The 55,867-nt window shown below is 57.2% G+C and carries 53 protein-coding genes (2 of these 53 cut by a window edge); 27 read left to right on the top strand and 26 right to left on the bottom strand.

Going from position 1 to position 55,867, the window contains the following annotated elements:
- The 6 genes from ABMA60_RS02020 to ABMA60_RS02045 all read right to left on the bottom strand — a co-directional run.
- Positions 1-324 carry the 5' portion of an SDR family oxidoreductase gene (locus ABMA60_RS02020; RefSeq protein ID WP_392797939.1) on the bottom strand. The gene continues 723 nt to the left of window position 1, outside the view, so only the first 324 of its 1,047 coding nucleotides appear in the window; its start codon is at positions 322-324; its stop codon lies beyond the left edge, outside the window.
- 139 nt (positions 325-463) lie between these two features.
- Positions 464-673: a DUF2061 domain-containing protein gene (locus ABMA60_RS02025; protein WP_392797942.1), complete on the bottom strand. Its 210-nt coding sequence runs from the start codon at positions 671-673 to the stop codon at positions 464-466.
- Positions 674-966: 293 nt separating this feature from the next.
- Positions 967-2,751, bottom strand: a complete 1,785-nt coding sequence (gene recD / locus ABMA60_RS02030) for an exodeoxyribonuclease V subunit alpha (protein ID WP_392797944.1) — start codon at positions 2,749-2,751, stop codon at positions 967-969.
- Positions 2,748-6,146 (bottom strand): exodeoxyribonuclease V subunit beta, encoded by a 3,399-nt coding sequence (gene recB / locus ABMA60_RS02035; protein ID WP_392797947.1) that lies wholly within the window; start codon positions 6,144-6,146, stop codon positions 2,748-2,750. Before recB ends, recD begins: the two co-directional genes overlap by 4 nt.
- The gene (recC, locus tag ABMA60_RS02040; RefSeq protein WP_392797950.1) at positions 6,139-9,360 is read right to left on the bottom strand and encodes an exodeoxyribonuclease V subunit gamma; all 3,222 of its coding nucleotides are present in this window, start codon (positions 9,358-9,360) and stop codon (positions 6,139-6,141) included. The genes recB and recC overlap by 8 nt, the downstream gene beginning before the upstream one ends.
- Positions 9,361-9,397: 37 nt before the next feature.
- Positions 9,398-9,622, bottom strand: coding sequence for a DUF2798 domain-containing protein (locus ABMA60_RS02045; protein ID WP_392797952.1), 225 nt, complete (start codon positions 9,620-9,622; stop codon positions 9,398-9,400).
- 136 nt (positions 9,623-9,758) lie between these two features.
- Here ABMA60_RS02045 and ABMA60_RS02050 point away from each other — a divergent pair, with 136 nt between their 5' ends.
- Complete coding sequence (locus tag ABMA60_RS02050) at positions 9,759-10,460, top strand: 2OG-Fe(II) oxygenase (protein WP_392797954.1); 702 nt, start codon at positions 9,759-9,761, stop codon at positions 10,458-10,460.
- The gene (locus ABMA60_RS02055; RefSeq protein WP_392797957.1) at positions 10,447-11,340 is read left to right on the top strand and encodes a DNA-3-methyladenine glycosylase 2; all 894 of its coding nucleotides are present in this window, start codon (positions 10,447-10,449) and stop codon (positions 11,338-11,340) included. The genes ABMA60_RS02050 and ABMA60_RS02055 overlap by 14 nt, the downstream gene beginning before the upstream one ends.
- Here the strand turns inward: ABMA60_RS02055 and ABMA60_RS02060 are convergent.
- The gene (locus ABMA60_RS02060) at positions 11,337-11,957 is read right to left on the bottom strand and encodes an HAD family hydrolase (protein WP_392797959.1); all 621 of its coding nucleotides are present in this window, start codon (positions 11,955-11,957) and stop codon (positions 11,337-11,339) included. The genes ABMA60_RS02055 and ABMA60_RS02060 overlap by 4 nt on opposite strands.
- Before the next feature lie 57 nt (positions 11,958-12,014).
- On the opposite strand from ABMA60_RS02060, the gene ABMA60_RS02065 reads away from it, so the two are divergent.
- Positions 12,015-12,821 carry a TatD family hydrolase gene (locus tag ABMA60_RS02065; protein ID WP_392797962.1) on the top strand — a complete coding sequence of 269 codons (807 nt, stop codon included), beginning with the start codon at positions 12,015-12,017 and terminating at the stop codon, positions 12,819-12,821.
- A gap of 15 nt (positions 12,822-12,836) precedes the next feature.
- Positions 12,837-13,934, top strand: a complete 1,098-nt coding sequence (locus tag ABMA60_RS02070; RefSeq protein WP_392797965.1) for an AbrB family transcriptional regulator — start codon at positions 12,837-12,839, stop codon at positions 13,932-13,934.
- Between the two features lie 60 nt (positions 13,935-13,994).
- On the opposite strand, the gene ABMA60_RS02075 is transcribed toward ABMA60_RS02070, so the two are convergent.
- From ABMA60_RS02075 to ABMA60_RS02100, 6 genes are all read right to left on the bottom strand, one after another.
- On the bottom strand, positions 13,995-14,723 hold the full coding sequence (locus ABMA60_RS02075) for a 16S rRNA (uracil(1498)-N(3))-methyltransferase (RefSeq protein WP_392797968.1): 729 nt from the start codon (positions 14,721-14,723) through the stop codon (positions 13,995-13,997).
- 30 nt (positions 14,724-14,753) lie between these two features.
- Entirely contained in the window at positions 14,754-15,698 is a 945-nt protein-coding gene (gene argC / locus ABMA60_RS02080; protein ID WP_392797970.1) for an N-acetyl-gamma-glutamyl-phosphate reductase, read from the bottom strand.
- A gap of 36 nt (positions 15,699-15,734) precedes the next feature.
- Positions 15,735-16,568: a methylenetetrahydrofolate reductase [NAD(P)H] gene (gene metF, locus ABMA60_RS02085; RefSeq protein WP_392797973.1), complete on the bottom strand. Its 834-nt coding sequence runs from the start codon at positions 16,566-16,568 to the stop codon at positions 15,735-15,737.
- An 87-nt stretch (positions 16,569-16,655) separates the two neighbouring features.
- Complete coding sequence (gene ahcY / locus ABMA60_RS02090) at positions 16,656-18,056, bottom strand: adenosylhomocysteinase (protein WP_392797975.1); 1,401 nt, start codon at positions 18,054-18,056, stop codon at positions 16,656-16,658.
- A gap of 67 nt (positions 18,057-18,123) precedes the next feature.
- Complete coding sequence (gene metK / locus ABMA60_RS02095; RefSeq protein WP_392797978.1) at positions 18,124-19,278, bottom strand: methionine adenosyltransferase; 1,155 nt, start codon at positions 19,276-19,278, stop codon at positions 18,124-18,126.
- A gap of 30 nt (positions 19,279-19,308) precedes the next feature.
- Positions 19,309-20,286, bottom strand: a complete 978-nt coding sequence (locus ABMA60_RS02100) for a metalloregulator ArsR/SmtB family transcription factor (protein ID WP_392797980.1) — start codon at positions 20,284-20,286, stop codon at positions 19,309-19,311.
- Between the two features lie 265 nt (positions 20,287-20,551).
- Here ABMA60_RS02100 and tkt point away from each other — a divergent pair, with 265 nt between their 5' ends.
- From tkt to ABMA60_RS02135, 7 genes are all read left to right on the top strand, one after another.
- Positions 20,552-22,543, top strand: coding sequence for a transketolase (gene tkt / locus ABMA60_RS02105; protein ID WP_392797983.1), 1,992 nt, complete (start codon positions 20,552-20,554; stop codon positions 22,541-22,543).
- Positions 22,544-22,876: 333 nt separating this feature from the next.
- Positions 22,877-23,908, top strand: coding sequence for a BMP family protein (locus tag ABMA60_RS02110; RefSeq protein ID WP_392797986.1), 1,032 nt, complete (start codon positions 22,877-22,879; stop codon positions 23,906-23,908).
- A 161-nt stretch (positions 23,909-24,069) separates the two neighbouring features.
- Positions 24,070-25,623, top strand: a complete 1,554-nt coding sequence (locus ABMA60_RS02115) for an ABC transporter ATP-binding protein (RefSeq protein WP_392797989.1) — start codon at positions 24,070-24,072, stop codon at positions 25,621-25,623.
- Positions 25,620-26,753 (top strand): ABC transporter permease, encoded by a 1,134-nt coding sequence (locus tag ABMA60_RS02120; RefSeq protein ID WP_392797992.1) that lies wholly within the window; start codon positions 25,620-25,622, stop codon positions 26,751-26,753. Before ABMA60_RS02115 ends, ABMA60_RS02120 begins: the two co-directional genes overlap by 4 nt.
- An 8-nt stretch (positions 26,754-26,761) precedes the next feature.
- Positions 26,762-27,736 (top strand): ABC transporter permease, encoded by a 975-nt coding sequence (locus ABMA60_RS02125; RefSeq protein ID WP_392800400.1) that lies wholly within the window; start codon positions 26,762-26,764, stop codon positions 27,734-27,736.
- 75 nt (positions 27,737-27,811) lie between these two features.
- Positions 27,812-28,741: an isopenicillin N synthase family dioxygenase gene (locus ABMA60_RS02130; protein ID WP_392797995.1), complete on the top strand. Its 930-nt coding sequence runs from the start codon at positions 27,812-27,814 to the stop codon at positions 28,739-28,741.
- Between the two features lie 100 nt (positions 28,742-28,841).
- Positions 28,842-29,741 carry an aspartoacylase gene (locus tag ABMA60_RS02135; protein WP_392797999.1) on the top strand — a complete coding sequence of 300 codons (900 nt, stop codon included), beginning with the start codon at positions 28,842-28,844 and terminating at the stop codon, positions 29,739-29,741.
- Here the strand turns inward: ABMA60_RS02135 and ABMA60_RS02140 are convergent.
- Both ABMA60_RS02140 and ABMA60_RS02145 read right to left on the bottom strand, forming a co-directional pair.
- Positions 29,738-30,304 (bottom strand): hypothetical protein, encoded by a 567-nt coding sequence (locus ABMA60_RS02140; protein ID WP_392798002.1) that lies wholly within the window; start codon positions 30,302-30,304, stop codon positions 29,738-29,740. The genes ABMA60_RS02135 and ABMA60_RS02140 overlap by 4 nt on opposite strands.
- 78 nt (positions 30,305-30,382) lie before the next feature.
- Positions 30,383-30,643, bottom strand: a complete 261-nt coding sequence (locus ABMA60_RS02145) for an accessory factor UbiK family protein (protein ID WP_392798005.1) — start codon at positions 30,641-30,643, stop codon at positions 30,383-30,385.
- 438 nt (positions 30,644-31,081) lie between these two features.
- Between ABMA60_RS02145 and glnK (ABMA60_RS02150) the strand changes: the two genes are divergently transcribed.
- The 3 genes from glnK (ABMA60_RS02150) (at position 31,082) to glnK (ABMA60_RS02160) (ending at position 33,214) form a co-directional block, all read left to right on the top strand.
- Positions 31,082-31,420: a P-II family nitrogen regulator gene (gene glnK, locus ABMA60_RS02150; protein WP_108124296.1), complete on the top strand. Its 339-nt coding sequence runs from the start codon at positions 31,082-31,084 to the stop codon at positions 31,418-31,420.
- A 33-nt stretch (positions 31,421-31,453) separates the two neighbouring features.
- The gene (locus ABMA60_RS02155; RefSeq protein WP_392798009.1) at positions 31,454-32,719 is read left to right on the top strand and encodes an ammonium transporter; all 1,266 of its coding nucleotides are present in this window, start codon (positions 31,454-31,456) and stop codon (positions 32,717-32,719) included.
- Positions 32,720-32,875: 156 nt separating this feature from the next.
- Positions 32,876-33,214, top strand: a complete 339-nt coding sequence (glnK, locus tag ABMA60_RS02160) for a P-II family nitrogen regulator (RefSeq protein WP_108163795.1) — start codon at positions 32,876-32,878, stop codon at positions 33,212-33,214.
- 66 nt (positions 33,215-33,280) lie between these two features.
- Here the strand turns inward: glnK (ABMA60_RS02160) and ABMA60_RS02165 are convergent, their stop codons facing one another.
- Together ABMA60_RS02165 and ABMA60_RS02170 are read right to left on the bottom strand one after the other, a co-directional pair.
- Complete coding sequence (locus ABMA60_RS02165) at positions 33,281-33,634, bottom strand: hypothetical protein (protein WP_392798013.1); 354 nt, start codon at positions 33,632-33,634, stop codon at positions 33,281-33,283.
- A 60-nt stretch (positions 33,635-33,694) separates the two neighbouring features.
- The gene (locus ABMA60_RS02170) at positions 33,695-34,690 is read right to left on the bottom strand and encodes a sigma 54-interacting transcriptional regulator (RefSeq protein WP_392798016.1); all 996 of its coding nucleotides are present in this window, start codon (positions 34,688-34,690) and stop codon (positions 33,695-33,697) included.
- Positions 34,691-34,884: 194 nt separating this feature from the next.
- On the opposite strand from ABMA60_RS02170, the gene ABMA60_RS02175 reads away from it, so the two are divergent.
- The 6 genes from ABMA60_RS02175 to ABMA60_RS02200 all read left to right on the top strand — a co-directional run bounded on the left by ABMA60_RS02175 (position 34,885) and on the right by ABMA60_RS02200 (position 38,082).
- Positions 34,885-35,064, top strand: a complete 180-nt coding sequence (locus ABMA60_RS02175; protein ID WP_392798019.1) for a hypothetical protein — start codon at positions 34,885-34,887, stop codon at positions 35,062-35,064.
- A 13-nt stretch (positions 35,065-35,077) separates the two neighbouring features.
- Positions 35,078-35,749 carry a phage shock protein PspA gene (pspA, locus tag ABMA60_RS02180; RefSeq protein WP_392798022.1) on the top strand — a complete coding sequence of 224 codons (672 nt, stop codon included), beginning with the start codon at positions 35,078-35,080 and terminating at the stop codon, positions 35,747-35,749.
- Positions 35,750-35,767: 18 nt separating this feature from the next.
- Positions 35,768-36,004, top strand: a complete 237-nt coding sequence (gene pspB / locus ABMA60_RS02185) for an envelope stress response membrane protein PspB (protein ID WP_392798025.1) — start codon at positions 35,768-35,770, stop codon at positions 36,002-36,004.
- 14 nt (positions 36,005-36,018) lie between these two features.
- Positions 36,019-36,480: a PspC domain-containing protein gene (locus tag ABMA60_RS02190; protein ID WP_392798028.1), complete on the top strand. Its 462-nt coding sequence runs from the start codon at positions 36,019-36,021 to the stop codon at positions 36,478-36,480.
- Between the two features lie 64 nt (positions 36,481-36,544).
- Positions 36,545-37,063, top strand: a complete 519-nt coding sequence (locus tag ABMA60_RS02195; RefSeq protein WP_392798031.1) for a hypothetical protein — start codon at positions 36,545-36,547, stop codon at positions 37,061-37,063.
- A gap of 44 nt (positions 37,064-37,107) precedes the next feature.
- Positions 37,108-38,082 (top strand): Gfo/Idh/MocA family protein, encoded by a 975-nt coding sequence (locus tag ABMA60_RS02200; RefSeq protein WP_392798034.1) that lies wholly within the window; start codon positions 37,108-37,110, stop codon positions 38,080-38,082.
- Here ABMA60_RS02200 and ABMA60_RS02205 read toward each other — a convergent pair.
- From ABMA60_RS02205 to ABMA60_RS02215, 3 genes are read right to left on the bottom strand one after another with little or no spacing between them, the layout of a single operon-like run.
- Complete coding sequence (locus ABMA60_RS02205) at positions 38,067-38,507, bottom strand: DUF1284 domain-containing protein (RefSeq protein WP_392798037.1); 441 nt, start codon at positions 38,505-38,507, stop codon at positions 38,067-38,069. The two genes, ABMA60_RS02200 and ABMA60_RS02205, sit on opposite strands and share 16 nt — an antisense overlap.
- 9 nt (positions 38,508-38,516) lie before the next feature.
- Positions 38,517-40,187, bottom strand: a complete 1,671-nt coding sequence (locus ABMA60_RS02210) for an alpha-glucosidase (protein ID WP_392798040.1) — start codon at positions 40,185-40,187, stop codon at positions 38,517-38,519.
- Positions 40,187-41,857: an alpha-glucosidase gene (locus tag ABMA60_RS02215; RefSeq protein WP_392798043.1), complete on the bottom strand. Its 1,671-nt coding sequence runs from the start codon at positions 41,855-41,857 to the stop codon at positions 40,187-40,189. Before ABMA60_RS02215 ends, ABMA60_RS02210 begins: the two co-directional genes overlap by 1 nt.
- A 128-nt stretch (positions 41,858-41,985) precedes the next feature.
- On the opposite strand from ABMA60_RS02215, the gene ABMA60_RS02220 reads away from it, so the two are divergent.
- The gene (locus ABMA60_RS02220; protein ID WP_392798046.1) at positions 41,986-42,921 is read left to right on the top strand and encodes a LysR family transcriptional regulator; all 936 of its coding nucleotides are present in this window, start codon (positions 41,986-41,988) and stop codon (positions 42,919-42,921) included.
- 211 nt (positions 42,922-43,132) lie between these two features.
- Here ABMA60_RS02220 and ABMA60_RS02225 read toward each other — a convergent pair whose 3' ends face one another.
- The 3 genes from ABMA60_RS02225 to ABMA60_RS02235 are packed head-to-tail and all read right to left on the bottom strand — an operon-like array spanning position 43,133 to position 47,019.
- A complete protein-coding gene (locus tag ABMA60_RS02225; RefSeq protein WP_392798049.1) occupies positions 43,133-44,809 on the bottom strand; it encodes an isovaleryl-CoA dehydrogenase in 1,677 nt (558 codons plus the stop codon).
- Positions 44,810-44,863: 54 nt separating this feature from the next.
- Entirely contained in the window at positions 44,864-45,145 is a 282-nt protein-coding gene (locus ABMA60_RS02230; RefSeq protein WP_392798052.1) for a hypothetical protein, read from the bottom strand.
- A gap of 35 nt (positions 45,146-45,180) precedes the next feature.
- Positions 45,181-47,019 (bottom strand): patatin-like phospholipase family protein, encoded by a 1,839-nt coding sequence (locus ABMA60_RS02235; protein ID WP_392798055.1) that lies wholly within the window; start codon positions 47,017-47,019, stop codon positions 45,181-45,183.
- 215 nt (positions 47,020-47,234) lie between these two features.
- Here ABMA60_RS02235 and recQ point away from each other — a divergent pair, with 215 nt between their 5' ends.
- The gene (recQ, locus tag ABMA60_RS02240) at positions 47,235-49,055 is read left to right on the top strand and encodes a DNA helicase RecQ (RefSeq protein WP_392798058.1); all 1,821 of its coding nucleotides are present in this window, start codon (positions 47,235-47,237) and stop codon (positions 49,053-49,055) included.
- Here the strand turns inward: recQ and ABMA60_RS02245 are convergent.
- The gene (locus ABMA60_RS02245) at positions 49,036-50,655 is read right to left on the bottom strand and encodes a methyl-accepting chemotaxis protein (protein ID WP_392798061.1); all 1,620 of its coding nucleotides are present in this window, start codon (positions 50,653-50,655) and stop codon (positions 49,036-49,038) included. The two genes, recQ and ABMA60_RS02245, sit on opposite strands and share 20 nt — an antisense overlap.
- A 246-nt stretch (positions 50,656-50,901) precedes the next feature.
- Between ABMA60_RS02245 and ABMA60_RS02250 the strand changes: the two genes are divergently transcribed.
- From ABMA60_RS02250 to ABMA60_RS02270, 5 genes are all read left to right on the top strand, one after another.
- A complete protein-coding gene (locus ABMA60_RS02250; RefSeq protein WP_392798064.1) occupies positions 50,902-51,195 on the top strand; it encodes a DUF2282 domain-containing protein in 294 nt (97 codons plus the stop codon).
- An 18-nt stretch (positions 51,196-51,213) separates the two neighbouring features.
- On the top strand, positions 51,214-52,092 hold the full coding sequence (locus ABMA60_RS02255) for a DUF692 family multinuclear iron-containing protein (protein WP_392798066.1): 879 nt from the start codon (positions 51,214-51,216) through the stop codon (positions 52,090-52,092).
- A complete protein-coding gene (locus tag ABMA60_RS02260; RefSeq protein ID WP_392798069.1) occupies positions 52,082-52,828 on the top strand; it encodes a putative DNA-binding domain-containing protein in 747 nt (248 codons plus the stop codon). Before ABMA60_RS02255 ends, ABMA60_RS02260 begins: the two co-directional genes overlap by 11 nt.
- A 13-nt stretch (positions 52,829-52,841) precedes the next feature.
- Positions 52,842-53,318, top strand: a complete 477-nt coding sequence (locus ABMA60_RS02265; RefSeq protein ID WP_392798071.1) for a DoxX family protein — start codon at positions 52,842-52,844, stop codon at positions 53,316-53,318.
- Between the two features lie 74 nt (positions 53,319-53,392).
- Complete coding sequence (locus ABMA60_RS02270; protein WP_392798073.1) at positions 53,393-53,920, top strand: methylated-DNA--[protein]-cysteine S-methyltransferase; 528 nt, start codon at positions 53,393-53,395, stop codon at positions 53,918-53,920.
- On the opposite strand, the gene ABMA60_RS02275 is transcribed toward ABMA60_RS02270, so the two are convergent.
- Together ABMA60_RS02275 and ABMA60_RS02280 are read right to left on the bottom strand one after the other, a co-directional pair.
- Positions 53,917-55,158 (bottom strand): MFS transporter, encoded by a 1,242-nt coding sequence (locus ABMA60_RS02275; RefSeq protein ID WP_392798075.1) that lies wholly within the window; start codon positions 55,156-55,158, stop codon positions 53,917-53,919. The two genes, ABMA60_RS02270 and ABMA60_RS02275, sit on opposite strands and share 4 nt — an antisense overlap.
- Positions 55,159-55,278: 120 nt before the next feature.
- Positions 55,279-55,867, bottom strand: partial view of a rhomboid family intramembrane serine protease gene (locus ABMA60_RS02280; RefSeq protein ID WP_392798078.1) — the 3' portion only. Its footprint extends 35 nt past the window's final position; the window shows 589 of its 624 coding nt (coding positions 36-624); its start codon lies beyond the right edge, outside the window; the stop codon is at positions 55,279-55,281.

Genomic DNA, 55,867 nt, shown 5'->3' on the forward strand with positions numbered 1-55,867 from the left:
GACGGCGGGCTGAATCAGCTCGTCTTCGTGCTTGGGCTTGTGGTGAAAGATCGGTGAGGCCAGGTGTTGCACGTAATCATGCTGGGCACACAGTTCGGCCCAGCCGGCATCGTTCATTAGATCAGCCTGTACAAATTGCAGTTTTGGAGTGGCTGCGATGCCGGCCTGTTCCAGGCTATTCAGCACCGCCGCCTGCTTGCTCAGATCGCGCAGCGTGGCGGTAACGGCGTAACCCTGTTGCAGCAATTGTGCGATGAGATGTACGGCGACAAAGCCATTGCCGCCGGTGACCAAAACTCGAGTGTCGGCTGGAGAAGTTGTCATAACTTGAACCCCTGAAGGAAAGAGCGCTCAAGTCTAAGGCCAGTGTTCCAGTTGCCGCTTTGTTGAGCGGCTCAAAGTGACTTTGTTCAGAAGGCCAGGACTGAAGGCCAAGTTTACAAGGTCAGGTGGCCATGTTGGCCTACATCACCGTACTGAACTGTGGGTTTGACTGCGCCTTCATCCGCTCAATCCGCTTCCAGACTTTCTCGTGGAAGTAGAAGGCCACGGTATTCACCGCCGGCTCAACCAGCGCGACCAAACCGCCCACGATGGGACTGCCGGTCAAGGCCCAGGCAACGCCAAAGGCGATGGAAAAGTGCATAACTGCAAAAGTGGCTGTTTTAATCATCTCGGTGCCTGCTATCGATTTTGGCTATGACGAGAATGATAGTGGTTCTTGTTTGATTGTCTATGGTTATTGATTTTATATGGTTGATAGTTTTCTGGTATGAGTTTTGTGTAGGCTGAACCAAGCTTGGCAAGGGCGATACTTATATCCGCTACAAATAATTATTCAGAGCAACTTTTTGCACCCTACACAGTATCCGCAACTCACCCTTCGTAGAGTCATTAAGTTGGCTTCTGCTTAGGTCGGAAAGACCGCCTCCGGGTGGTTTGTCATCTCGGGAACCAGAGTAAAGGCTACTTGTAATTAGAGCGCAAAAGCCTCTCTTTCAACCCCGAATGCCGCTCCACCCGCATCCTAACCCCTTCCAACCAAACCCCTTCCCCACCAAACACCACTAATTCCTGCTTCGCCCGCGTCAAACCGGTATAGATCAACTCACGCGTGAGCATGGCGCTGGGGGTTTCTGGCAGTACCAGAGCAACCCGCTCGAATTCGCTGCCCTGGGTTTTGTGGATGGTCATGGCGTAGACGGTTTCGTGTCTGGGTAGTCGGCCGGGGGCTACCGGGCGGTGGCTTTCGCCTTCCGGGAACCAGGCTAGGAGTTGGCCGTTGTCGTCGGGCCAGAGTAGGCCGATGTCTCCGTTGTAGAGGCCGACGCCGTAGTGGTTTTCGGTGATCATGATCGGCTGGCCGCGGTAAGCGGGTTCACGGTTGGGGTTGAGTTGGCGTTCGATGCGTTCGTTAAGCGCTTCTACGCCGCGTGGGCCGACTCGGGTCGGGCACAGCAGGCGGAATTGGAACAGACGGTCGAAGGCTTCGCTCAAGTTTTCGGCCTGGGCGATGGGTTGGTACCAGGTGCGCGTCCAGGCGTCGATTTGGGCATAGAGGTTGTTGTCGCCGAGCCATTGGACGTCGCTGTGTTCGCCTTTTAGCGTTGCCAGGCTGGCGTCGCTTTGGCCGTCGATCACTTCGCGGGCGAGTTGGCCGATGCCGGAGTTGGGGCCGAAACGGCGGCTGTCGTAGAGGTAGCTGAGGTAGTCGGCGCTGCCGGAACTGCCATTTTCTAAGCCAATTCCCAACTGTTTAAGTTGAGTTTTTCGGGCCTTTGAATAGCCTGGATGCGGCCTTTCGGCTAAATCAGCCAGCACGCTACCGGCCGCAACAGACGGTAACTGGTCGGCATCGCCCAGAAAAATGACGCGAGCGTGCTCGGGTAAGGCGCGGAACAGGCGCGTCATGAGCGGTAAATCGACCATCGAGACTTCATCGACCACCAGAATATCCAGTTCTAATAAGTTGCGGTCGTTGTGGCGGAAGTCGAGTTGGTTGGGAATGACGCCCAATAAACGGTGCAGCGTGGAGGCGGTTTCCGGAATGGCGTCGAGCGTGAGCATATCGACCGGGCCGAGCAGGCCAGCTTTGGCCGCGCGGATGGATTCGCCCAGTCGTTGTGCCGCTTTGCCGGTTGGGGCGGCGAGTTTGATGACCGGCAGGTCGGTCGCGGTGGCGGCCAATAGCGCCAGCAGTCGGGTGACGGTGAAGGTTTTGCCGGTGCCGGGGCCACCCGCGATGACGGTAAAGCGGTTGAGCAAGGCATTGGCTGCCGCGATTTGCTGCCAGTTGGTGGTGTCGCTGCTGCCGAATAAGTCGGTCAGTACCTGCTTGGCGGTTTTCAGGTTGGCGTCGACCGGGGCGTTCAGGCGTGAACCCAGGGCGGCGGCGAGTTTGGTTTCGAAGCGCCAGTAGCGGCGCAGGTAGAGTCGGTCCAGGTCGAACACTACGGGGGCGTTGTCGTCTGGGCCGATTGGCAAGGCGCTGAGTTTTTCGATCCATTCTTCCAAGGCCGGGAAGCGATAGCCGCTGTCCGGGTCGTCTTCAGCGCGCCACTCAAAGCGGCCCGCCCAGTGGCTCAGTTGCAGGCAGGCATGACCCTGTTGCAGCGCCTGGCTGACGCCGACCAGCGAGTGAAACAGCCAGTCGTCCTGGCAATTCAGAAACTCGCACAGCCGTTCGGCGAGCAGTAAGTCGAGTTCGGCGACGCCTTCTAAATGGCGATTTAGGTCGAGTAATTCGCTCACGCCGGTTCTCCCTGAAATAAACGGTCTAACTCCGCTATGGCGGCGAGGTCGGCTTCGCGATGGTAGATGCCGCTGGCGTTGCCCGGCGCCATGCCGCGCAGGTAGAGATAGTGCACGCCGCCCAGATGTTGGGCCGGGTCGTAATCGGCCAGGCGCGTGGCCAGGTAGCGGTGCAGCGCCAGGCTGTAGATCAGGTATTGCAGGTCGTAATAGCTGTTCTGCACGCTCTCGGTCAGCCAGGGGTCCTGGTAGCGCGCCAGCTGGTTGCCGAGGTGGCTGGATTTGTAATCGACCACGTAATAGCGGCCGGCCCAGTGGTAAACCAAGTCGATGTAGCCGTGCATCATGCCTTTCAGCCGACGTGGGTCAGGCAGCGCGACCGCTTGTTGGCCGCGATGGCGAGCGAGAATATCGGCCAACTGGCGGCCGGCGCTGGTGGTGGCGTTGAGCGGAAAGTAGAACTCCGATTCGCGCAGCGTCTGGTTGAGCGGCAAATCCGCCAACCGCGCGCCGCTGGGCAGTTCGGTGCCCAGAATCTCGGTCAGCCAATCGATTAACTGAGGTTCGACGTCTTTGATGCCGCTGATCAACCCCTGATAGCGCTGGCGCGGCGCTTGTAAGGCGGCGTCGAAATCGGGCTGGTGGAAGTCGAGGCGTTCCAGAATATCGTGCAGCAGATTACCGGCTTCGGCGCCACGGGCGAGCGAGAAGCGCAGTGGCAGCTCGCCGCTGGGCGTGTTGGCGGCTTCGGGTTCGTCCTGGTCGCGGTCCGGGTTCGACAGGCCGCCGTGGCGCGCGTTGCGGGTGAGTGCCGAGAAAGAGCTGAGCCACCAGTCGCGTTCGATCTGGCCGTGGAAGTCGGCGGGTTTTAGGCCGGCTGGTTGTGTTGTTGCGGTCGAGTGAGTGGGTTCGGTGGTCAGGGCGAGATCCCGGATCAAGTCCGGGATGACAGAGCTATTACCCAGCTTTTCGTTCATGGTACCGAACTGCTCGATACCCATGCATCTCGCCAGCGGGCTGCGGCCGAAATCTTTGAAGTCGGCGGCGAGAATATACAACCGGCTTTCGGCGCGGGTGGCGGCGACGTAGAGCAGGCGAATGTCTTCGGCGATTTGTTCTTGTTGCCAGAGTTCAATTTCTTCATCGCTCGGGTTCAGCGCCAGGCGCGCGCTGTGGTCGTGGCGGTCGTGGTAGCGCACCAGCGAGGGCGTTTGCCGAGCGCTGCGACCGTAGCTGACGAAGGGCAGAAAAACGACCGGGTATTCCAGGCCTTTGGCGCCGTGCTGGGTGATCACCTGTATTAAATCCGCGTCGCTTTCCAGCCGCAGTTGCGCTTCGGCAGCCAGTCTGTCGTCGTCGCGCGCCTGGTCGAACCAGTGCAGCAGCGCCCAGGGTTGGCGATGGTGCTGGCTGGCCTGTTGCAACAGTTCGAGCAGATGCAGACTGTTGGTCAGGGCGCGTTCGTGTTGCGCTGGTCGTGGCTGGACGTGGCGTTGGAACAGCGCCAGCGCCATGCTCATCAGGCCTTGACCCATCCAGCGTTCGCGCAGTTCAGTGACCTCGGCCTGCAGTTCGGCCCAGCGGTGTTCGTTTTGATGCAGCTCATAGAGCGCTTCGGTATCGAGGCCGAACCAGGGCGTGGCTAAGGCCGCGACCAGAGCGCGGTCGTTTTCCAGGTCGAGAATGCCGTGCAGCGCCAAACGCAGGCTGTCGGCTTCCGCGCTTTTCAAAACGTTATCGCGGCTGCTCAGATAAACCGAATTCAAACCGTATTCACGCAGCGCCATTTGGATGGTGGCGGCTTCGTTGCGGTCGCGCACCAGGATGGCCACGTCCCCTGGACGCACTGGAGATGAGTCGGCGGGGCGCAGGGGTTTTTCCTGCCAGCTTGCCTGGGTTAACAGTCGCTGGATTTCGGCGGCGGTCCAGACCGCGAGTGTGCTTTGAGCGTCTTTGGCGTAGGGCTTGTCTTCGGCGGGCAGCAAGCCCCATTGCACCGCCGCTCGGCAGGCTGGGTCGTTCAGTTCAGCGGCGTCTTTGGCGCCGGCGCTCACCGGTTGGTAATCGATGCCGAAGCCGAACACTTCGCGGCCGCCGTCGTAAAACAGTTGGTTGTAGCCGTCGACCACCGCCGGGTGCGAGCGGAAGTTGGTGTCCATCTGCCATTGCTGGTCGGCGTGGTCGCGGGCGCTTAAATAGGCGAATACATCGCCGCCACGGAAACCGTAAATCGCCTGTTTGGGATCGCCGATCATGCACAGCAGTGGCTCGGGATTTCCAGCGTCCGGTTTTTGATAAATCCTATCCAGAATGGCGTACTGGTCCGGGTCGGTGTCCTGAAATTCATCGACCAGCGCGGCCGGGAATTGTTCGGCCAGCGCCGCCGCCAATGGCTCGCCGCCGGGTTCGGTCAGGCGTTGGCGCAGCAGTACGATGAGGTCGTTAAAGTCGAGCTGGTTGAGGCGGTCTTTGGCGTCGGCCAGGTGAGCGCGGGCGTAGTCGATGCCCGCCCAGGCCAGTTGGGCACGCTGTTCCAGGCTGATTTGATTGAGCGCTTTGGTGAGGCGATGCAGCGTCGGTAATTGGTCGATTTTTTTGGCGGTGCTGAAGGCGTCTTTGTTAAATGCTTTGTCGAACAAGGCCGGCGCGGTGCCGGGCCAGGGTTGATTGGCGAGTTGGGTTAATTCGTCCAGCGTCGCTTGCCAGATGGCTTGGTTATCGCCGCGTCGGGTTTTGACGTTCAGCGCAAAGAAGGCTTCGGCCTCGTTTTGCCACTGTTCACGAAACGCCTGCCAGGCCGGTTGCGGATCGGTCACGCCCGGCTCGGGCAGCGGTTCGCTGCTGGCAATGGTATTGGCCCAGGCATCGAAAAACGCATCCGGCGTCGGCCAGTGTTGGTAGAGCAAACCGAAATCGGCATCGCCGGCGCGACGGCGATACCAGTCACGCAGCGCTTCGATAATCAGCTCGCGGCTGTCGGTTTCCATCTCGGCGTTAAAGCCGATGCCGCTGGCGAAGGCCTGCTGGGTGAGAGCGCGTTTGCAGAAGCCGTGAATGGTGTAGACGGCGGCTTCATCCAGATGCAGCAGCGCCTGATGCAATCGGGCTTTGGCCTTGACTGGCTCGATACGCTGGCGCAGTTCGGCGAAAAAGGGTTCGTCGAGAGTTTCCCAATGATCGTGGGCCTGGCGTAGCAAGGTCGCCAGCCGGCCGCGCAGTTCTTCGGTGGCGGCCTTGGTGAAGGTCATCACCAGAATACGATCGACGCTGAGGTTCGCTTCCAGCAGCAGTCGAATATAGAGCCGGGTAATGTTGTAAGTCTTGCCGGTACCGGCGCTGGCTTCGATCAGTTGGCGGCCGGTGAGTGGCAGGGTGGCGGCGTTGAGTTTAGGCATGGGCCGTCTCCTGCAGGTGCGCAAATAAGGGTTCGTAGAGCGCCAACAGATCGTCGCGCAACGCCGCTTCATCGGGCGGCTCGGGCCAGAACCAGTGCATATAGGCGTCGCTGCCTAAACCGCTGCGGAACTGGTCGCCATACCAGAGGCGGTCGAAGTGATAGGGCTGGTATTCGCCGCGGGTTCTGGGTTTGGCGATTTCCACGCCAATAGCTGAGTTCAGCGGTAGCGGCCGGCACAGCGCCAGCTTCCAGATGCGCAGCCAGTTGGTCAGTTCGGTCTTGGCGTCGTCGGCGTCGAGCGGTGCTAATTGCAATTGATAGACGGCGTCGGTCTTGTTGGTGCGGTATAGGCCGAGGGTTTCGGTGGGGCCGCTGAGGTTGGCGACCAGATGGTGCAGCCAGAGCGTCAGGTAATCTTTGCCTTTGGCGTCGGCCAGGCGCCAGAACAACAGGCGGCCATCGGCGAGGCGAGGTAATTGGGCGCTGAGTTGCTGGCCGTCGATGCGCGTTTCGACGTTTTCGAGCGTCAGTTCAGCGCTGCCCAACTCCATTAAGTGAGCGGCGAATTGTTCGGCTTGTTGCTGCCAGCTTTGCAGGTCGTCTTCGGCCTCAGCGTGATCGGGTAACAAGCCGGACAGCCGGGCGCGGTCGAGCCAGCTCTCGACCGGCATGTCATCCAGGCCGAGTTCGCTGTCGATTAACTGAGCCTGCAGCTGGTAGCGGGTGAGATGATCCGGCGCGAAGGGTTCGCTGTCGTCCAGTTGCGGGCCGCTGTCATAACCCAGGAACAAACCCAAACGCTGGCGCGCGAAGGCGCGTGATGGATGGTCGAGCGCATCGATCAGTTGTTTCAGCGGTAGTTCATCCGGCCAGTCGGGTTCGGGCAGTTCGGCGATATTGCTGGCGTCAGGCAATGGCGCGGTCAGGCGCAGCCAGTGGCGGTCGAAGCTGGGTTGTGCACCTTGGTAATTGGCCGCAGCAAAGGGCTGCAGCGGCAGATCGCGAATCTGTTCGCGGCGCCAGCCGGTGGCGCTGTGCAGGTAGTCGAACAGTTCGGTCAGCACCAGCGACGGCTGACGCTCGGTGTTGTTGGTAACGTCGCGGCCCTGGTAACTGAGATAGATCGCATCGCGCGCCGAGAGCAGCGCTTCGAGGAACAGATAGCGGTCGTCACCGCGGCGTGAGCGATCGCCGAGGCGATGATCATTGGCCATCAGATCAAAGCCCAAAGGCGGCCGGTGGCGCGGGAATTCGCCGTCGTTTAAGCCGAGCACGGCCAGCACTTTGAACGGAATGGAGCGCATCGGCACCAAGGAACAAACGGTGATCTGGCCGGTTAAAAACTGACGGCCGCCGCTTTGACTGCCAGAGAACGCCTGCATCAGCACATCGCGAATCACACCTAAGGGAATGTCGCCGTCGAAGCCGGCTTCGAAGCAGTGTTGGCCAAGGTCGGCGATGGCGGTGCGCAGGTCGTCGTGTGCCGGGTCGAAGCTCTCGCCGGTGGCGAACAGCGCCAGGCGCAGTCGGTCTTTAAGGAAGGCTTGCCAGTGTTCGATGTCGCGCGGCTGGTTCAATTCCGCGGCGAGTTGTTTAAGGCGGCGCACGAAGGCCATCAGGCGGCCCAGTTGCAACGCATCGCTGCCTTCTACTTGCGGCAGTAGTAAGCGCTCACCCAGAATCGTCGCTTCGTCGCCCCAGGCGAAACCGAGCAGTAGTCGGTCGAGGCCTTGCTGCCAGGTGAAGTGATCGCTGACTTCGCGTTCCACAAAGCCAGCCTTGTGTTCGGCATCCAGCCCCCAGTGCACTGCCGCTGTGCTGAGCCAGTGGGCGAGCTGATCGACGTCGTCGGGCGTTAACTGGAATTGTGTCTGGATGGCTGGCACGCGCAGCCAGCCGATCACCTGACTGACCTGGAAGCGGGCGTCGGGCAGGGTTAATAAATCGAGAAAGGCGGCGACGGTTGGGTCGGCGTCTTTTAGGTGACGGTCGGCGATGGAACAGGGCAGCGGCGGCACTTTTTCCGAGAGATCTTCAAAGCGGCGCGCGAAGACGGCTTCGACAAAGGGCGCGTAGTCTTCGACGTTGGGGCACATCACCACCACATCTTTGGGCGTCAATGTCGGGTCGTCGTTAAAGCGATGCAGCAGCCAGTCGTGCAAACCCTGAACTTCGCGCAAGGCCGAGTGCGCGCGGGTGACGCTGATGGAGTTGTCGTTCAGCTCGCTGGGTGTGTCGCGGCCATCGCGCAGATGCAGAATGTCGCGTTGCAGTTGGGCCAGCAGTGTTGGTGTTTCGTTTTCGACGAATACCGGCGTTTCCAGATCGGCGCGTTCGCTGAGCAAGCGCACAAAGGCCTGGCCTTGCTGGCCGAGGTTGGCGAGCAGCGGGTTGCCCACATCCAGCGGGGTGTCCGGGTCGGTTTCGGCTTCAATCCAACGCGCCCGTTGTTTGGCCGCCTGGCGTTCGCTGACCACTTCGCCCCAGTAGTCGTCGCTGGGGTTCAGGTACAACAGATGGATGTCGATGCCGCCCTGGTCTGACAACGCTTTAATAAAGTCGAGCCAGAACGGCGACAGCGCATTGATGCCGAATAAAAACAGCCGTTCGGGTAAGGCCTCGGCCGGTTGAGCCAGCTGGTCAATGGCCTGGCGCGCCAGTTTGATCGGGTGAGGCACGACTGTATCGGCGGTCAGCAAACGCCACAGCTGCGCTTGCCAGTGATTGCCATTGCCGCTATCCCAGTCGGCAATCCAGTCCGGGCGGTAGAGCAGATACTGCTCGTATAAATCGGCCAGTTGTTCTGCTAATTGATGACGCCGCACCGCTTGTTGGCGATCGCTTTGGCGTTGCCAATAACGAGTGGGTTCGGCAAAGGTGGGATTGGCGGCGATGTCTTCCCGCGCCAGCAAGGCATCGAGCCGCCAGCTTAAAACCTCGCGCCGGTAAGGCGAGGCTTCGGGCACGGCATCGGGGCCAAGCACGCGGCGAATCAGCGTCCAGAATTCGGTGACCGGCAGCGGGAAGCGCAGGTTCATGCTGATGCGCCGGTCGCGGTGCTGCGCCAGTTGCATGCTCAGCCAGTGCTGCATGCCGGGGTTTTGCACCAGAATTACATCGGGCTCGAGGGCGTTGTCGACGGGCACGGCGAGCAGCCGCGCCAGCGGTTCGACCAGCACCTCGAGTTGATTTCCGGGCAGGGTATGGAGCATGAATGGGCACCTTAACAATCCGTGCCCAGTGTATCAGTTAACGATGCAGGTAGGCGGTCAGCGCTTGCAGTTTGGGTGCGCCGAGCAGGATCAGCACGAAGGCAATCGGCCAGGCAAACAGAAAAGCCTGACCCCAGGCGTGCAGATAATCAGCGCCAAAGCCAATGTTCAGCCAGGTGATCAGAGCGGTCATCAAAGTGACCATATAAACCGACATCAGCAGCGGAAAGGTAAAGGGCCGCAAGGTTTTATGAACGCGCATTCGGAGTTTTCCCCAAGGTTGAGACCGCCCCTATGATGGGGCTTTCGAATTGCATCGCAAGGTGCGGATGGCATCGGGTTTGTTAAGGCCTAGAGTGCGGTTAAAAACAGAGCCTGGAAAACGAGTGGATGCGGATATGACGAATCGACTGACCAACTACGACTGGCCAGCGCTGGAAACTGAACTCGACCGCTATGGCAATGCGCGCTTGCCCGAGTTGCTGCAACCAGACGAATGCCAGGCGCTGATCGACAGTTACGCCGACCGCCAGCGTTTTCGCAGTCAGGTGATTATGCAGCGCCACGGTTTTGGTCAGGGCGAATATCAGTATTTTGATGAACCGTTGCCCGAGCTGATCGGCACCTTAAGAGCGCAGCTTTATCAACGCCTGGTGCCGCTGGCGAATCGTTGGTCGCAGCGTTTGGGTTTTGAGCATCGTTATCCGAAAGCGCATGCCGACTTTATTGCCCACTGTCACGCCGCCGGTCAGACCAAACCGACGCCGCTTTTGTTGCGCTATGGCAAAGATGACTACAACTGTTTGCACCAGGATTTGTACGGCCCGCTCGCTTTTCCACTGCAATTGACTGTGATGCTGTCACAGCCGGGCGAGGATTTTAGCGGTGGTGAATTCACGTTGGTTGAGCAACGTCCGCATCGCCAATCGCGCCCGGACGTGGTTTCATTGCAGCATGGCGATGCGGTTATCTTTGCCGGTCAGTATCGGCCGGTGGCGGGAACGCGCGGCGATTATCGAGTCACCTTGCGTCACGGTGTCAGCCGGGTGCACGGTGGCGAACGCTTTACTCTGGGACTGATTTTTCATGACGCTCAATAGCACGACCTTGCCGCTCAGTCTGCCGGCTGATTTTCGCCGTGATGATTTTTTGGCCTTCCATGGTCGCGATATTGAAAGCATTGCCGAGCGCTGCGACGACCAGTCGGTTAGCAAAGCGATAATGTTCCAAGGCCATCCATTAACGCTCAGTTTTCACTTCGATCAAAACCAACTCAGCGTGCAATGCGACGGCGAAAAAGCCGCTGAATTTCCGTTAAAAAGCGTTGCTGAAAAAATGCTCGGCTTGGATCAGGGCGCGGCTGCATTCGAAGCGCAATTTGCCGATCATCCTGAGGTGGGTGAGTTGCTGCAACAGCGGCCGGGTTTGCGCGTGCCGCAGTCGGCCACGCCTTTTGAAGCCTTGGTCTGGGCCATTGTCGGTCAGCAGATCAGTGTCATTGTGGCGATCAATATTCGGCGTCGATTAATTTTGGCTGCCAACCAGCAAGCACCGCAAAATCTGTTCGCCTTTCCCGATGCGCAAACCCTGATGGCATTGAGCGACGAGCGGCTGCGTGAGACCGGGTTATCACGCGCCAAACTCATTGCTATTCGTGCCTTGTGCGAGGGCATTTTATCCGGTGAATTGCCGCTGGATGACTGGTTAAAGGCGCCAGATGCCGAACTGATTTCCAACCAGCTATTGGCGCTGAAAGGCATCGGTCCCTGGACGGTCAATTATGCCTTGCTGCGCGGCTTTAGTTGGCTCGATGGTTCGCTGCACGGCGATGTGGCGGTGCGTAAAAACCTCGGCGAATTATTAGCGCACCAGACTACTCCAGATGCCAAATTCACCGAGCAATGGCTGGCGCAGTTTTCGCCCTGGCGCGCTTTGATGGCGGCGCATCTTTGGGCGCGGGCGAATGCAGCAGGTTATTAACCGCCAAAAACGCCCTGTTCTTGCAGCACCTTGCGAATATCTTCCGGCCCAAATACCAGCTCGGCGTTAATGCCTAAGGCACGCGCTGTTTCGACATTGCGGATGCCATCATCAAAAAACCAGCACTCTTCCGGCTGCGCCTTCAGCGCTGTTAGCACGGCTTGATAGATTGCCGGGTCGGGTTTCATCAGGCCGAAATCGAGGCTGGTAAAGGGATGGTCGAGCAGCGGCCAGACGGTGTTGCGTGCTTTGACCATTTCCAGGTGGCAGGGGTTGGTGTTGCTGAGCAAACTTAAGGTATAGCGGCCGTCGGTTTTTAGCTCGGTTAACAGCGGCACGCTGTCGTCGAAGTCGTCATCGAGCATGGCGCGAAAGCGGGACTGCACTTCGTCGCGGCTGAGCTTGAGTTCGAATTCCTCGATCAGCGCCTCGGTGAAGGCGTCGAAATCGAGCTGGCCGGTTTCAAAGGCGTGGGTAGAACGGGCATTGCCCCAGAGTGCGTGGATCTGTTCGAACGGCACGTCCCGCCCCAGCAACACCGTTACCTGTTGGTGCCACTGTAAGCGCACCAGAACGCCGCCCATGTCGAAAATCAGATGTTTGATCGTTGCCGGCATGGCATCTCCACTCGTTGATCACTAAACTGGGCCGCCCACGGTCCCAGGGTCAGTCTTATGAGCCGCAAGAAACGCGATATTCCCGTCTTTTCCCATCCCATTGTCGAAACGCACTGCCACCTCGACTATCTGAAGGATGCCGAACTGAGCCAGATTCTGGACGACGCCAGAGCCGTGGGAATCGAGCGTATCGTAACCATAGCGGTGGAGCCGGACAATCTCGGCCGGGTGCGCGATCTGACCGAAGAACACGAGATGATATACGGCACTCAGGGCATTCATCCGCACGATGCCGACCACTACACCGACGCCACCGACGCCGAACTGCGCGCGCACGCTAACGATGACAAGATCGTCGCCATCGGTGAAATTGGCTTGGATTATCACTACGACCATTCCGACCGCGCCAAGCAGCGTCAGGTGTTTGCCGACCAGTTGAAGATTGCCTGCGAACTCGACAAGCCGGTGGTCATCCACACTCGCGATGCCGACGAAGACACCCAGGCGATTCTGGCGGAGTACGTGCCGCACCTGAAACGCAAAGGCGTGATCCACAGCTTTACCTCGGGCATCGACTTGGCGCAGTACTGTTTAGAGCAGGGATTTATGCTCGGCTTTAACGGTATCATTACCTTCAATAAGGCCGAGAACGTGCGCGAAGTTCTGGCGGCCACGCCGATTGAACAATTGGTGGTGGAAACCGACTCGCCGTTTTTAACGCCGGTGCCTTATCGCGGTCAGGAAAACGCGCCGAAGTTTTTGCCCTTTGTGATTGAAAAAATCGCCGACGTAAAACAACTCCCGGTCGATCAGGTACTGAAACAGAGTTACCACAACGCCCAGAAATTGTTTGGCTGGGCCTGAGACAAAGCAAACGGAATGACGAAATCTGCCAATCGGGCTGTTGTATTCGTAAAACGCTGGGGCTTTTTGCTGCTGGTCTCGGTGTTCTTTTCCGCCATCCTCGAATTGCTCGGTTTGCCCGCTGCTTTGCTGCTTGGGCCGATGATCGTTGGCATTATTTTCAGCCTGCGGGGCAGTTCGCTGCGCATCGGTAAGCCGGGTTTTTATATGGCGCAGACTATGATTGGTTGTCTGGTCGCGCGCAGTCTCGAAGCTGATGTGGTGTTCGATTTTTTCACGCGCTGGTGGCTGTATCTGTCGGTCACTGTACTTGTGCTCGGCATTGCTGCCGCTCAGGGTTGGGTGCTGGCGCGCAAGCAGGTGTTACCCGGCACCACCGCCATTTGGGGCACGCCGCCCGGCGCGGCCTCGGTGATGGTGATCCTTTCCGAAAGCGGTGGTGGCGACCCCAGATTGGTCGCCTTTATGCAGTATCTGCGCGTGCTGTTGGTGGCGGGAACGGCCTCGGTGGTTGCCGCCATAACCGCGTCGCACTCCGGAGTTTCGGTCACCAGCGCTGCTTATTGGTTTCCGTCCTTTAATCTGATTTCACTGCTCGAAACATTGATGATCGCCGCCTTCGGTGGCTGGCTCGGTTTGAAATTAAAGATTCCGGGCGGCGCCTTGCTGACACCCTTGGCGATTGGCGGTGCTTTGTCGTTGAGCGGTGTTGTTGAGTTGGTGCAGCCGCCCTGGCTGCTGGCGATCAGCTATATGGTGCTCGGCTGGCGCATCGGCCTGGGCTTTACTTTGGCCGTGGTGCAATACGCGATGCGCGCATTCTGGCGCATTCTGTTTTCTATCTTGTTGTTGATGGCGTTGTGCGGCCTGTTGGCGGCCGGCTTGGTGTGGTTGTTCGATATCGATCCGCTGACCGCCTACCTCGCAACCAGCCCGGGCGGGCTCGACAGCGTCGCTATTATCGCCGCGTCCACCGATGTCGATGTCGGCCTGATCATGACCTTTCAGACATTGCGGTTTTTGTTGGTGTTGTTGGTGAGTCCGATGTTGGCCAGAGCGTTGGCGAAGCGGCTTTTGGAAGACGCTGAACGGGAGACGCCGAACGCTGGTTAGCGGAGCCGTTAGGCGACGCTCCGTAATTAGCGTCTTCCGTCTCCCGTTAAGCGTCTCCCATCACAAATAATCGCCCCACCTTTGCTGCAACAACGCCAGCATCACCACCGGTGCGGTTTCGGTTCGCAAAACGCGCGGCCCGAGTTGCCAGCTTTGGAAGCCGGCTTTGGTGGCAGCGCTGACTTCCAGGTCGGTGAGTCCACCTTCAGGGCCGATTAGAAAGCTGACGGTTTCGGGTGAAGCTTCAGGAAAATTCGGCTTTTCCGCGCTGGTGTGCAGCACCAGTTTCAGCGCGCTGTTTTGTGCGGCTACCCAAGTTTCCAGGCTTTGAATCTCGCCCAGTTCGGGCAATCGATCCTGCCCGCATTGTTCACACGCCGAGGCCAGCACGCCTTGCCAGTGCTGCAGTTTCTTTTCTTGCCGGTCGGCTTTGAGTTTTAAATCGCAGCGTTCGCTGGTCAGCGGGGTGATGGCGCTGACGCCGAGTTCGGTGGCTTTTTGCAGGGCGTAATCGAAGCGGTCGCCTTTGGACATGACCAAACCCAAATGCGTATGCAGTGGCGATTCGGTATGGCTGGGCAGCGCTTCGAGCACCTTGACCGCAGCGTCACGTTTACCGACCGACGCCAGTTCGGCGCTGAAGCGTTGGCCGCGACCATTGAATACTTCCAGCAGGGCGCCGTTGTTCATGCGCAGCACGCGCACCAAATGCCCAAAAGCGCTGTCGGGCAGCGCCAGCTCAGTGCCGCCTTGGTTGGCGTCGGGCAGGTAGATTCGCGGGATGCGCATTTTCAGTTACAACTCTAGTTACTGCTTTAATTACAACAGGCCGGTGCTTTCGTCCAAACCCAGGCGCAGATTCATGTTCTGCACCGCCGCGCCGGAAGCGCCTTTGCCGAGATTATCGAGCCGCGCCATCAGCATGATGCGACCGTCTTTGGCGAACACGAAGAGTTCGATGCGGTTGCTGTTGTTGCAGGCGGTCGGGTTTAAAAAGCCGCCCTCGTCGAGGTGAGATTCATCGTTCAACGGCATCAGTTGTACGAAGGTTTCGCCGCTGTAGGCCGAGGCCAGGCATTGGTGAACCTGGGCAGCGCTGCCGCCGAGCAAACGTTCGTGCAATGGCACTTCGACGATCATGCCTTGTTCGACGTTGGCGACGGTGGGCACAAAGACCGGCGCAAATTCAAAGCCGGGAATCTGCTGCATTTCCGGCAGATGTTTGTGGCTGAGGTCGAGGTTTTTCGGCCGCGCGGCAGCATTGGCGGCGTCGCTACCGGTCTTGCTTTGGTAATCGGCGATCATGGCTTTACCGCCACCGCTGTAACCGGTGATGGCGTGCACGCTGATCGGGTAATCGGTCGGCAGCAAACCGGCCTTGACCAGCGGCGTGGTCAGCAAGGTCATGCCGGTCGGGTAGCAGCCGGGGTTGGCAATGCGGTTGGCGGCGCGCAGTTGTTCACGCTGGCCGGGCAGTTCCGGCACGCCATAGACCCAGCCCGGTGCGACTCGATGCGCGCTGGAGGCATCAATGATAACGGTGCTGGGGTTGGTGATCAGCGTTACCGCTTCGCGCGAAGCGTCGTCGGGCAAACAGAGGAAAACTACTTCGGCGTCGTTCAGGTATTGCTGGCGCAGGCTTTGGTCGCGACGTTGGTCTTCGGGAATGCTGAGCAGTTCGACCTCGGGATGAGCCTCGAGCCGCTGCTGAATTTGCAGTCCTGTGGTGCCGTATTGGCCGTCGATGAATACCTTGTGTGCCATGCTGTGTTTTGCCCTGGGTCTATTACTGCAGGTTCGTTAACCAAGCTGATCCAGAATCGCCAGTGACGGTTCGGCGCGGTTCAGGGTGTAGAAATGCAGCCCCGGTGCGCCGCTGTCGAGCAGTTCGTGACATAAGGTCGTCACCACTGTCTGGCCAATCGCCTGGATGCGTTTGCTGTCGTCACCGCAGGCTTCGAGTTGCTTGCGCAACCAGCGCGGAATGTCGGCACCGCAGGCATCGGAAAAGCGGATCAGGCTCGATACGTTGGTGATCGGCATGATACCCGGCACGATCTCGATGTCACAGCCCCGCGCTCTTACTTCGCGCACGAAGTGGCGGTAGGCGTCGGCGTTATAGAAGTACTGAGTGATGGCGCGGTCGGCACCGGCTTCGGCCTTGGTAATGAAGTTCTGAATGTCGGCATCGAAGTTTGGCGCCTGCGGATGCATTTCCGGGTAGGCCGCCACTTCGAGTTTAAAAGTGTCTTGGTAATGGGTGCGGATAAAACGCACCAGATCGCTGGCGTAACGGAAGTCGCCACCGGTACCACCCATGCCCGATGGCAAATCGCCGCGCAAGGTGACGATGCGACGAATGCCGGCATCGCGGTAACGATCCAGTAATTCGACCACCGTCGCTTCCGTAGTACCAATGCACGACAGATGCGGCGCACTCGGCACACCGCGCTGATTCAACTCAATTACGGTCTGAATGGTGCGTTCCTGAGTGGAACCACCCGCGCCGTAAGTGACCGAGAAAAATTCCGGATTAACGGCTTTTAGTGCAGCGTGTTCTTCGAACAGTTTTTCATAACCGACTTCGGTGCGCGGCGGAAAAAATTCAAAGCTGACGGGGACGGAAATGGACATTGGGAAGACTCTGTCGGGAGACGCTTAACGGAAGACGCAAAACGCTAACCAGCATCTCCCGTCTCCCGTCCAGCGTCTAGCGGTTCATCAATACTTATAATCGTTCGGCTTGTACGGGCCTTCGACCGGTACGCGAATGTACTTGGCTTGCTGGTCGGTCAGGCGAGTAATAACGCCACCGAAACCGCGTACCATTTCCGCCGCCACTTCTTCGTCGAGTTTTTTCGGCAGGACTTTCACGTAGAGGTTCTTGGCTTTTTCCGCTTCCGGCAGGTCGGCAAATTTCTGTTCGTACAGATACATTTGCGCCAGCACCTGGTTGGCGAAAGAACCGTCCATAACACGGCTCGGGTGGCCGGTGGCGTTGCCCAGGTTGACCAGTCGGCCTTCGGCCAACAGGATCAGATAATCGCTGCTGTCGTCGCTGCGGAAAATCTGATGCACTTGTGGCTTCACTTCATCCCAACGCCAGTTTTTGCGCATGTAGGCGGTGTCGATTTCGTTGTCGAAGTGGCCGATGTTGCACACCACGGCGCCTTTTTTAAGCGCGGTCAGCATGTGCTGATCACAGACATTGGTGTTGCCGGTGGTGGTGACGATGAGGTCGGTGTTGCCCAGCAGTTCTTTGTTGATGCTGGCAGCGGTGCCGTCGTTGTGGCCGTCTTTGTACGGCGAGACCACTTCGAAACCGTCCATGCACGCCTGCATGGCGCAGATCGGATCAATCTCGGTGACGCGCACGATCATGCCTTCCTGACGCAGGGATGCGGCCGAACCTTTGCCAACGTCACCGTAGCCGATGACCAGCGCTTTCTTACCGGCCAACAGGTGATCGGTGGCGCGCTTGATGGCGTCGTTCAGCGAATGACGGCAACCGTATTTGTTGTCGTTCTTTGACTTGGTGACCGAGTCGTTAACGTTGATCGCCGGGACTTTCAAGGTACCTTCGTCGAGCATTTCCAGCAGGCGATGCACACCGGTGGTGGTCTCTTCGCTGATGCCGTGAATGTCGTTCAGCAGTTGCGGGTATTTCTTGTGCACCATCTCGGTCAAATCGCCACCATCATCGAGAATGATGTTGGCGTTCCAGGTGTCTTTGCCGTCTTTTTCCGAGAGGATGGTTTGCTCGATGCACCAGAGGAATTCTTCTTCGGTTTCACCTTTCCAGGCGAACACCGGAATGCCAGCGGCGGCAATCGCAGCGGCAGCGTGATCCTGAGTGGAGAAAATATTGCACGATGACCAGCGCACTTCAGCGCCCAGCTCGACCAGCGTTTCGATCAGCACGGCGGTCTGGATGGTCATATGAATACAACCCATGATGCGCGCATCTTTTAACGGCTGCTCGGCTTTGTATTTAGAGCGCAGCGCCATCAGCGCCGGCATTTCGCTTTCGGCGATGGCGATTTCTTTGCGGCCATAAGCGGCCAGGTTGATGTCGGCGACTTTGTAGTCGCTGAAGTTGGAAATATCGGTTGCTGTAGTCATGGAGCTCTCCTGTTGGAGCCGGCGCAAGGGTCGGGGGTCGCGCTGGTTTCCTGAACTGTGATTGCGATTAGAGGTTAGCGCCTTTCTTCAAAGCGTCGACTTTATCCAGATTTTCCCAGCTGAAACCGTCGCGGCCGAAGTGGCCGTAGGCGGCAGTTGGGCGGTAAATCGGTTTGAGCAGGTCGAGCATTTCGACGATGCCGCGCGGACGCAGGTCGAAGTGTTCGCGCACCAGTTCGGCAATGAGGTTTTCATCGACCTTGTTGGTGCCAAAAGTATTGATCGAAATCGACGTCGGTTCGGCGACGCCGATGGCGTAAGACACCTGAATTTCGCACTTATCGGCCAAGCCCGCAGCCACGATGTTTTTCGCCACATAACGACCGGCGTAAGCCGCTGAACGGTCGACTTTGGACGGGTCTTTACCGGAGAAGGCACCGCCGCCGTGGCGCGCCATGCCGCCGTAAGTGTCGACGATGATTTTACGGCCGGTCAGACCGCAGTCGCCCACCGGGCCGCCGATAACGAAGTTGCCGGTCGGATTGATGTGGAACAGGGTTTTGTCGTGCAGCCATTCGGCCGGCAGCGTCGGCTTGATGATGTGTTCGAGCACGGCATCGCGCAGATCGCCCAGGCTGATGTTGGGGTCGTGCTGAGTCGACAACACAACGGCATCGACCGCGACTGGCTGGCCGTTTTCGTAGCGCAGCGTGACCTGAGATTTGGCGTCCGGACGCAACCAGGGCAGGGTGCCGTTTTTGCGCAGCTTGGCCTGGCGTTCGACCAGACGGTGTGAGAAGTAGATTGGCGCGGGCATAAAGGCATCGGTTTCGTTGGTGGCGTAACCGAACATCAGGCCCTGGTCGCCGGCGCCCTGATCTTTGTTGTCAGCTTCGTCAACGCCCATGGCGATGTCGGCGGACTGTTTACCGATGGCGTTGAGTACCGCGCAGGAATCGGCATCGAAACCAACGTCTGAGCTGGTGTAACCGATGTCACGAATCACGCCGCGCACGATGTCTTCGAGATCGACATAAGTATTGGTGCGCACTTCACCGGCGATGATCGCCATGCCGGTTTTCACCAGGGTTTCGACAGCGACGCGGGCATTTTTGTCTTCGGTCAGAATGGCATCCAGAACGGCGTCGGAAATCTGGTCGGCCATTTTATCCGGATGGCCTTCGGAGACGGACTCAGATGTAAACAGGCTGTATTCGCTCATTGTGGTTCCCTCGAGCTGATGATGATTGGGTCAGGCTGCCACGGTGGCGTGACGGCTTGTGCGTTCGTGTTGTATTCCTGGCTTGCGGTACAGCTGTGTTTGCACCTGAAAGCCGTTGCGTAAGGCCAGAAAACGGCCGGTTTCGTGGACCAGACCGGCGGCAGTGGCCCACTGGTGTAGTTCATCGGGCTCGAAACCGAGCCACTGGTCGCCGCATTCGCTGTAAGCCCATTCCTGTTCGTGACGACACAGGTCGGTGACCACCAACAGGCCACCGGGGTCCATCAGTTGGGCGCATTGCTGCAGTTCCTGACCGGGCGCCGGTACGTGGTGCAAGACCATGTTATAGACCACCAGGTCGTAACGTTCGCCTTCGGCAACCAAGGCAGCGGTGTCGCACTGGCGCAGTTTGACGCCGGTCAGGTCTTCGGTCAGACCGCGCGCCTGATCGAGCATGGCGCTGGAAATATCGACACCGGTGACTGACGCAAAGCGTTCGTGCAACGCACGCAAGAACTCACCTTTGCCGGGGCCGACTTCCAGTACGGTCTGGTGGCTGGGCTGGCGCACGTTGTCGAGCAGTGCCAGAGTTTCCGGTCCGTACTGACCAAAGAGCGCTATACGTTCCTGATAGAGCTCCAGTTCATCGGCGTGACTGGCAAAAAATGCCTGGGCCGCTTCCAGCCGGGCGGCGCGAATGTCGTCGAGCTTGGTCGCCAAAGGCTGCGGCAGAGCGTAGCTGTCGAGCGTGCGAAACAGACTTTGTTGCAGACCGAGCGCGTCGGTCAGGGCGCGGCGGTAATAAATGGAATTACCTTCGCGCCGGCTTTCCACCCAGCCCTCTTTGGCGAGAATTTTCAGGTGGTGACTCATGCCGGACTGTTTCACGTCGAGCAGATCGCTGAGTTCGAGCACGCCAAAAGCACCCTGCCCCAGCACCTGTAATACGGTCAGTCGGGTCGGGTCGCCGAGGGCTTTAAAGAAGGCGGGCAGCTGCTCTAGGTTCATGGCGGCAAGACTAGCAGCGGATTATGGCTTTCTCAATGTCTATATCAAAAAATATTGATATAGATTTGGTGGCTGGGTGCCGTGGCCTGAAGCGCGGCCTTTCTGATATTATTTCGCGTCTCGAAAGTGCTGGCTGACCCTGCGCAACTTGTTAACGGGTTCATTGGCCCTGCGGTTCACTTTTGGGACACTTTATTATCGCTTTTCGGGAGCCCTTCCCGGACACGTCGCTCGTACAACAAATGAATCAATCGAGGATGTTTTGATGCCGTCACGCAGTGATCTCGCCAACGCGATCCGCGCTCTGAGTATGGATGCGGTCCAGAAAGCCAATTCCGGTCACCCTGGCATGCCGATGGGCATGGCCGACATCGCCCAGGTACTGTGGTGCGATTATCTCAAGCACAACCCGACCAATCCGAGCTGGTACGATCGCGACCGCTTTATCCTGTCCAACGGCCACGGCTCCATGCTGCATTATTCATTGCTGCATCTGAGCGGTTACGACCTCGGTATTGAAGACCTCAAACAGTTCCGTCAGCTGCATTCGCGCACCCCGGGTCACCCGGAATATGGCTACACGCCGGGTATCGAAACCACCACCGGCCCGCTGGGTCAGGGTCTGGCGAACGCCGTCGGTTTTGCGCTGGCGGAAAAAACCCTGGGCGCTCAGTTCAACCGCAAGGGTCACGACATCGTCGATCACCACACCTATGTGTTCCTCGGCGATGGCTGCCTGATGGAAGGTGTGTCGCACGAAGCGGCTTCTCTGGCCGGTACGCAAGGCCTGGGCAAGTTGATCGCTTTTTATGACGACAACGGCATTTCTATCGATGGTGAAGTGGAAGGCTGGTTTACCGATGATACCGTCAAGCGTTTCGAAGCCTACGGCTGGCAGGTGATTCCGCGTGTTAACGGCCACGACCCGGAAGAGATCAAACAGGCGATTGAGACCGCGCGCGACAACACCGATCAGCCTACGCTGATCTGCTGCAAAACCATCATCGGTTTCGGCTCCCCTAATAAAGAAGGCAAAGAAGCCAGCCATGGCGCGGCCCTGGGTGATGACGAAATCGTGCTGACCCGCGAGAAACTGGGCTGGAAACACGGCCCGTTCGAAATTCCGCAAGACATCTACGACGCCTGGGATGCGCGCGGCAAAGGTCGTAAAGCTGAATCCAGCTGGCAGGATGCGTTCAACGCCTATCAAAGTGCACATCCGGAACTGGCTGCGGAATTTGAGCGTCGCATGAAAGGCGAACTGCCGGCCGACTTTGAACAGTTTGCCGAAGGCCTGATTAAAGACATCGACGCCAAAGGCGAATCCATTGCCAGCCGTAAGGCGTCGCAGCAATCGATCGAAGCTTTCGCGCCGAAACTGCCGGAATTGTTCGGCGGTTCTGCTGACCTGGCGGCCTCTAACCTGACCTTGTGGAGCGGTGCCAAGGGCGTCAGTCAGGCTGAGCCGGATGGTAACTACTGCTTCTACGGCGTGCGTGAATTTGGCATGACCGCCATCATGAACGGCCTGGCGCTGCACGGCGGCTTCCGTCCCTACGGTGCGACCTTCCTGATCTTTATGGAATACGCGCGTAACGCCGTGCGTATGTCGGCGCTGATGAAGCAGCCGGTGATTCACGTCTATACCCACGACTCCATCGGTCTGGGTGAAGACGGTCCGACGCACCAGCCGGTCGAGCAACTGGCCTCCTTGCGTCAGACACCGAACCTGGAAACCTGGCGCCCGGCCGATACTGTGGAAACGGCCGTGGCCTGGAAAAACGCCATTGCCTCGAAGGACCATCCCAGTGCATTGGTCTTCTCGCGTCAGGGCCTGGCGCACCAAAAACGGACAAGTCAGCAGATTGCCGATATCGAAAAAGGCGGCTATGTACTGCGTGACAGCGACGGCACCCCAGCCATCATTCTGATCGCGACCGGTTCGGAAGTGGGGCTGGCGATCGACGCAGCCGACCAGCTGGCGGCGAAAGGCGTAGCGGCTCGCGTGGTTTCCATGCCTTGCACCGAACGTTTCGATGCCCAGGATGCGGCCTACCGTGAAGCGGTATTGCCGACGGGTGTTAAGCGCATTGCGGTTGAAGCCGGTATCGCCGATTTCTGGTACAAGTACGTCGGCCTCGATGGCGCCGTTCTGGGCATGACCAGCTTCGGTGAGTCGGCGCCTGCCGGCGAGCTGTATCAGCATTTCGGCATTACCGCCGATGCGCTGGTTGAACGCGCTCAAGCCATCCTGTAACAGTGCTCGTCCCGGCTTGTTCGGGACCGACCGATACCACCACCGGCCTTGAGCCGGTGGTGTTGTTTTTGGGGTAACGAAACAGCGGTTGTTATGCGATTTTGGCCAGCGGTAAGTCTTTTGCATAACAAAGTGTTTGCACTGGATCGCATTGCGGGATTCTGCGGCTGTAACACCCGTATAGCCGTGTATAATGCAGGCGTTTGTTGCACTGGGGCTTCAGGGGTTGACCGTTCGGTCAGCTATGCCTAGAGTGCTCCCAACGGTCCGGGTCGGGCCAGTTGGGCGTATGCAAAAACAACCATAACTTTAATCGCTGATAGGGGATTCTCCATGAAAGGTATGTTCAAGGTCGCTGCTGCGACGGCCGTCGCGGGCGCTGTTTTGGTGGCGGGTTGCTCATCCGATAGCGAAGAAGAGCAGTCCGCAAGTTTTAGCCCGGCTGTGATCTACGACACGGCAGGGAAGTTCGACAAGTCCTTTAACGAAGCGGTATTCCGTAACGGTGTTGAAGAATTCAATGCCGATCACGAAGACGTAACCGTCGCCGAATTCGAACCGCAGAACGAAGAGCAGCGCGAGCAAGGTCTGCGTCGTCTGGCCAGCAACGGCAACAGCCCGATCGTTGCGGTTGGTTTCAACTTCGATTCATCAATCCAAAAAGTTGCCGCTGAGTTCCCGGATACTCAGTTCGCCATCATCGACTCTGTGGTCGATCTGCCCAACGTCCAGTCCATCGTCTTTGCTGAGCACCAGGGTTCTTTCCTGGTCGGTGCACTGGCGGCCATGGCCAGTGAAAACGGTGCCGTTGGTTTCGTGGGTGGCATGGACATTCCGCTGATTCGTAAGTTCGCCTGTGGTTTCGAGCAAGGCGCCAAATACGTCAACAGCGACATTGATTACTTCGAGAACATGACCGGTTCTACACCGGCTGCGTTTGCCGATCCGGCACGTGGTTCTGAGCTGGCCAAGTCTCAAATCTCTCAGGGCGCTGATGTGATCTTCGCTGCGGCCGGTGGTACTGGCATCGGTGTTTATCAGGCAGCGGCTGACGAAGGCATCTACGCCATCGGCGTTGACTCCAACCAAAACTACCTGCAGCCGGGCACCATGCTGACTTCCATGGTCAAGCGCGTCGGTGTTGCTGCTTACCAGACCTGGGAAGAAGGCCAGGCCGGTGAGTGGGAAGGCGGCGTTAAGGTCCTCGACCTGTCTGCTGGCGGTGTTGACTGGGCTCTGGACGAATTCAACCAGGACCTGATTCAGCCGGAGTGGGAAGAAGAGATGGCGCAAATCCGTCAAGCCATCATCGATGGTGAAATCGACGTTTACGACTACACCACGACTGGCAGCTGCGACATCTGATTTTTCAGCCTTGTCGCTGAAAAGCACTCGCCACCCCGCGAGTGCTTTTTTGTTCGGCCCTGACCGGTCTTCCACCCCTGATCGGTCCGGGCCTATCCTTCCGTTAGCTAACGATTACCGGGTGACCCATGACTCCCCCCGATTCAGCTTCTGATTCTGCCATGGCAATGGCACTGGAACTGCGCGGCATCGACAAGCGCTTCGGCGACGTCCATGCCAACAAGGACATTAACCTTCAGGTTCGACAAGGCACCATTCACGGCATCGTGGGTGAAAACGGCGCCGGTAAATCGACCCTGATGAGCATCATTTACGGCTTTTATGCGGCCGATAAAGGCGATGTCCTGGTCGATGGTCAGGTGCTCGATATCAAAGATTCAAAAACGGCGATTAACGCCGGCATCGGCATGGTGCACCAGCACTTTATGCTGATTCAGAATTTTACCGCCCTGGAAAATGTCATCCTGGGTGCCGAGGATGGAATCGCCATTGAAACCAGCCTCAGTAAAGCCCGCCGCGAAATGGAACGGCTGGCCTCCGAATACCAATTGAATGTGCCTTTGGATGTGCCGGTCGAAGAACTGTCGGTCGGTTACCAGCAGCGCATCGAAATTCTTAAAGCGCTCTACCGTGGCGCCCGTATTCTGATTCTCGACGAACCGACCGGCGTACTGACGCCGCAGGAAACCGAGCATCTGTTTAAGGTGTTGGAATCGCTTAAGCAGCAGGGCACCACCGTTATTCTGATTACCCACAAGCTGCGCGAAATCATGGCTGCAACCGACGAAGTATCGGTGATGCGTCGCGGTGAAATGGTGGCGCACTTAAAAACCGCCGATACCAGTCAGGAAGATCTGGCTGAGTTGATGGTCGGCCGTAAAGTGCTGTTGCGTGTTGAAAAGGGCGAGGCTGAGCCCGGCGACGTTAAGCTGGCTGCGCGCCATATCAGCCTGACCGATGGTCAGGGTGTGAAACGTCTGAACGATGTGTCTTTGCAAGTCCGCGCCGGTGAGATTGTTGGTATCGCTGGTGTGTCCGGTAACGGTCAGTCGGAGCTGCTCGAAGCGCTGGCGGGTATTCGTCGCATCGACTCCGGCGAGCTGTATCTGAATGGCGAGACGGTAACGGCGGATACCGCCATCGACCCGGAAAAAGTCCGTCAGTTGGGCGTTGGGCATATTCCTGAAGATCGCCACCGTATGGGGCTGATCAACACTTTTTCCGCCTATGAAGCCTTTGTGCTGGGTTATCACCGCGATGCCAGCTATAACAGCGGCGTGCTGATGAGCCAGAAGGCGATGATCGATGATTGCCAGGCCAAGATGGCAAGCTGGGATGTTCGACCGCCGGACCCTTTCCTGAAAACCGCCAACTTCTCCGGTGGTAACCAGCAGAAACTGGTGATTGCCCGTGAAGTGGAGCAGGGCCACGATGTGATGCTGATCGGCCAGCCGACACGCGGTGTCGATATCGGCGCCATCGAATCCATCCACAAGCGGATTCTGGAAATGCGTGATGCTGGCAAGGCGATTTTGCTGGTGTCGGTGGAGCTCGATGAAATCCGTTCACTGGCCGACCGCATTCTGGTGATGTTCGACGGCATCATTGTCGGCGAAGTACCGGCCGACAAAGCCGATGAACGCACCCTGGGCCTGATGATGGCCAACATTGTTCCCGATGAAATCAAAGCGCTTCAGGCGGAGGCTTCAGCATGAGTCAGCAGCGTATTCCCGCCTGGATTACCGTAGGCGTTATTCCCCTGGCCAATATTCTGATCGCTGCGGTTGCTGCCGGTCTGGTGTTTTTGTACCTGAACATCAATCCGTTCGAGGCGCTGCAATCGATGTTTTCCGGTGCCTTCGGCAGCGGTTACGGTCTCGGTTACACCCTCTATTACATGACCAGTTATATCTTCACGGCGCTGGCGGTGGCGGTCGCCTTCAAGTGCGGCATGTTCAACATTGGCGGTGAAGGTCAGGCTTATATTGGTGCCTTGGGTGTGGGCTTGGTGTGTCTGGCGCTCGGCGGTCATGTTCCTTTTATTGTGCTGTTGCCGATCAGCATCATTGCCGCGGCTGTGTTTGGCGCGCTTTGGGCGTTGATTCCGGCGGCGCTGCAGGCCTATCGCGGTTCGCACATCGTGATTACCACCATCATGTTTAACTTCATCGCGGCGTCGTTGATGAATTACCTGCTGGTGTATTTCCTCAAGCCGGTGGGTACCATGTCAGTGGAAAGTGCGGTCTTTGACCGTGCCAGCTGGATCCCGCAGATGCATGAAGTCTTTGCCTTCTTCGGCATTCGCATCGCCGCCTCACCGCTAAATCTGTCGATTATCTGGGCGCTCTTTGTGGCGTTCGCGGTCTGGGTGTTCCTGTGGCGCACCCGTTGGGGTTACGAAATCCGTTCGGTTGGCAGCAACGCCAGCGCTGCGCGTTACGGTGGCATCAGCATTTCCCGCGTCACCATTCTGACCATGTTGGTGGCCGGTGCTTTGGCCGGCTTTATGGCGCTGAACGTGGTGCAAGGTCAGGCGCACCAGATCAAGCTCAACCTGGTTAACCAGATGGGCTTTACCGGCATTGCCGTGGCCTTGATGGGGCGTAACCATCCGTTCGGCATTGTGCTGGCGTCGTTGATGTTTGGCTTTTTGACCCAGGGCGGCAGTGAGTTGCAGTTCGAATATTCCGTCGATGCGCGCATCGTGGTGGTGCTGCAGGGTCTGGTGATTCTGTTCTCCGGCGCGCTGCAACATATGATGAAACATCCGATTGAACGGCTCTATCTGAACTACGCGCGGCGACGTGATGTCAAAGCCGATGATCAACATCCAGCGGAGGCCTGATCATGGAACTGTTTAACAGCATTATCGTGATCCTCGACGCCACCTTGCGTAACGCCACACCGCTCATTTTTGCGGCTCTGGCGGGGATGTTTTCTGAGCGTTCCGGCATTGTGAATATCGCTTTGGAAGGCAAGATTCTGGTCAGCGCCTTCTTCGGTGCATCCGCGGCCTACTATTTCGGTTCGCCCTGGATGGGTCTGCTGGCGGGTGTGTTGTCGTCCATCGTCTTCGCCCAGCTGCACGCCTTCGCGACCGTGACCCATAACGGCGACCACGTGGTTTCCGGTCTGGCGATCAATATTCTCGCCGCCGGTTTGACCGCCGCCATCGGTAACTACTGGTTCCGCCAGGGTGGTAATACGCCCAACCTGGCTTTTGGCGACGTCCACGCCCGCTTTACGCCCATTACGCTGCCGTTTGCCGATCAACTGGCCGATGTGCCCATTATTGGCGGTATCTATTCCGAGCTGATCAGTGGTCATTATTTGCTGGTTTACCTGGCGTTCGCCGCCGTACCGCTGTGCTGGTATATCCTCTTCCGCACTCGCTTTGGTTTGCGCGTGCGTGCTGTGGGTGAAAACCCTCATGCTGTCGATACGGCAGGTATTTCGGTTGCCAAGACGCGTTATCTGGCGTTGTTGATGACCGGTATTCTGGTCGGCTTTGCCGGCGTTTATTTGTCGGTTGCGGTGACCGCTCAGTTCTCGCCCAACATGAGCGCGGGTAAAGGCTATATGGCGCTGGCGGCGTTGATTTTCGGTAAGTGGCGTCCGCGCACGGCGATGCAAGCCTGCCTGTTGTTCGGTTTGCTCGAGGCCATTGCTATTCGCAGCCAGGGTGCTGTCTTACTGGGTGTGGAAGTGCCGGTGCAACTGGTTGAAGCCACGCCTTATATCCTGACCGTAGTGTTGCTCGGTGGCTTTATTGGCCGCTCGGTGGCGCCCAAAGTGATCGGCGAGCCGTACGTTAAAGAACGCAGTTAACACGATAATAAGCGCCCGCCTGCAGGCGGGCCGATCATAAAAAACGGACGGCTGGACCGTCCTAGCGAGATGCTCATGAACACCATTCCCAGCCTCGACCTGAGCCGTTTTGATACCCACCCCGATGACTTCGTCCGTGAAATGGGCGAGGCCTATCAGGCCTGGGGTTTTGCTGGCATTACCGGTCACGGTATTGATCGCTCCGTCGTTATCGATGCGCTGCGCGCCTCGGAAAAGCTGTTCGCTCAGCCCGACGATATCAAGATGCAGTACTTCAAAGACAACGGCGGCACCCGCGGCTACACCCCCTTTGGCACCGAAATCGCCAAAGATGCCGAGCACGTCGATCTGAAAGAGTTCTGGCATGTCGGCCGTGACATTGCAGGCAAAGCGCCACATAAAGACCTGACACCCAATGTCTGGCCTGCCGAAGTACCTGAATTCAAGACCGCCATGCTGCGACTGTATTCGGAGCTGGATGCGTTGTCGGTAACCTTGTTGCGCGCCTTCGCGCTCTTTATTGGTGAAGATCAGCATTACTTTGATAACAAGGTTAACCACGGCAATTCCATTCTGCGGCCGCTGCATTACCCGCCGATCACCGACCCCAATTTGCCCAATGTCCGTGCCGGTGCGCACGAAGACATCAACCTGATCACCTTGCTGGTTGGTTCCGAGCAGGAAGGTCTGGAAGTGTTGAATAAGCGCGGCGAATGGGTTGGCATCTCGATGATTGAAGGCACCATCATCTGTAATGTCGGCGATATGCTGCAGCGCCTGACCAATCATGTACTGCCCTCGACCACGCACCGGGTGGTGAACCCCAAAGGTGATGCCGGTAAGGTGTCGCGCTACTCCATTCCCTTCTTCGTGCACCCCAATCCGGGCACCTCTTTGGATGCCTTGCCGCAGTGCGTGACCGAGGATAACCCCAAGCGTTATCCACCGATCACCAGCGACGAGTATCTGATGGAGCGACTGCGGCAGATTGGTCTGATTAAGTAAAACCCAGCCAGGGCCGGATTGAACCGGCCCTGTTGCCATTGAATCCCTGCGCGCGCTCGCCCATATTGGATGGCATTGGGAACGCTTATCGAGGCACTGCATGCCATCCATCAAACACGTCGCCATCACCGGCGGTACGCACGGCAATGAACTGACCGGCGTTTATCTGCTCAAGCATTGGCGCAATAACCCCGAACAGGTTTGTCGGGACAGCTTTGTTACTGAGTTGCATCTGGCCAATCCCAAGGCGAATGGTCACAACCGTCGTTATCTGGATCAGGATCTGAACCGCCAGTTTGGTTGGGATGATCTGAACGATCATGAGTTGTGCGGTTATGAGCAAAACCGGGCGAAATCGCTGAATTCATTGCTTGGCCCAAAAGACGAACCCCGGGTCGATTTTGTGCTCGATCTGCACACCACTACCGCCAATATGGGCGTCACTCTGGTGATTAAATCGGAGGATCCCTTGGTGACCGGCATGGCGTTTTACGCCAAACAATGCATGCCGGAAGTGACCTTGTTTTATGAGCCGGCGCAGCGGCTGGAAGATAATTTTCTGATTTCACTGGGCCGCAAATATGGCCTGCTGATTGAAGTCGGGCCGGTGCCACAGGGCTTGTTGCGCTGGGATGTATATCAGCAGACTGAGGCGGTGACCGGTCATTGCCTGGATTATCTGGATGCGGTCAACCGTGGGGAACCGCCCGAAGTGGCGACGTCAATGCCGGGTTTTCAGTTTGTGCGCAAGGTGCAGTTGCCGGAAAACGAGCGGGGAGAAATTACTGCCATGGTGCATCCGAATCTGCAGGATGCTGACTATCAGCCGATTAAGCCGGGCGATCCGCTGTTTATCACCCTGGATGGAGAAACCTTGCCTTACGACGGTGAAGAGATGTTATACGGCGCCTTTATCAACGAGGCGGCCTATTACGACCGCCACGTTGGTTTGAGCTTGATGCGTCCTTGCACCATAGAGCGCGGGTCACAGCCAGATTAAATCTGCCCGAACTGGAAACTCAGCACCACGGATGCACCGGACAGGTCGTCGTCGCTGACGCCATCCAGATCGGGGTCGGTGGTCAGCCGATAGGCGCCACCGATACCCACTTCCAGAAAATCGGTCAGATTCACTTCCGCGCCGACAGAGACTTCGCTGGCCAGAAAGCTGCCGTTGTCTTCGTCGGTACCATCACTCAGAGACACCGATCCCGCACCCAGCAGTAGCTTGGTTTCAACATGCACGACCGCATCCGGCCGATGGGTGTAGCCGATCAGCAAACCGCCGTAACCCATATCCAGCGTTTGACCGTTACCCCACTCCGGCTCGTTAATCAGGCCATAACCGGCGCCACCGATCAGCAATGAATGCACGCCGGTGGTAAAGGTGCCGGCGCCTTCGCCGCCGAGCATAATGGCGGTTTCATCGCCCAACTGACCGTATTTGACCAGCGGACCGCCGTAGCCGCCGGAGCGGGCGTTCTGCATATCGATCAAGGCATCCTTGGCAAAGGCAGGCAGACTGAGCATTGCCACCAGGGGTAAAAGGATCAGTGCACGCATTGATATATCTCCATAACAAGGCAGGGGCCGGACTGAGCTTATCTTGCCGGCAATTGGCAATCAGCCCAGTGGTAAAAGTCACGATGAGGAGGAATCGCTCAATTTGGCTTCCAGTTCTTTCAGCTGGGTTTCCAGTTCAGCCAACTGTGTCCGGGTGCGTTCCAGCACCGCTTGCTGAGCGTCAAACTCGTCGCGGCTGACGACATCCAGTTTACTCAGTTGCGCTTGCACCAGGCTGCGCAAATTGGTGCGCAAGTCGTCACGCGCCTGCTGTCCCTGACTGAACAGGGCACTGGCCTGACGACTGATTTGGTCGAGCATATCTTCGGGTAATTTCATGGCACCTCCGTGCTCCAAAACAGGGCTGGAAATAGCAGCAGACGCCGTTGCCAGCCTCACCAGATGGAGACTTGATTCAAATTTCTGTGGCAATGATGGCAACGCTATCAGCGCTAACCTCGTGATTTTCAGGCCCTATCCCGTCTTTGAGCAAATAGTGTGCACTGACGGCGCACAGCTTTTGTGCGCTGCACTGATTTTGTGCGCATAACGCTCAATCCTTGACCCGACATTTACGTAAATCCTTGATTCATCGCATTGACCGGAGTTGGCACGGGCTTCGCTTTACCCCCTCGCACACGATTCCAATCGCAGCCAACCGTTGCGTTGGACATTGTAACTCGGGTGATTTCCGGTAGCACTGGCTGCGACGGGCGATCCCCTCGAGCCGGCGCTGTCAATTCAGTGCAACGGTGGAACGGAAAGGAGTGAACAAAAATGAAACTCGTATCAGCCATTATCAAGCCCTTTAAGTTGGACGACGTCCGCGAAGCGCTGTCTGAAATCGGCGTACAGGGCATCACCGTAACCGAAGTAAAAGGTTTCGGACGTCAGAAAGGCCATACCGAACTCTATCGGGGTGCGGAGTATGTGGTCGATTTCTTGCCCAAAGTGAAAGTAGAAGTCGGTGTTTCCGACGAACTGCTGGACCGGGCAATCGAGGCCATTTCCAAGGCCGCCAACACCGGCAAGATCGGTGACGGCAAGATCTTTGTAACCCCGCTCGAACAGGCCATTCGCATTCGTACCGGCGAGACCGGCAACGACGCGATCTGAGCAAAAAATAAATAGCAATTGGAGACAAGGGTGATGCAGAACCAAATTTTTGAACTGCAATTTGCCATGGATACGTTCTATTTCCTGATCTGTGGCGCATTGGTCATGTGGATGGCCGCTGGTTTCGCAATGTTGGAAGCTGGCTTGGTCCGTGCCAAGAACACGACTGAAATTCTGACCAAAAACGTCGCGCTGTATGCGATTGCCTGCACCATGTACCTGATCTGTGGTTATCAGTTCATGTACGGCGGCGGCTGGTTCCTGTCAGGTGTTGAGACAGTGGCCAACTTCAGCGTTGAAGGTGCTTTGGCGGCTTCTGAAGAGGCTGGTTTTGACGGCGGCTCTGTTTACTCAGGCGCCTCTGACTTCTTCTTCCAGGTGGTGTTCGTGGCAACAGCCATGTCCATCGTTTCCGGTGCCGTGGCCGAACGTATGAAGCTGTGGGCCTTCCTGGTCTTCGCTGTGGCCATGACTGCAGTCATCTATCCGTTCGAAGGTGGCTGGACTTGGGGCGGTAACGAAGTCTTCGGCATGTACTCGCTGAGTTATTCTGACTACGCCGGTTCCGGTATCGTTCACATGGCCGGTGCTGCTGCTGCTCTGGCGGGTGTTCTGCTACTGGGCCCACGCAAAGGCAAATACGGCAAGAATGGCGAAATCAACGCCATTCCAGGTGCCAACCTGCCGCTGGCGACTCTGGGTACCTTCATCCTGTGGATGGGCTGGTTCGGCTTCAACGGTGGTTCTACCCTGAAACTGGGCGGTATGGCCGTTGCCAACGAAGTGGCTAACGTCTTCCTGAACACCAACGCTGCTGCGGCCGGTGGTTTGATCGCCGCGCTGATCGTCGCTCGCCTGTGGTTCAAGAAAGCTGACCTGACCATGGCCCTGAACGGCGCTCTGGCCGGTCTGGTTGCGATCACTGCTGAGCCGGCTGATCCGACTCCGCTGCTGGCGACCATCATCGGTGCCATCGGTGGTGTGATCGTGGTGTTCAGCATCGTTGCTCTGGATAAACTGAAAATCGACGATCCGGTCGGTGCCATCTCTGTGCATGGTGTTGTCGGTCTGTTCGGTATCTTCGCGGTTCTGTTGAGCGACAGCGATGCCACCTTCGGCGGCCAGCTGGTGGGTGCTCTGACCATCTTCGTCTGGGTGTTCGGCGCTTCCTTGATCGTCTGGGGCGTTATCAAGGCGGTTATGGGTCTGCGCGTCAGCGAAGAAGAAGAGTACGAAGGCGTCGATCTGACCGAATGCGGTATGGATGCCTATCCGGAATTTACTGCTGCCAGCAAATAAGCTGCAGTAACTGAGCCGCAAGGCTCGTCCGAGTGAAGGCCCCATTTGGGGCCTTTCTTTTTGGGCCGTTGTTGTCGATGGAGCATTCTATTTTGTCGCGCTATCTGCATGGTTTATGCTTGAGGTGGGTCGTGACTACCTCCGAGGGAGAGTGCTATGAAACTCGTAACCGCAATTATCAAGCCCTTTAAACTCGACGATGTGCGTGAAGCCTTGTCTGAAGTGGGTGTACAGGGCATCACCGTGACTGAAGTGAAAGGCTTTGGTCGCCAAAAAGGCCACACTGAGCTGTATCGTGGCGCTGAATACGTCGTCGACTTTTTGCCCAAAATCAAAGTTGAAGTCGCTACCGATGACAACAAATTGGAAGCCGTGATCGATGCGATTTCCAAATCAGCCAACACCGGCAAGATCGGTGACGGCAAGATTTTTGTGGCAGCGCTGGAGCAGGTGATTCGCATCCGTACCGGTGAAACCGGCGAAGATGCTGTGTGACTGAGCTGTTGTTCAGCGAATAAAAAAACCCGTCCATTGGACGGGTTTTTTGCATCTGACATTGGCTTAACTGGTACGCGAACGCCGTGCCGCCCAATAGGCCGGCAGTTGGAAGCAGATAAAGCGAATGGTCAGGCCGGCCGCTGAAGCAAACAGATAGCCCGCTACATAAACCGGGCCGGTGACCTTCACCAGAGCGCCGCCAATGATGAAGTCCATAAACATCATCGCCGCCAGGCCAAAGGCGTAACCGCTGATCAGATAGCGATGGCCGTTGCGAAACAGAAAGCCAAGTACCATGCCAACAGCAGCAAAGCCAATCAGCAGTTGCATTGGTGACTGAGCAAATTGGGCACCCAGTTGCGCCATCATAAAAAGGCTAACGCCCGCTAAAGCCATGCGTTGTACGTTCGGGTTCATTGGCTGTCCTGTTGTATTGTTATTATCGTCTGGCCGAGCTTAGCGCTGGCTGGGGTCGCCTCAATGCGACTTTGGTCGTGCACCGCCGATCAGTCCGTGCTTGCGCAGTTGGCTGCGAAATTGATGGTAGGTCAAACCCAGCGACTCCGCAGCCTTGCCTTGATGGCGTTCATGGCGCTCCAGCGCCGCTTCCAATAAGCCGATTTCAAAACGCGCCACCTGATCATTGAAGCTGCCTGCGGTCAGCGAGACTTCGGCGGCAGCGTTACCCGGTCGCCAGGGTGAATCGAAGGGATCGAGCACCAGGCGGTCAATGGCTTCGTTCTCATCACCCCAACGATACAAACTGCGTTCAATCACATTCTTCAGCTCGCGCACATTGCCGTGAAAAGGATGTTGATTCAGCGCCGCCAGCGCTGCCTCACTGAAACCAGGAAACATCGACCAACCCAGCTCGCTGCTCATCTGGATGGCGAACTGTTCGGCCAGCAGTTGCACATCACCCTGGCGCGCGCGTAAGGGCGGTAGGGTCAGCACATCGAAGGCCAGGCGATCGAGCAAATCGCTGCGAAAACGACCCTGAGCGGCCAGTGACGGCAGGTCCTCGTTGGTGGCGGCGACAATACGCACATCAACCGTCAGCGTTTTCTGGCCACCCAGACGCTCGAACTCACCGTACTCAATCAGCCGCAACAGCTTCTCCTGTAAGGGCGCCGACATATTGCCGACTTCATCGAGAAACAGCGTGCCTTCATGAGCGCGTTCGAAACGGCCGATGTGGGTGCGATTGGCGCCAGTGAAAGCGCCCGGTTCATAGCCGAACAAATCGGCGTCGAGCAGGCTTTCACTGATGGCGGCACAGTTCACCTTAATCAGCGGTTGTTGCCAGCGTGATGACAGAAAATGCAGCCGTTCAGCGACCAGTTCCTTACCCGTACCGCGCTCGCCAATCACCAGGACCGGCCGGTGCAGCGGTGCGAGTTCCGAGGTTCGGTCCAGTAAATCGGCTAACACCGGGCTTTCGCCGAGCAGGCGTTGGGGGCTGCGGTCACTCATCTCTGGCTCATGGATGGTTAGGATTTTTCGAGTTTAAAATTTTTAGCTGATTAGACCAATGGCATTAGTCATTTTCGCTAAATATCATATCGGTGTGGGCTGTATTTTTCTAGAAAATATAATAAAAACAATGGGTTATAAACTTGGCATGAATGCTGATATAGCCTCAAGGTGTGTCGACAAAGGACATCCTTATGATCCCACTAAAAGAACGGACACCGCTGTATATGGTCATGATTACCCTGGGCAGCGCCTTGGCGGCGGTGACGCAATGGTGGATCGGACTGGTCAGCTTTGCATTGGCATTCGGCTTAATTGAAGCCGTTGGTCGCGGATTTAAGCGCTTGCTGCCGGTCAGCAAGCGCCATCATTAACGAGGAGACTAAGATGGGTATTTTTTCCCGTTTCACCGACATCATTAATTCCAACCTCAACGCTTTGCTCGATCGCGCTGAGGATCCACAAAAGATGATCCGCCTGATCATCCAGGAAATGGAAGAGACGCTGGTGGAAGTGCGTTCCAGCTCAGCGCGGGTCATTGCCGATCGCAAAGACGCCGAACGACGCCTGGCGCGAGTGCGCAAAGAAGTCGATGACTGGGAAGCCAAAGCCAAACTGGCGCTGGAAAAAGATCGTGAAGATCTGGCGCGCGCAGCGCTGGCGGAAAAGCAAAGCCTGGTCGACGAAGCCGACATTCTGCAGCGCGAATGTGAAGCGCTGGACGATCATCTAAGCCAGTTGTCCGAGGAGATCGGTCAGCTGCAGTCGAAGCTTAACGACGCCAAGGCGAAGCAGAAAACCCTGGTCATGCGCCAGCAAACCGTGACTACCCGGATGAAAACGCGTCGCCAACTGCATCGAGAAAACTTGCAGGATGCCTTCGAGAAGTTCGAACATTACGAGCGACGCATGGACAGTATGGAAAGTGAGCTCGAAGCACAGGACTTGGGACGCGGACGAGATCTGGCCCAAGAGATCGACAGCCTGGCCGAGAACGATGCCGTCAATGCCGAACTGGAACGCCTCAAGGCGGACCTGGAGAAGACTAACAAAGGCTAAGGCGACAAGGAGCCAAGCATGCACTTTTTTCAATTCATGTTCGTGCCCACCATTCTGTTCATCGTCATTGTGATGCCGATGTGGCTGTTCATGCATTACCGCTACAAGAATCGGGTGCATGCCAGTTTGAATGCGGACGATCAATCATCGTTGGATGAGTTGCTGCGCACCCTGGATCAATTAAACGAGCGGGTGGCTGCGTTGGAATTGATCCTCGATGAACGCAGCCCGAATTGGCAGCGAAAATCCGAATAACAGGAGCCGTCATCATGGCGTATCAACATCGAAAAAAAGAGGGCCTCGGCTTTTGGGCGCGTCGTCGTCAGGGCTTCGGCATGAACCTCTATCGCAATAAACGGGACGGCTGGATCGGTGGTGTTTGTGCTGGTCTTGCGGACCACTTCAATATTGAACCCTGGGTGGTGCGGCTGGTCGTATTCGGCAGCTTTTTCTTCTTCAATATGCTGACGGTCTGGGCCTATCTCGGTGCCTGTATTGTGATGGCACCGCGCCCAAAGGGGCCGGTTGAGCAGGAATATCAGTATGATGAAAACCTGCATACCGACCGGCCGCGTAATCTGTTTCGTTATCGCAGTGCACCGCCGGGCGAACGTCTGAAGCGTGCACGTCAGCGACTGGATGAGACGCTGGGCCGGGTCGAAAACATGGAGCGTTACGTCACTTCACGTCGTTATGAATTGGATAAAGAGTTCTCCAAAATCCAGGACTAGCACTCTGATATACTCACGGCCGGGTTTTGCCCGGTCGTGTTGTTTTTGTCATCTGGAGCCTGCTGTGTCTGATTCCTCCCCTCGCTTTGCTGTCTTGAAAAACCCCACCTTCTGGGTCGTTGTCGTTCTGCTGATCGGCTTTGTTTACTTGCAATGGCCGACCCATGTGCGCATGCCTTATGCGCCGGATTATCGTACTGTCACCCTGGCTGATGGCGTGCAGATGCAATGGGAAGCTGAGCCTCAGGTGATCGAAGGTGAGGCCGGTACCGCCTGGACGTTAAAGAACAAAGGTCTGGAATTTCTGGTGCAGCAGGGCCTGCTCGACGTGCCCTTGGCGCAATTGGCGGAGCGCCAGAAAGCAATCGATAGCGCTCAGGTTGCCAGCATGGAATATGCGCCGCTTGAAGTGACTGGTTCGCTGGCGCGTTATGCGCTGATCGATGTGGAAAACCGCATTCAACGTCACCGCCTCTACCAGCGCGGTGAGCGGTGGCTTAAAGTGTCGGTCCTCTATAAGGCCGATAATGAAGACCGCGAAGCGCGCGCTCAGCTGTTTCTGAATTCGGTTGTGCTGCCCTAAGCCAGTCAAGGCCTATCATCAAACAATAATAAGGAGAGCCCGCCATGTTGCGTTGGGGTGTAATGGGAACGGGCAATATTGCCCATCAGTTTGTGAACGACGCCCGCCACGGCAGTGGCGGTGAATTCGTCGGTGTCTATTCACGCAGTCAGCAAAAAGCCGATGCCTTTGCCAGGGAATTCGGTTTGCCGCATGCCTTTGGCGATCTGGACGCCTTTCTGGCCAGCCCGGATATCGATGTGGTCTATGTCGCCAGTCCGCACACCAGTCATGTCGATCAGGCATTAGCCTTGCTCGAAGCCGGCAAGGCGGCGCTGGTGGAAAAACCGGTGGCGGTCAATCTGGCGGACGCCCAGCGTTTGTATCAGCGTTCGCAGGAGCTGGGTGTGTTCTGCCAGGAAGCCTTCTGGACGCGCTTTAACCCGGCCTATCAACAGATTCTCGAACAGGCGCGTGACGGCCGGCTGGGCAAGCTGCACCACGGCCAGGCGAACTTCGGTTTCCTCTCACCGGCGGACCCTGAGCATCGCTTGAATAACCCGGATTTAGCCGGTGGCGCCCTGCTTGATATTGGCTTGTATCCGTTGATTCTGACCTTGGATTTGTTCGGTGAGCCGGTCGAGATTGAAGGCCGGGTAAGGCTGGGTGAAACCGGCGTCGACCGCAGTGCGGATCTGGTGTTGAGTTATGCTGGCGGCGAGCGTTGCGCGGTGCATTACAGTCTGGATTACGAGTTGCCGCAGACGGCTTGGATCAGCGGTGAAAAAGGTTGGGCAGAAATCCAGTCGCTGTGGTTTGCACCGAACCGAGCTCATTGGCAACTAGGTACTGCGCCGGTTTCGGTCGAGCATTACCCGTTGCTGGGCAAGGGCTATCACTACGAATTCACTGCGACCAACGAAGCCATCACCGCCGGTCGTCTGGACTGCGCTGAGCATACCCAGGCCGACAGCCTGACGCTGATTCGTTTGCTGGATCGGATTCGCGACCAGTGGGGCCCGCGTTACCCCTTTGAGTGATGCAGCAGGGTGCCGTCGTAGTCGTTCGCGGCGATGTCGGTACACAGCTCATGCCACTCACAATCGAAGCAGCCGCTGCGCAACTGGCCTTGAGCAAAGGCCTGGCGCAGCGCTGCTATTGCTGTCTGATCCAACGCCAGCTGCTGACCCACTTCCACTGCAATACCCAGCGTTTCGCTAACCGCTCGCATCGCCAGAGCATCACGCCGGTGGATACGAGCGTGGTGACAGTGCGCGCAGTTACCCTCTGCTACGCACAATAACGGCTGGCAAATCTGGTCCGGTCCGCGAATCAGCTCAATTGCCTCTCCCTGATTTAAGCGCGCGATGATAGCGTCGTAATTGCGGCAGAATTCATCGCTGTAACCCAAGCCTTTGTGGGTCAGCATGCACAGCAGATGATGGCCACGCAGTTCGATGCTCATCCTTGATCCTTACAACCGATACAACCGCGCTTCCCAGGGCTGTAATGTCGTTGCGGACTTCCCGCCAGCATCGGCATAGTTACTCAGACACAAACCATTTTCCGCCGGCGTCGCGGCACCGAGTTCACCCTGCCACTCAGCGTCGCTGAGGTTACAAAGCACCAGAAACTGCTCGCCGTCCAGGCTGCGGGTGTAGGCATAAAGCTGAGCGTCGTCTTCCAGCACCAGATCATAAACGCCGTACACCAAGGTCGGCTCAGCGCGGCGCAGGCGAATCATCGCCTTATAGAAATTAAGCACCGAGTTCGGATCATCAGCCTGGTCGGCGGCGTTCAGCCATTGATGATTGGGGTTCACCGCCAGCCAGGGTTTTGCTGTGCTGAAACCGGCGTTGTCGTCGCGGCTCCATTGCATCGGTGTGCGGGCGTTATCGCGTGAGCTGTCTTTCAGGTCGGCGAGCATCTCGGCTTCACTGCGGCCTGCGGCGCGCCATTCTGCGATCAGGTTGCGCGCTGCCACGTCATCGAACTGATCCAGGGCGGTAAACGGATGATTGGTCATGCCCAGTTCCTGGCCCTGATAGATAAAGGGCGTGCCCTGCATCATAAAATACATCAGCGCGATGGCGGTGGCGCTTTCGCGCCAGTAGTCCTCGGTGTTGCCCCAGGTCGAGGTAATGCGCGGGATGTCGTGGTTCTCGACAAAGAGCGCATTCCAACCCTGACCTTCGAGACCTTTTTGCCAGCGCGTCAGGGTGCTTTTCAGCTTGGGCAAATCGAGGCCGTCGTTGCCTTCAGTGCCCCAGAGTTTCAACTGCTCAAACTGGAACAGCATATTGAAGCGGTTTTTGTCTTCGCCGACCCAGTCCGGTGCTTGTTCGATGGTCACGCCATTGGCTTCGCCGACGGTCATCACATCGTAGTGCGCGAAGGTTTCGGCGCACAGTTCGCTGATGTAGTTAAGAATGCCGTCCTTGTTGCGATGCATCTCATGCGACGGCACCGCCGCTAAATTTTCTGGATTGGGCAAATCCGGAAAGCCCGGTTCCTTGCGGATGTGGGTGATGGCATCGATGCGGAAACCGTCGACGCCTTTATCGAGCCACCAGCGCACCATCTTATAAACCGCCTCGCGCATCTGGGCGTTTTCCCAGTTCAGGTCCGGCTGTTTGCGCGAGAACAGGTGCAGAAAATACTGGCCGCTGAGATCGTCGTATTCCCAGGCTGGGCCGCTGAAAATACTCGCCCAATTATTCGGTGGTGCGCCAGCCGTTTTGCCATCGCGCCAGATATACCAGTCACGCTTATCGCTGTCCGGCTGACGCGATTGTTGGAACCAGGGATGTTCGTCACTGGAATGATTGACCACCAGATCAAGCAGAATGCGCAGACCACGCGCGTGCGCCTGTTCCAGCAGACGATCGAAATCGGCCATGGTGCCGAAGTCCGACAAAATGCCTTGGTAATCAGAGATGTCGTAGCCGTTGTCGTCGTTCGGCGAGGGGAAGATCGGGCACAGCCAGAGTACATCGACGCCCAGATCTTTCAGGTAATCCAGGCGTTCGATGATGCCCGGTAAATCGCCGGTGCCATCGCCGTTGCCGTCCATAAAGGAACGCGGATAGATCTGGTAGACGACGGCTTCTTTCCACCACCGGCGACTTTCAACAGCAGCTTTCATCAGTCATTTCCTTGGGCGCGCAGCATAAAGGCTTCATAGGGTGCCAGGTCGAGCGTCTGACCCAAAGCTCCGCGTGCGCTGGTGTTGTGAATCAGGCAGTCGCACAGGGTGTTTTGCCATTGGGCGGGCAGGTGCAGCTGAGTGCGCTCGGCGCTGAACGAACCCAACACCAACCAGCGTTCGCCGTTCAGTTCACGCTCGTAGGCGAAGACGGTCGGGTGGTCTTCGAGCAGCAAATTGAAGCTGCCGTAGACCAGAACGTCGTTGTCTTTGCGCAACTGAATCAGCGTTTGATAGTGCTGGAAAATGCCCTCGGGGTCGGCGCGGTCTGCCGCTACGTTGATGTGGCGATAATTCGGATTCACCGCCAACCAGGGCGTGCCGTTGCTGAAGCCGCCGTTGGGCTCGCTGGACCACTGCATCGGTGTGCGGGCGTTGTCGCGGCCGTTGCGATAGATAGCCGCCATGCGGTCTGCTGGGGTCCAGCCGAGTTCGCCGTATTCGCGATAGAAATTCAGCGTTTCGATATCGCGATAATCATCGATGGCATCAAAGCGTACGTTAGTCATGCCGATCTCTTCGCCCTGATAAATATAGGGCGTGCCCTGTTGGCCGTGCAGCACCGTTGCCAGCATCTTGGCCGAGCGAATGCGATGTTCGCCGTCGTCACCGAATTCAGACACCGCGCGCGGCAGGTCGTGGTTGTTCCAGAACAACGAATTCCAGCCTTTGCCATCGGCAAGCGCGTGCTGCCATTTAGCGAACACCTGCTTGAGCTTTAATGGATCGACCGGCTTGGCGTTCCACTTGCCACCACTGGGGGCGCCATCTTCCGAGGTGCCGAAGCTCAGGCTGATGTGTTCGAACTGGAACACCATGGAAATTTCATCGCGCTCGGGCGCGCAATAGAGCGGCGCTGTGTCTGGCGTCACGCTCCAGGTTTCGCCCACGGTCAACGCATCGCGTGGTCCGTAAGTCGCGCGGTTCATGGCGTGAATGCGTTCATGCAGCGTCGGGCCGGCGGCCAGTTTCTGGCCATCGACGTCCTTGCCCAGCAGATCAAGGACGTCCATGCGGAAGCCTGCGACGCCACGATCGAGCCACCAGTTCATCATGGCGTGCACCGCTTCGGGCACGGCCGGATTATCCCAGTTCAGGTCGGGCTGTTTCTTGCTGAACTGATGGAAGTAATACTCGCCGCTGGCTTCGTCGTATTCCCACATGGAACCGCTGAAATAAGAAGTCAGCTCGCTCGGTGGTCCACCGTCGGCCTTGGGTTGACGCCAGATATAGAAGTCGCGGTAGTCGCTGTCTTTGGAGGACTTGGCATCGACGAACCAGGGATGCTCATCGCTGGAGTGGTTCACCACCAGATCGAGGATGATCTTGATGCCACGCTGATCGGCTTCGGCGATCAGCCGATCGAGGTCGTCCAACGTGCCGAACTGAGGCGCGATGGCTTGGTAGTCGGAGATGTCGTAGCCGTTGTCGTCCATCGGCGACGCAAAAATCGGCGACAGCCAGATCACGGTAATGCCCAGTTCGGCCAGATGATCGAGGCGCTGAATAATGCCGGGCAGGTCGCCCATGCCATCGCCATTGGCGTCCATAAAGGAAGACGGATAAATCTGATAGACGACGGCGCGGTGCCACCAGCGTTGTTCAGTCATGCTGTACCTCGGCAATAGGAATAGGTTGAGTTGGGCGCAGCCTAGTTGAGTGTTAAACAAAGATAAAATGCTTTATTTTGCGTTCATTATAGATTTTTTCGATAGCTAGCCATAACGGAGAGGCGGGCATGGACAAAGCCTGGCGACAGTTCCTAGCAGTGGCCGAATTACGCTCGGTCAGTCTGGCGGCGCAGCGGCTTTTTATCAGCCAACCGACGCTGACGCACAACCTGAAAAAGCTGGAAACCCAGCTTGGTGTCACCCTATTTAACCGCTCGCCGCGCGGTATGACGCTGACGCCTTACGGCGAAACTCTGCTCGAACAGGCGCGCATCATGCAGCGCGTCTACGACAACGCGCTGGGAAAGTTGCAGCAGTTAAAGGTCGATCAGGAGAGCGGCTTGCGCATCGGTGTCGGTATGGCCTGGTGGCATCTGTTTTTCCGCGACCTGTTTCAGCGTTACCGCGAACAGCACCCGACCGCGCCGGCGCATATTGAGATCGGTAACCATCTAAGGTCGATGGATCAGCTGCTGGCCGGTGAATTAGACCTCTTCATCGGGCATCGCATCGTCGGTCTGAACCCTAACAGCGGCGCGGTGTTCACGCCTTTGTTCAAGGTGCGCGACGCCTGCTTTGTGCGCGCTGGTCATCCGCTGCTGGGCCGGCCGGTAAACTACGTCGATCTGCTCGACTACCCACACCTGGCCGTTACCCCGGACGAAACGCGTTACAGCCGAGCGGTGGTTACCGATCCTCAGTTTAAGGAAGCCGAGCATCATCAATATCATCTCGCCGACCGTGTGGTCTGGTCGACCAGCTCTATGAGCGCAGGGCTGGATATTCTGCGCGACAGCGAGGCGGTGATGATTTATCCCGAGTCGATGACTGAGACGCTGGCTGAAAACGGTGTAGTGCCGTTAGAGCTGACTGAACCACAGGAGGCGATGGAAGTGGGTGTTTATCGGTTGGAGGATCGGGTTGGTGATGATGGGTTGAACGCCTTGATGGATGACGTGAAAGCGTCTTTGCCTGAGTCGGATAAAATTGAAGTGACCACTTAGCGAGTGTTCGGTTGTAGCTCAATTTGGCTGACCGTCGGTCCACATGGATGTGGACCGCCGAGCTTACATGGGTGAAACAAGCGTAGTATGCGAAGCATTGCTTCGCGCGCAGGTGAACGACACTCAGCTTTGCTGAGTGGCTGGGAAAACTTGCAGCATGTCAGCCAAATTGAGCTACAACCGGGCACGGACCAAAGCCAACCACACTTAGTTAAAGCACCGGCTTCGCCCGCTCAATAATGCCCGCACAATCCACGCCCGGTTCCAAAGTTCCGTAGTTAAAAGCGCCATTCGGATTCAAGCGAGATTCAACAAAAGCTTCGGCCACTTTTGCATCGCCATCGCGCAATAAAATACTGGCTTGAAACGTCATGGCTAATTTATCAACCAAAGTTCGCGCCCGAAATTCCAGTTGCTCGGTGTTGCTGAATTGCTGTTTTAATTCCGTCAAAGCGCGATCAAAACTTTTCGACTGACCTTGGGCTTTTTCGAGTTCGGTGAGCAGTGCTTCAAGCGTTGCCGGTTCGCGATCGATGGCGCGCAACACATCCAGACACTGAATATTTCCCGAGCCTTCCCAGATGGCGTTGACCGGCGCTTCGCGATACAAACGCGGCAAACTATTTTCCTCCACATAACCGACACCGCCGATGCATTCCATGGCTTCATAAGTTAAATGTGGCGTGCGTTTGCAGACCCAGTATTTGCCGACGGCCGTGGCTAAGCGCGCCAGTAATTTTTCTGACTCATCGCTGCTGTGATCGAGCGCGCGACCAACGCGCAGACTCATGGCCAGCGCCGCTTCGGATTCAATCGCTAAATCCGCCAACACGTTTTGCATCAGTGGTGCATCGTGCAACGGCTGACCAAAGGCCGAGCGACCGCTGGTGTGATGCAACGCCTGAGCGGTCGCCGCGCGCATTAATGCCGCCGAACCAACCAGACAATCGAAACGCGTCATCGCTACCATTTCGATAATGGTGCGCACACCCTTGCCTTCCTCGCCTAACAGCCAGGCATGGGCGCCGCGAAATTCGATCTCCGATGAGGCATTGGAGCGATTGCCCAATTTGTCTTTTAAGCGCTGAATAAAAAGCGCATTTTTCTGACCGTCTTCACGCCAGCGCGGCATTAAAAAACAACTCAAGCCATTTTCGGTTTGTGCCAATACCAGAAAGGCATCGCACATCGGCGCCGAGCAAAACCACTTGTGACCAATCAACTCATACAACTGCCCGGGCTGACGTTTGCCCAATGGATAAGCGCGGCTGGTGTTGGCGCGTACATCCGAGCCGCCTTGCTTTTCGGTCATCGCCATGCCGATGGTTAAACCGGCTTTGTCGTAGAAAGGTACATTACGTGGGTCGTAATGCGGCGCGGTAATTTTCGGCAGCCATATCTCGGCGATTTCGGGAGTGGAGGCAATGGCGGGTACCGCGGCAAAGGTCATCGTCAGCGGGCAGGCCGAACCGGCTTCGGCGTGCATGTGCAAATATTCCAGGCCGGCGCGGGCCACATGAGCGCCGGGTTTTGGATCGCGCCAGGGCAGAGCTGGAATGCCGGCTTCGACGGCGGTGCGCATCAGCTCATGGTAGGCCGGGTGAAAACGCACTTCGTCGATGCGGTGGCCAAAGCGGTTGTGCGAATGAAAGGTCGGCGGCACTTCGTTGGCCTGGAAACCGGCTTCAATCAGGTCGCCGCCGACGCGGGCGCCGTAGTCGTTGAGTCGGTCTTCGGCCCAGCCGGCACCGAAATGATGGCTCCAGTGTTGCAGCGCACGATCGCTGCGATAGACGTTGTAATCGGCCAGGGCCGTCGGTTGGTTGATGACGTCGTGAGTATTGGCGCTGGCCAGATGTTGGTCGCGGTTAAAGGGGGCGTCGCTCATGGTGGCTTGCCTCTGGTTATTTGTCGCCAGCCTAGCGCAGCGAGGTTTGAGCGACTAGCTGTCGTCTTGCTGGCGTTCTTCGATTTCCAGTTTGATGCGATCCAGACAGGCCTGGATGGGCACGGAACCGGGTTCTTTTTCCAGCGCTTTTTCCAGCAGCCGAATGGCGTCCGCCTCGCGGCCAAAAGCCACCAGCGTATCGGCTTGTTCAATGACCAGACGCCCTTTACTGCTGCGTCGTTCGCGTACCTCGGCGCGGCCATTGATCATGCGCAAATAGGTGAACAGCACCAGCGCCAGCATCAAGGCACCTACGCCGGCAAATCCCAACTCCATGGCTGTGCTCCTGCGCGTAATAGGTGCCCTATAGTTTAGCCGGACTGCTCACTTTGCAATTGTTTACGCGCGTAGTCGTAACCACTTTTGAAAATATCTTCCATTCTGCCCCAGTCGAGTAAGCCGATTCTTTTCAGTGGCGGATTAAAGTACATATCGGTCAGGGATTTATCGGTATCGCGCTGTGAAAAGCTGTAGATAAAACTAACGCTGACCAGATAGGTCGCCAGCGACGGCAACTTATAGCGCCGCTTGTTTTTGCTGCGCAGTCGGTCGAACAACAAAGCCCAGGTACCGGGTATTTCGTCAAAGCTCAGTGGCTGGGCGGTGCGAGTGCCGAGGTCCACGCCAATGACGGTGCCAACCCCTTGCACCGAACGCATAACGTTAACCGGAAAGTTGTTCAGCGTTGCCCCATCGCACAAGAGGTCGCCGTCTTTAAGAATGGGCGGCAACGCTCCAGGAATGGCGCAGGTAGCGCGTAAGGCGCGGGTCAAATCGCCGCGCCGCAGCACGTCTTCGCGGGCGTGTGAATAGTTGGTGGCAATGCAGTAAAACGGCAGCCATAAGTCTTCCAGTTGGCCGGGGTGACCCATAAGTTCGCGAAACGATTCGTCGATCAGCGTGCGCAGGCGGCGGCCACGAATCAGCGAGATCAGCGGCAGCCAGTTGTAGTCGCCGGTCGGGCTTTTGCTGAAGGCTTTACGGCAAGCATCCTGCATGTGAGCAACCGGTTTATCGGTGGCGATCACCGCCGCCATGATGGCGCCAATGCTGGTGCCGCCCACCACATCGACATCGATACCAGCTTCATTCAGTGCCTGCATTACGCCCATATGAGCCAGGCCGCGAGCGCCACCTCCGGCCAGTACCAGACCGACAGCAGTGCGGTTTTCAATGCGCGCCAGACGCGCCAGATCTCTATCGCGTTGCGGTCGTACGTGCAGATGGTCGGTGACCGGGCGGCGGTTAAGCCAGTCGGCGGTGTGGCGCGGCGATACCGCGTCCTCGGCATGCAACAGCACCAGGCGTTGGGCGACGTCCAGCCCTGGCGGAGTGTTTTCCAGAATATCCGTTTCCGTCGGGTGCAGTTGGATGGGGTCGTTGGCGTCGGCCAACAACAGATGCTCGTCACTGTGGCTGCAGCAAAACCGCGTCCAGGCATTGGGCGTAGGGTCGGCGACCAGTAACACATAGTCGTATTGGGCTTCCAGCGCATCGAGATGCAGCGCCAGTCGATGCTGCCGGTAGCCGTCGCCGCCTTCGTCACGAGCCAGGCCGGCGCTGTCGATATCGGCATCTGCCTGTTCGGCGGTCAGAACGTATACCCGGCCCAGTGATGACAGTGGCTGGCGAAAGCGCTCGGCGAAGTCGACCACATCGACGCTGGCGCTGATCGGAATTAAGGTCAGCGTCACCGGTCGCGGTTCGGTACGACGATGCTGCGGCTGCTGCAACCGCTCGATAATTTTGCGCGGCAAGGTCAACGACAGATGCAGGCTGTTGGCCAGCAGTTCTTCAAAGTGCGTCTGATCGAGGCGAACCAGCACCGAATCGCGCAGTGCCACTACTGTCGCTGAACGAGGCTTGCCGGTGTAGAGGCTCATCTCACCGATCACTTCGCCACGGCCAAGCTCCTGAACCCGCCGGGTTATGCCGTGTTCGTCGGTGACATAAACGCGCAATCGGCCGCTGATGGTCAGGTAGAGCGAATCGCCTGGATCGCCCTGCGTCATCAGGCGCTCGCCGGATTTGATTTCTACCCAGGTGAGGCGATCGCGAACCTGTTGTAACGCGGCTGGTTCTAGATCACTGAGAAAGGTATTGAGGTGGTGAGTCAGCAGCTCGTTCCGGTGAGCTCTGGGGTCGGTCATCCTTGCAACCAAGATGCGTCCTCCTTGGCAGTTGTTTTCCTACGTAAGACGGCTTCCAAGCCAAGGCTGATAATACGCCTTAATGGGTCAAATAACAGTGGTCGAAGCTGGGCCGGAAACCGCTCTCTCAGTGCCGGTTGCCGATAACCCTGAGCACATAACAACTCAGCTTCCCTGGCGTATCGGTGGCCGGGCAGGGTCGATATACTGGCCTTATGACAGCGACTCCTCACTCCGTTCTGCAACACGTCTTCGGTTACGACGCCTTTCGCGGCGATCAGGAGACCATCATCAATACCCTGGTTGCCGGTGGCGATTGCCTGGTGCTGATGCCCACCGGCGGCGGCAAGTCGCTGTGTTATCAGGTGCCGGCGCTGGTTCGGGCTGGTGTTGGGGTGGTGATCTCTCCGCTGATCGCCCTGATGCAGGACCAGGTTAATGCGCTGCGTGAACTCGGCGTCCGCGCCGGTTTTCTCAATTCAACGCTGTCGTTCGAGGCGGTGCGCGACACCGAAAATGCGCTGCTCGCCGGCGAGCTGGACTTGCTTTACATCGCGCCGGAACGACTGATTCAGGAGCGCACTCTCGACCTGCTTAATCGCGCGCCGCTGGCCTTGTTTGCCATCGATGAAGCGCACTGTGTTTCCCAGTGGGGCCACGATTTCCGCGCCGATTATTTAAAACTGGGATTGCTCGCCGAACGCTTCCCCAACATTCCACGCATTGCTTTGACGGCCACCGCCGACGCCCGTACCCGGGTCGATATTCAACAGCGTTTGGGGTTAACCCAGGCGCCGGCTTTTGTCGGTGGTTTCGATCGACCCAATATCCAATACCGCATTCAGGCCAAGCAACAACCGCGTCAACAATTGCTGCGCTTTTTAAAAGACGAAGGCGGTGAGCAGGCGGGGATTGTCTATTGTTTGTCGCGCAAAAAAGTCGAACAAACCGCCGACTGGCTGGTGCAGCAAGGCTTTAATGCACTGCCCTATCACGCTGGTTTGGATGCCGCCGTTCGTCAGGATCATCAGCAACGTTTTCTGCGCGAAGACGGCATTATCATGGTGGCGACCATCGCCTTCGGCATGGGCATCGACAAACCGGATGTGCGTTTTGTGGTGCATCTGGATTTGCCCAAAAGCATCGAGGCTTACTATCAGGAAACCGGTCGCGCCGGTCGTGATGGCGAACCCTCGACGGCGGTGTTGTTTTATGGCTTTGAAGACGTCGTCAAACTGCGCCAGATGATGGCGCAATCGCAAGGCAGTGAAGAACATCAGCGTTACGAACAACAACGGCTGAATGCCATGCTGGGGCTGTGCGAAATCACCAGCTGTCGGCGCCAGGTTTTGCTGCGTTATTTTGGCGATGAACTGCCCGAGCCGTGCGGCAACTGCGATACCTGTCTGCATCCGGTTGAAAGCTGGGACGCTACCGAGGCAGTGCGCAAAGCCTTGTCCTGCGTATACCGCACTGGCCAGCGTTTTGGCGCCAATCATCTAATCGATGTGTTACGTGGCAGCGACAATGAAAAGTTGCGCCGGCTCGGTCATCACCAATTATCGACCTACGGCATTGGCATGGAACTGTCGGCCAACGAATGGCGCTCGGTGTTGCGTCAGTTGGTGGCGACGGGACTACTCGCAGTTGATCCGGATGGCTACGGCGGCTTGCAGTTAACCGATGCCTGCCGACCGGTGCTGAAAGGCGAGCAGACCGTCAGCCTGCGCAAAGACAGTCTGCCGGAACGTACGTCCAGCCGCTCTGGCACGCGACCAGCACCGGCCCAGATCGAAGACGCCAACCAGCCGTTGTGGCAAGCCTTGCGCGCCTGTCGCAAACAGCTGGCCGACGACCAGGGCATTCCGCCCTTTATGGTGTTTCACGATAAAACGCTCGCTGAGATGCTGGCGCGACGCCCGACCACCCTGGCTGAGATGAGCGAAGTATCGGGTGTCGGTGACGCCAAGCTGGAGCGTTATGGCGCGGCTTTCCTGGCGGTTTTCGACGATGATCTTAATCAGCGTCCAGCGTAAAACGGCCGACGGCGGTTTCGGTACCTTGAGCCGTTGCCAGCAAATGCTCACCCAATTGGGCTAACTTCAAGGTGGCGCTGTGGCTGGTCTGGGCCATCTGAGTGATGTCACTGACGCGCTGGGAAATCGACTGACTGGCATCGGCCTGATGCGTCGCCAACTCAGCCAGATGTTCGAGGCTGTCGAGCGAGGCTTGCGCATCGGCGTCGAGTTCGGTGAGCGGTTCAACAATACGCCCGATTAATTCCACCCCTTCATCCATTCCCGCCTTGCCGGCCCGAATACGCTGCGCCGCCTGATCGGTCTGGTCGTTGATGCGACCGAGAATGCGATTGATGTCATCGGTCACTTCGCCGGTGCGCGTTGCCAGTTGCCGGACTTCGTCAGCCACCACGGCAAAACCCCGGCCTTCGGAGCCGGCGCGCGCCGCTTCAATCGACGCATTCAGCGCGAGCAAGTTGGTTTGATCGGCGATCTCGCGAATCTGGCTAACCGCGCCAATCACCTCGCTGGCACTTTCACTTAAACGTTCAATGCTGGCTGCCGACTGGTCGATCAGTTCAGCGGTATGACGAATGCCATCGGCCGCCAGAGTGACACCGGCTACACCGTCACGTGCCAGCGCCCGCGCCCGCGATGCCTGATCCCGAGCCACCTCAACATTGCTCGCCATGGCCTGGCTGTCGGCCGACAGCTGACCGACGGACAGATCAATCTGTTGTGCCAGGTCATGCTGACCGGCGCTGTCGCTCTGCACCTCGGTGGTGAACTGACGCAGCTGTCCCGCGGCCTGGCTGACCGCCATGGCGTTGGCGCGAATGGTGCCGATAACACGGTGCAACTGTTCGCGCATCACCGAAAAACTGCGCAGCAGTTGGCCGATTTCATCGCGGCCACCGCGGGCAACGTCATGCTGTAAATTGCCCGAGGCGATGGCGTCGGCGGCACCCACCGCCGAACGCAACGGCCGCACAATACTCGGTGTAATTAAGGCGGCCATCAGCACTCCAGCAAGCAGCGCGGCCAGACCGAGAAAGGTCACCAACCAGACTGAGTGTTGCGTCGCCGCCAGCGTCTGTTGCTGACGCGAGGCCATCACCTGGCGCTGTTGTTGTTCCAGCTCGCTGGTTAATTGCAGCAAACGGTTGAGCGCATCGCGGGTGGCACCGGCCATTTGGCGGCGTGCTTCGGAGCGATCGCCAAATTCCAGCGTCTCTACCGTCAGCTGCAATTGATCCTGATACAAACGGCGCTGCTCGCTCAGTTGTTGCAATTGGCTGGCTTGGGGGGAGTTGGCCAGCAAGGTCGCCAGACGCTCAACGGCGGCATCGATATTACGGTTGCGCGCATCAATATCTTTATACAAGTCTACCCGGGCATCGCGATCTTCGACGATAAACAACAACAGCAAACGACCGGCAATACTCTCGGCATCCAGGTTCACCGAACTGGTTAACTCAACCAAGGCCGCATCGCGTTCGACCACCGCCTGCAACTGATTCGACAAGCGATCAAAACGCTGTACGGCGACCAGCACCACCGCAAAGATAAACAACAATAAAACGGCGTAGCTGACCGCCAGACGTCCTCGAATGCGCATAGCCTTTCCTCTTGGCAGTACCGACCGCGGGTGTCGGTTTGTGCATCGCCCGGCCGAGCGATGTCATCTGCAGACCGAGAGGCGCTTTAAAAGTTCCCAGGCGATCAACACGAAAAAAATTTCCAGACCTCGGAACTTCCTGCGCCATCGCTGTATCCAAACCTCCGAAGCGCTCAGGGTGCTTTGCCAATAGCGTTACCGAAGCCTCGGGCGCTGTGCTTGAAAACCACTAAGAGGAATGCACTGATGAAACAGAAAATGGCTCAAACATCACTGGCTTTGGCACTGGGAACCGTTTTGGCAACGGCGGTTATTCCGAGTCTGGTACAGGCCGAAGAGGCCAAAGAAAAATGCTACGGCGTTGCCATGCAAGGTCAAAACGACTGCAAAGCCGGCCCGGGCACTACTTGCGCTGGTACCTCCACCAGCGACTATCAGGGCAACGCCTGGAAACTGGTTCCGGCGGGTACCTGCGAAGAAATGATGTCGCCGACCTCTCCGACCGGTCACGGTCAGCTGCAGGCGTTCAACGAGCAGTAAGCAAACGGAGGCCCGTCCATGAAGGATGAAAATACCTTGCCAGCTCGTGCCGGCATCAGCTTAAAGCCAACGCATTTTCAGTCGATTTTGGCACACAAACCGGATTTGGGTTTTGTCGAAATTCATGCTGAGAATTACATGGTTGAGGGCGGGCCTTACCACTACTATTTGCAACAGATTTATCAGCGTTATCCACTCTCAATTCATGGCGTGGGTTTATCGATTGGTGGGCTGGAAGCGCTCGACAAAACGCATCTGCAACGGCTGAAAATTCTGCTTGATCAATACCCGCCTGCAAGTTTTTCGGAGCATCTGGCCTGGTCGTCTCATCAAGGTGTGTACTTTAATGATTTGCTCCCGCTGGCCTATACCGATGCCAGCTTGCAGCGTGTGTGTGAACATATCGATCAGGTGCAGCAGTATTTGGGTCGGCAGATGCTGTTGGAAAACCCTTCGACCTATGTTGAAAGCAGTGACTCCACTTTACGCGAAACCGATTTTATTCAGGCTGCGATTGCCCGTACTGGCTGCGGCTTATTGCTCGATGTAAATAACGTCTATGTCACGGCGACCAATCATCACCAGGATGCATTGAGTTATTTACAAGCTTTGCCGTTAGCCGCTGTTGGTGAAATCCATCTGGCGGGTTTTGCGGTCGATCAGGATCTGGATGGCAGTCCTTTATTAATCGACAGTCATGACAGCGAAGTCAGCGACGAAGTCTGGGCGCTGTATGATCAGGCCTTGTCATTATGTGGCCCGGTTGCGACCTTGCTTGAGCGCGATGGCAATGTACCGGCACTGGATATTCTGTGCGCTGAAGCAGAGTTGGCCGAGCAGCGCTTGAGTATTCGTTTGGATGGCAAAGCCCAAAAGGTAGCGTCTTATGCAGGCTGATTTTGCTCAGGCGTTATTAAGTCGGCAAGCGCGTGAACCGAGTAATTTAAAACGCTGGCACGACGCTGAAACTTCACATCGTTTCGGCATTTATCGTAATAATTTCAGCCACTCTTTAATCGAGGCGTTGCAGGATATTTTTCCGGTTTGTTGCGCGCTTACCGGCACTGAATTTTTCCGTGCGATGGCGCGCGACTATGTTTATCAGTACCCGCCCAGTTCTCCTGTTTTGGTGCACTATGGTGAGTATTTTGCCGACTTTATTGAAGCCTTTGAGCCGGCCCGAAGCTTGCCCTATTTGGCTGATATGGCGCGCCTGGAACGGCTTTGGCTAAGCAGTTATCACAGCGCCAACAGTCAACCGCTATCAGTCGAACAACTAACTGCCGTATTAAACCAACCGCAGCAACTGGAACAGGCGCGACTGAAACTGTCGCCAGCTTGCCAGTGTTTGTCGTCGGATTTCGCGGTGCTTTCGGTCTGGCAGGCGCATCAACCACAAAGCAAAATCAGGTTGCGTGATTTAACCCTGAATAGCGCTGAGACGGTATTGTTGACCCGACCAGCCTTGCACGTTCAGTTGCATTTAATAGAACCCGATGCCGGTACTTTTGTATCGCGGTTGCACCAAGGTCAGGTGTTTTCTGACGCCATGACGGGACTGGAATTCGATCTGATTGCCTTGTTGCAAGTGCTGGTGCAACAGGGTGCGTTAACAGGCTTATTAACGGATTAACAGGCGGATAAGAATGAATAAAAAACTGCAACAGTGGCACCAACTTTTAAGTCGTCTTCCAGACAGCCTGATTGCTTTTGTCGGTCGGTTTTCCATGGCCGCGGTGTTCTGGTTATCCGGCCAGACCAAGATTGATGGTTTAGCGATTAATCTTATCAGCGGTGATTTTCAACTCGGTTGGCCACACCTATCCGACACGGCAATTTTTCTATTTCAGGAAGAATACGCGCTGCCCTTGCTGGCACCGACGACCGCTGCTTTGCTGGCAGCGCTGGCCGAACATCTGTTGCCTATTTTATTGTTGTTTGGCTTGGCGACCCGCTACGCGGCAATGGGTTTGCTGGCGATGACCTTGGTGATTCAAATCTTTGTCTATCCGGGTGCTTATGCCACTCATGGTGTCTGGGCCTGTGTCCTGCTGTATCTTATGGCGCACGGAGCCGGGAAATTCTCGATCGATTATTGGCTGGCCCGTCGTCTTAACGGTTGACGAGAACCCTGCCTGTTGAGACGTTTTAATAGCGCAACTATTAACAAGCAAGATGTAAAAAACAGGATGCTGCCATGATCGCTTATCGTAACCTGACAACACCTCTGGGCGAGATGTTGGCGGTCGCCACTGAAGCTGGTTTGTGCTTGCTGGAGTTCACCGACCCGCAACGTCTGGAGCGTCAGTTGCCAGCCCTGGAGCGGCATCTGGGTGAACCACTGCAAGCTGACAGCGACCGACCGATATTCGCTACCTTGCAACAACAACTGGAAGCCTATTTCGCCGGCGAGCTCAGCCAGTTCGAGCTGCCGCTGGATTTGCTGGGCAGCGATTTTCAGTGCCAGGCGTGGTCGGCGTTATTAACGATTCCCTACGGTCAGACGCGCAGCTATCAGCAGCAGGCACAGAGCATTGGTCGGCCACAATCGGTGCGTGCGGTAGCTCGTGCTAATGGCGATAACCGCATCGCCATCGTGGTGCCGTGCCACAGAGTGATTGGCAAGGATGGCAGCTTAACCGGCTACGGCGGCGGCCTGTGGCGCAAGCAAAAACTGCTGGCGCTCGAAGGCGCCATCGCTCAGCCGGGCCTGTTTGATCATTAATTGTTTGACGATGACTGGCTTGCCGCCGGGGTACGAAATGCGGTCATCGCCAACACCACTCCAACGGCCGCATAACCCGCCATCGACAATAGGAAAGTGCGCGCATCTATACCGGCATCAATCAGTAATCCCAGTAACACCGGTGACGCCGAGGTCGCCAGTACCGACAGCGACGTAAAGAGCGAACGGATGCTGCCCAGATGAGTGGTGCCGTAGACTTCCGCCCAAATCGCGTTGGCGATGGTACCCATCATGGCGATGCCAATACCCAGGGTTGCCATCATGGCGTACACCACCCAAATGCCTTCACGAAACGCGCCGAGCGTTAAGCCGAGTACAAAAGGCAGGCCCATAAATTTGAACAGCGCCGTGGCCGAATAACGATCCACCAGCGAGCCCACCAGGATGGACGCTGCCCAGTGCACCGCGCCATACAACACAAAGGCGCTGGCAAAGAGCGCCGGCGACCAGCCTTTCTGCTCGAGCACAAAACCCTGATGAATAAACAAGCCAGTGACGATAAAAGGCGGTGCCAATAACAACGGCAGCGCGCGCCAGAAGCGACCGTCGCTGAGCAAGGTGCGGCGCGAACCATCGACCCAATCGGCGGCGTTATTGCGCACCTTGGGCGCCACCGTCTCGGCTTCGCTGGCACCGGCTTTGGACAGCAACCAGTACACCAGCGGCAGAAATACCAAAGGCACGAAGAAGGCGATGATCAGCCAGCTTAATTGCCAGCCGGCCAGGGCGATTAAGGCAACAGCAATCGACGGCAGAATCATTTCACCCAAGGGCACGCCATTGCCGGCGATGCTGGTGGCTTTGCCGCGATTTAACGAGAAGTAACGGCCGATCGCCGTCATCGCCGTGTGCGGCATCAAACCCTGGCCGCAAAAACGCAGCAGAAACAATGCGATCACCAACGACAGCAGCGAATCAACGCGCCACATCAACAGCGCCGCTAGCGTTAAGCCGATGGCCACCAGCGTGACGAAACGACGCAGCGGGAATTTATCGACCGCGCCACCGATCACCATGATGGTCAGACCGCTGACCAGGGTCGCGCCGGAATAGGCCGAGCCGTAAGCGGCGGCGGAAAGTCCCAACTGCTGTTGAATGGAGGCTCCGTACCAGGAAATAAAAAACGATTGACCAAAGTTACCGATAAAGACGGTGAACAGACCAAACAACAGCATCGGCCAGTAAGACCGAAACATCGATAGGTAACCGCGAATCATGGAGAACCTCTGAGCAGATAGCGCAGCGTCGTCAGTGGTGATGGCGCTGCAAGCGAGCGGGACGCAAAAAAAAGCGCGCCCAGTGTACTGCGATTGGGCGCGCTGTTCACGGCTGTCGTCTTAGACGCTTCGTCCGCTCAGGGCGCGTTTGCGAATCACCGGCAGCCAGAGGTAGCCGAGCACAAAGCCACTGGCCAGGCCACCCAGGTGAGCGGCGTTGTCGATCGGGCCGATGATAAAACCGATGGCAACGTTGATAACGACAAAGCCCAAGGTATTGCGCAGAAATAACTTGCGGAATTCCGGCTTGAACAAGGAGGTGGTCAGCAAGGCCAGAAAGAAACCATAGAGACCAAAGATGGCACCAGACGCACCGACACTGACCGCGCCCGTGTTAAACAGCAGACTGGTTAAACTGGCCAGCAAACCGGTCAGTAAATAAACCACCGCGAACGACAGCCTTCCCACCAGTGGTTCCAGAAAAATACCGATATTGGCCAGCACGATCATATTGAACACCAGATGCAAAAGACCGGCGTGCAGGAAGGTGCTGCTGAGCAAACGCCACCACTGACCATCGACCGTCCAGGGACCGTAATTGGCGCCGAGCGTCACCAGAGTGCGGGTGTCGAACGCCATAAGATCGCCGGTTGTTATGACCATCAAGACGAAGATGGCCGCATTCAGATAGATGATCACCGGCGTCAGC

This window comes from Saccharospirillum sp. HFRX-2, assembly GCF_043196805.1.
Taxonomy (GTDB): domain Bacteria; phylum Pseudomonadota; class Gammaproteobacteria; order Pseudomonadales; family Natronospirillaceae; genus Saccharospirillum.

What these genes read in the sequence shown, in the direction of transcription:
- ABMA60_RS02025 (WP_392797942.1), bottom strand. Translation starts at nt 673, where the DNA reads ATGATTAAAACAGCCACTTTTGCAGTTATGCACTTTTCCATCGCCTTT.
- recB (WP_392797947.1), bottom strand. Translation starts at nt 6,146, where the DNA reads ATGCCTAAACTCAACGCCGCCACCCTGCCACTCACCGGCCGCCAACTG.
- recC (WP_392797950.1), bottom strand. Translation starts at nt 9,360, where the DNA reads ATGCTCCATACCCTGCCCGGAAATCAACTCGAGGTGCTGGTCGAACCG.
- ABMA60_RS02045 (WP_392797952.1), bottom strand. Translation starts at nt 9,622, where the DNA reads ATGCGCGTTCATAAAACCTTGCGGCCCTTTACCTTTCCGCTGCTGATG.
- ABMA60_RS02050 (WP_392797954.1), top strand. Translation starts at nt 9,759, where the DNA reads ATGACGAATCGACTGACCAACTACGACTGGCCAGCGCTGGAAACTGAA.
- ABMA60_RS02055 (WP_392797957.1), top strand. Translation starts at nt 10,447, where the DNA reads ATGACGCTCAATAGCACGACCTTGCCGCTCAGTCTGCCGGCTGATTTT.
- ABMA60_RS02060 (WP_392797959.1), bottom strand. Translation starts at nt 11,957, where the DNA reads ATGCCGGCAACGATCAAACATCTGATTTTCGACATGGGCGGCGTTCTG.
- ABMA60_RS02065 (WP_392797962.1), top strand. Translation starts at nt 12,015, where the DNA reads ATGAGCCGCAAGAAACGCGATATTCCCGTCTTTTCCCATCCCATTGTC.
- ABMA60_RS02070 (WP_392797965.1), top strand. Translation starts at nt 12,837, where the DNA reads ATGACGAAATCTGCCAATCGGGCTGTTGTATTCGTAAAACGCTGGGGC.
- ABMA60_RS02075 (WP_392797968.1), bottom strand. Translation starts at nt 14,723, where the DNA reads ATGCGCATCCCGCGAATCTACCTGCCCGACGCCAACCAAGGCGGCACT.
- argC (WP_392797970.1), bottom strand. Translation starts at nt 15,698, where the DNA reads ATGGCACACAAGGTATTCATCGACGGCCAATACGGCACCACAGGACTG.
- metF (WP_392797973.1), bottom strand. Translation starts at nt 16,568, where the DNA reads ATGTCCATTTCCGTCCCCGTCAGCTTTGAATTTTTTCCGCCGCGCACC.
- ahcY (WP_392797975.1), bottom strand. Translation starts at nt 18,056, where the DNA reads ATGACTACAGCAACCGATATTTCCAACTTCAGCGACTACAAAGTCGCC.
- metK (WP_392797978.1), bottom strand. Translation starts at nt 19,278, where the DNA reads ATGAGCGAATACAGCCTGTTTACATCTGAGTCCGTCTCCGAAGGCCAT.
- ABMA60_RS02100 (WP_392797980.1), bottom strand. Translation starts at nt 20,286, where the DNA reads ATGAACCTAGAGCAGCTGCCCGCCTTCTTTAAAGCCCTCGGCGACCCG.
- tkt (WP_392797983.1), top strand. Translation starts at nt 20,552, where the DNA reads ATGCCGTCACGCAGTGATCTCGCCAACGCGATCCGCGCTCTGAGTATG.
- ABMA60_RS02110 (WP_392797986.1), top strand. Translation starts at nt 22,877, where the DNA reads ATGAAAGGTATGTTCAAGGTCGCTGCTGCGACGGCCGTCGCGGGCGCT.
- ABMA60_RS02115 (WP_392797989.1), top strand. Translation starts at nt 24,070, where the DNA reads ATGGCAATGGCACTGGAACTGCGCGGCATCGACAAGCGCTTCGGCGAC.
- ABMA60_RS02120 (WP_392797992.1), top strand. Translation starts at nt 25,620, where the DNA reads ATGAGTCAGCAGCGTATTCCCGCCTGGATTACCGTAGGCGTTATTCCC.
- ABMA60_RS02130 (WP_392797995.1), top strand. Translation starts at nt 27,812, where the DNA reads ATGAACACCATTCCCAGCCTCGACCTGAGCCGTTTTGATACCCACCCC.
- ABMA60_RS02135 (WP_392797999.1), top strand. Translation starts at nt 28,842, where the DNA reads ATGCCATCCATCAAACACGTCGCCATCACCGGCGGTACGCACGGCAAT.
- ABMA60_RS02140 (WP_392798002.1), bottom strand. Translation starts at nt 30,304, where the DNA reads ATGCGTGCACTGATCCTTTTACCCCTGGTGGCAATGCTCAGTCTGCCT.
- ABMA60_RS02145 (WP_392798005.1), bottom strand. Translation starts at nt 30,643, where the DNA reads ATGAAATTACCCGAAGATATGCTCGACCAAATCAGTCGTCAGGCCAGT.
- glnK (WP_108124296.1), top strand. Translation starts at nt 31,082, where the DNA reads ATGAAACTCGTATCAGCCATTATCAAGCCCTTTAAGTTGGACGACGTC.
- ABMA60_RS02155 (WP_392798009.1), top strand. Translation starts at nt 31,454, where the DNA reads ATGCAGAACCAAATTTTTGAACTGCAATTTGCCATGGATACGTTCTAT.
- glnK (WP_108163795.1), top strand. Translation starts at nt 32,876, where the DNA reads ATGAAACTCGTAACCGCAATTATCAAGCCCTTTAAACTCGACGATGTG.
- ABMA60_RS02165 (WP_392798013.1), bottom strand. Translation starts at nt 33,634, where the DNA reads ATGAACCCGAACGTACAACGCATGGCTTTAGCGGGCGTTAGCCTTTTT.
- ABMA60_RS02170 (WP_392798016.1), bottom strand. Translation starts at nt 34,690, where the DNA reads ATGAGTGACCGCAGCCCCCAACGCCTGCTCGGCGAAAGCCCGGTGTTA.
- ABMA60_RS02175 (WP_392798019.1), top strand. Translation starts at nt 34,885, where the DNA reads ATGATCCCACTAAAAGAACGGACACCGCTGTATATGGTCATGATTACC.
- pspA (WP_392798022.1), top strand. Translation starts at nt 35,078, where the DNA reads ATGGGTATTTTTTCCCGTTTCACCGACATCATTAATTCCAACCTCAAC.
- pspB (WP_392798025.1), top strand. Translation starts at nt 35,768, where the DNA reads ATGCACTTTTTTCAATTCATGTTCGTGCCCACCATTCTGTTCATCGTC.
- ABMA60_RS02190 (WP_392798028.1), top strand. Translation starts at nt 36,019, where the DNA reads ATGGCGTATCAACATCGAAAAAAAGAGGGCCTCGGCTTTTGGGCGCGT.
- ABMA60_RS02200 (WP_392798034.1), top strand. Translation starts at nt 37,108, where the DNA reads ATGTTGCGTTGGGGTGTAATGGGAACGGGCAATATTGCCCATCAGTTT.
- ABMA60_RS02205 (WP_392798037.1), bottom strand. Translation starts at nt 38,507, where the DNA reads ATGAGCATCGAACTGCGTGGCCATCATCTGCTGTGCATGCTGACCCAC.
- ABMA60_RS02210 (WP_392798040.1), bottom strand. Translation starts at nt 40,187, where the DNA reads ATGAAAGCTGCTGTTGAAAGTCGCCGGTGGTGGAAAGAAGCCGTCGTC.
- ABMA60_RS02215 (WP_392798043.1), bottom strand. Translation starts at nt 41,857, where the DNA reads ATGACTGAACAACGCTGGTGGCACCGCGCCGTCGTCTATCAGATTTAT.
- ABMA60_RS02220 (WP_392798046.1), top strand. Translation starts at nt 41,986, where the DNA reads ATGGACAAAGCCTGGCGACAGTTCCTAGCAGTGGCCGAATTACGCTCG.
- ABMA60_RS02225 (WP_392798049.1), bottom strand. Translation starts at nt 44,809, where the DNA reads ATGAGCGACGCCCCCTTTAACCGCGACCAACATCTGGCCAGCGCCAAT.
- ABMA60_RS02230 (WP_392798052.1), bottom strand. Translation starts at nt 45,145, where the DNA reads ATGGAGTTGGGATTTGCCGGCGTAGGTGCCTTGATGCTGGCGCTGGTG.
- ABMA60_RS02235 (WP_392798055.1), bottom strand. Translation starts at nt 47,019, where the DNA reads ATGACCGACCCCAGAGCTCACCGGAACGAGCTGCTGACTCACCACCTC.
- recQ (WP_392798058.1), top strand. Translation starts at nt 47,235, where the DNA reads ATGACAGCGACTCCTCACTCCGTTCTGCAACACGTCTTCGGTTACGAC.
- ABMA60_RS02245 (WP_392798061.1), bottom strand. Translation starts at nt 50,655, where the DNA reads ATGCGCATTCGAGGACGTCTGGCGGTCAGCTACGCCGTTTTATTGTTG.
- ABMA60_RS02250 (WP_392798064.1), top strand. Translation starts at nt 50,902, where the DNA reads ATGAAACAGAAAATGGCTCAAACATCACTGGCTTTGGCACTGGGAACC.
- ABMA60_RS02255 (WP_392798066.1), top strand. Translation starts at nt 51,214, where the DNA reads ATGAAGGATGAAAATACCTTGCCAGCTCGTGCCGGCATCAGCTTAAAG.
- ABMA60_RS02260 (WP_392798069.1), top strand. Translation starts at nt 52,082, where the DNA reads ATGCAGGCTGATTTTGCTCAGGCGTTATTAAGTCGGCAAGCGCGTGAA.
- ABMA60_RS02265 (WP_392798071.1), top strand. Translation starts at nt 52,842, where the DNA reads ATGAATAAAAAACTGCAACAGTGGCACCAACTTTTAAGTCGTCTTCCA.
- ABMA60_RS02270 (WP_392798073.1), top strand. Translation starts at nt 53,393, where the DNA reads ATGATCGCTTATCGTAACCTGACAACACCTCTGGGCGAGATGTTGGCG.
- ABMA60_RS02275 (WP_392798075.1), bottom strand. Translation starts at nt 55,158, where the DNA reads ATGATTCGCGGTTACCTATCGATGTTTCGGTCTTACTGGCCGATGCTG.